Raw genomic sequence first — 45,786 nt, 5'->3', positions numbered from 1 at the left:
AAGGGAAAAGGAGGTGGGGGATTTTTCTTCCTGGGGGGGTGTGTGTTTTTTCCCCCCCCCCGCCCCCGCGGCCTTTCTCAGTGTTCCGCCCCGCTCTCCAGCCGCTGCCCCCGCAGCAGGAACCACGCCGCCACCGCCGCGGCCAGCAGGACCGCCGCGCCGACGCCCGCCGCGAGTGCCAGGCCGTCGACGAAGGATGTGCGGGCCGCGTCCAGCATCACCGCTGCACTCTGTGCGGGCATGCTCGCGGCCGCCTCCACGGCGCCGCCGAGTGACTCGTGGGCCGCGGCCGGGGTGCCCGCCGGGCCGGTGAAGTCGCGGTAGACGCCGGTCACGATGGAGCCGAGCACGGCGATGCCGAGGGCCGCGCCGAGTTCGTACGCCGTCTCGGACACGGCCGAGGCGGAGCCCGCCTGCTCCTTGGGCACGCTGGAGAGGATCACGTCGGCCGTCACGGTGAAGGAGAAGCCGGCACCGACGCCGACGACCAGCAGGGCGGTCCCGAGCAGCGGATAGCCGGTGGACTGGCCGATCACCGTGAGCGCGGCCAGCGCGAGGCCGATCGCCGCGAGGCCCCCGGAGACGACGGCCCGCACCGAGAAGCGGCGGGCCGCACGGCCCGCGGCCAGACCGGCCACCACCGCGCCGATCGCGGCGGGCAGCTCGGCCAGACCCGCCTCGAACGGGCGCCTGCCCTGGACGAGTTGCAGGTACTGGGAGAGGAAGAAGACCAGCCCGGACAGGCCGAGAATGGTCAGCAGGTCCGCCAGCACGGCCCCGCTGAAGCCTCGGTGGCGGAACAGCCGCATGTCCAGCAGCGGGGCGGGGAGCGTGAGCTGACGGCGTACGAACCCGTACAGGGCGGCCGCGCCCAGCAGACCGGCGGCCAGGGTGGCCCAGGCGAAGCCGTGGGTGGCCGCCTCCTTGATCGCGTACACGACACCGACCATGCCGACCAGCGACAGCACGACGCTGACCAGGTCCCAAGGGCCGGCGTTCGTGGTCCGCGACTCGGGCAGCAGCTTGACGCCGACGAGGACCAGGACCGCCATCACGGGCAGGTTGATCAGGAAGACCGAGCCCCACCAGAAGTGCTCCAGCAGGAAGCCGCCGACGATCGGGCCCACAGCCGTACCGGCGGAGGCGGTGGCGCCCCAGACGCCGACGGCGAGACTGCGTTCGCGCGGATCGTGGAAGAGGTTGCGGATCAGCGCGAGCGTGGCCGGCATCAGGGTGGCACCGGCGACACCCAGCAGGGCCCGCGCGACGATCATCATCTCGGGGGTGGTGGCATAGGCGTTGAACACGGATATCGCGCCGAACGCCGTGGCACCGATCAGCAGGATCCGCTTGCGGCCGATGCGGTCGCCGAGGCTGCCCATGGAGACGAGCAGACCCGCGATGACGAACGAGTAGACGTCGCCGATCCACAGCAGCTGTGTGCCGGAGGGCTTCAGGTCCTCGCTGATGTAGGGGGTCGCGAGACCGAGCACGGTCGCGTCGACGGCCACCAGCAGCACGGCGAGCACGAGGACGCCGAGTGCGAGCCAGCGGCCCGGGCGCTTCACCGCCTCGGTCGCTTCCGCCGCCTGCAAGGTGCTGGTCATGATTCCTCTCTCCGTAGTGCGCCGCCGAGCAGCAGCTCGACGATCATGTGCTGGAAGTCCTTGGGGGCACCCTTGCCGCTGTGCACCATCCAGGCGCCGGAGGCCATCAGGCCGTAGAGCGCCTCGGTGAGCCAGGCGGGGGTGAGGTCGATACGGAACTCGCCGCTGAGCTGGCCGCGCCGGAACAGGGCGGAGATCCGGTCGTCGATCAGGGCCCAGCCCGCGTTCTGCTCCTCGCCCTCGAACAGCTGGTTCTCGGTGTAGAGGAAGGCGAGCAGTCCGGCGGCGGGCTCGATGGCCCCGACCAGCCGGCGTACGGCATCGCTCGCCGTGCCCTCGTCGAGCCGGGCCGCGTCCAGTGCGGCCTCGCACTCCGCGATGCCGAGCGACTCCAGCGCGCGGACGAGGGCGTCACGCCCCGCGAAGTGGCGGTGCAGCGTGGCCCGGCTGATCCCGGCGGCCTTGGCGACCTCGTCCATGGTCGCGGTGGCTTTGCGGGTCAGCAGGGCCGCGGCGGTGCGCAGCACGTGATCAGGATCGACAGCCATGAGACAAGCATAGCCCAGATGAGACAATGATGTCTCATGCTGGGCATGCGTGACTCACGACCGGCGGTTTACGGAGTGGTGATGCCCGGTGCTCAGTGCCAGGGCAGCTGTCCGCGCCGCTCCCAGTAGGCGTGCGGCTCCTCGACCAGCCCGGCGAGGCGGGTCAGCTGGTCGTCGTCGAGGTCGACGACCGCGGCGTGCAGGTTCGACGCGAGCTGGTTGGTGGTGGCCGCGCCGGAGAGGACCACACCGGCCCAGGGCTGCCGCAGGATCACAGCGAGGGCGACGGCGTCGCACCCCAGTGCGGCCTCCTCGGCGACCTGGCGCAGAACGTCCGGGGCGTGCGGCCCGGCGAGCCGGCCGTTGGCCATGCCCTCCTTGACGATCACGGTGAGCCCGGCGTCGTGCGCCTCGGCGAGAGCGGGCGCGGCGGAGGTCTCCAGCGCGTTGTACGTGGACTGGACGGTGCGGAAGAGGGGTTCGCCGTCGACCGTCACGGCGAGGGCGGCGCGGATCGCGTCCGCCTGCGCCGGGCCGCTGGTGGAGAAGCCGATGGTGAGGCCCTGCGCGGCGGCCTCCGCGAGCTTCGCGTGCAGCTCCTTGTCGGTGAGGGCCGGGCTGTCCGGGGTCACCGAGTGGATCTGGTAGAGGTCCATCCGGTCGCCGAGCAGGGCGTCGCTCTCCGCGCGCTGCCGTTCGTAGGTGGGCAGGGTGTGGTCCTTCACCTCGTGCCGGTCGGCGTCGGTGGACCAGTCGGCGGTGTAGGTGTAGCCCCACTTGCTGCCGACGACGATGTCGTCGAAGGCCGGCCTTGCGTTGAGCCAGTCGGCGAGGAACTCCTCCGAGCGGCCGTAGGAGCGGGCCACGTCGAAGTAGCGGACGCCCTGGGCGTAGGCGGCGTCCAGGAGTTCGTGTGTGCGATGGCGGAGCGTCTCTACGCTGCGGTCTTCTCCGAGGTCTTCGTCTCGGCCGAGGTTGATGTAGCCCGGGCGCCCGACGGCGGCGAGGCCGAGGCCGATGTGGCAGGTGGGGGTGGTCGCTGTGGCCAGGCGGGCGAAGGGCATCGGGGGCTCCGTTCGGTCGGCTCCGGTTCGGCTTCGACCAACGTAACCCGCGATGACCTTCGCCTCAGAGCTGGGATCTTGCGGTGTTTCGGCGGGTGCGGGTTGTGTGTGGCTTGTCGCGCCCGCGCGGCGAAGCCGCAAATCGATACGGCCCCGCGCCCCTGAGTGCGTTCCCCTCAGGCCTGCTTCTTGGCCACCGCCCATTCGTGCTGGGCCGACACATCAGCCTTCACCTCTGCCAGCTGGACGGCGACCGCGCTGGGCGCCGTGCCGCCCCTGCCGTTGCGGGAGGCCAGGGCGCCGGGGACGTTGAGGACGGTGCGGACCTCGGGGGTCAGATGGGCGGAGATCTTGGCGAACTGGTCGTCCGTCAGCTCGTCCAGTTCCTTGCCTTCCGCCTCGGCGACCTTCACGCACTCGCCGGCGACCTCGTGGGCGACGCGGAACGGGACGCCCTGCTTGACCAGCCACTCGGCGATGTCCGTGGCGAGGGAGAAGCCGGCCGGGGCCAGTTCCTCCATGCGCTCGCGGTGGACCGTGAGGGTGGCCATCATGCCGGTGAAGGCCGGCAGCAGGACCTCCAGCTGGTCGATGGAGTCGAAGACCGGCTCCTTGTCCTCCTGGAGGTCGCGGTTGTACGCGAGGGGAAGGGCCTTGAGCGTGGCCAGCAGGCCCGTCAGGTTGCCGATCAGGCGGCCGGACTTGCCGCGGGCCAGCTCCGCGATGTCCGGGTTCTTCTTCTGCGGCATGATCGACGAGCCCGTGGAGAACGCGTCGTGCAGGGTCACGAAGGAGAACTCCTTCGTGTTCCAGATGATGACCTCCTCGGCGATCCGGGAGAGGTTGACCCCGATCATCGCCGTGATGAAGGCGAACTCGGCGACGAAGTCGCGGGAGGCCGTGCCGTCGATGGAATTGCCGGCGGAGCCGTGTTCAAATCCGAGGTCCTTCGCCACCGCCTCCGGGTCAAGCCCCAGGGAGGAGCCCGCCAGGGCGCCCGAGCCGTAGGGCGACACGGCCGTGCGCGCGTCCCACTGGCGAAGCCGCTCCGCGTCCCGGGAGAGGGACTGGACGTGGGCCAGGACATGGTGGGCGAACAGGACTGGCTGGGCGTGCTGGAGGTGCGTGCGGCCGGGCATCGCCACGTCGGGGTGCGCCTCGGCGAGGCCGATCAGGGCGTCCTGGAGCTCCGCGATCAGGCCGCCGACGACCCGGGCGTGGTCGCGCAGATACATCCGGAAGAGGGTCGCGACCTGGTCGTTGCGGGAGCGGCCCGCGCGCAGCTTGCCGCCGAGGTCGGGGCCGAGCCGCTCCAGCAGGCCGCGCTCCAGGGCGGTGTGCACGTCCTCGTCGGCGATGGTGCCGACGAAGGAACCGTCGGCGACGTCCGCTTCGAGCCGGTCCAGGCCTTCGAGCATCCTCGTCAGCTCGTCGTCCGTGAGCAGCCCGGCCTTGTGCAGCACGCGCGCGTGGGCACGCGAACCGGCGATGTCGTACGGCGCGAGCCGCCAGTCGAAGTGGACGGACGCGGACAGCTTCGCCAGGGCCTCGGCGGGACCGTCGGCGAAACGGCCGCCCCAGAGCCGGACGTCACCGCTGTTGCTGCTCACTTGCGTTGCTCCTAGAGGGGTGTGGATGTGACGCAGACCTTTATATGCCCAGGACCCGTCTGACAGGGCCCAGCTCCCGATGCGCCTAGGCCAGGTCGCGCTTCGCCGCGATCTTCGACGACAGGCTGTAGATGTCGATGAAGCCCTTGGCCGCGGACTGGTCGAAGGTGTCGCCGGTGTCGTAGGTCGCGAGATCGAAGTCGTACAGCGACTGCTGCGAACGCCGGCCGGTGACGACCGCGCGGCCGCCGTGCAGGGTCATCCGGACGTCCCCGGTGACGTGCTGGTTCGCCTCGTCGACGAAGCCGTCCAGGGCACGCTTGAGCGGGGAGAACCACTGGCCGTCGTAGACCAGCTCGCTCCAGCGCTGCTCGACGCCGCGCTTGTGGCGGGCGAGTTCGCGCTCGACGGTGACGCTCTCCAGCTCCTGGTGGGCGGTGATCAGGGCGATCGCGCCCGGAGCCTCGTAGACCTCGCGCGACTTGATGCCGACGAGGCGGTCCTCGACCATGTCGATCCGGCCGATGCCCTGGGCGCCGGCGCGCTCGTTGAGCTGCTGGATCGCCTGGAGGACAGTGACGGGCCTGCCGTCGAGGGCGACCGGGACGCCTGCCTCGAAGGAGATGACGACCTCGTCCGGCTCGCGGGCGAGGGCCGGGTTTTGCGTGTACTCGTAGATGTCCTCGATCGGCGCGTTCCAGATGTCCTCGAGGAAGCCGGTCTCGATGGCGCGGCCGAAGACGTTCTGGTCGATGGAGTACGGCGACTTCTTGGAGGTCGCGATCGGCAGGCCCTTGGCCTCGCAGAAGGCGATGGCCTTGTCGCGGGTCATGGCGTAGTCGCGGACCGGGGCGATGCACTTCAGGTCGGGGGCGAGGGCGACGATGCCGGCCTCGAAGCGGACCTGGTCGTTGCCCTTGCCGGTGCAGCCGTGGGCGACGGTGGTGGCACCGTGCTTCCGGGCGGCGGCGACCAGGTGCTTGACGATCGTCGGGCGGGAGAGCGCGGAGACCAGCGGGTAGCGGTCCATGTAGAGGGCGTTGGCCTTGATCGCCGGGAGGCAGTACTCCTCGGCGAACTCGTCCCTGGCGTCCGCCACCTCGGCCTCGACGGCACCGCAGGCGAGCGCGCGCTTGCGGATGACGTCCAGGTCCTCGCCGCCCTGGCCGACGTCCACCGCGACCGCGATGACCTCGGCGCCCGTCTCCTCGGCGATCCAGCCGATGGCGACGGAGGTGTCAAGACCGCCGGAGTAGGCGAGTACGACGCGCTCGGTCACGGGTTCTTCTCCTCCGTACTGCAATCACTGTCATGCATGAGTATGCAGAGCTCTGCATGATTCGTCAATCCAGCTCGGAGTGGGCGGCGGTTTTCGGTCAGGCCGAGAGGAATTTGAAGATCCCTTGAACGCGGGAAACCGCTTACTCGTACCTCTCGCCGAACGCAGGCGCCGCGTTTCAGCACACCGAGGACACCCCCGTCCCCCGACCCCTAGTGAGGCATCCGCATGTCCAGGGCTCTTCCGAAGTACAACAAGCGTCGCGTCGCGTTCATCGGCGGCGCCGCCGCGGTGGCACTGTCCGGCACGGTGATCGCCGGCTTCGCCCTCGCCGGGGAGACGCCCGCGAGCGGTGGGACGAACGCCCGGACGCTGGCGGGCCCCGGCACCATCTCGTGCCCGGACGTCACCGGCCAGCTGCCCGCGATCCCGGCCTCGGCGCAGGCCGAGGTCGACCGCAATCTGGGGGACCTGAACACCCAGATCGAAGAGGCCAACAAGCGCCTCGTCGACACGGTCGGCCAGGGCGGACCCAACTTCGTCCAGAACGCCATCCTCGGCCCGCTGGAGGACAAGCGCGTCGCCGCCCTCAACCGCATCGAGACCGCCATCGGCCGCGCCGCCGAGAAGCCCGAAGGCCTCGAGGCCTTCGCCGCCTGCCAGCTCAACGCCGACGGTGGCGCCGGGGCGGGCGAGGCGGCCGGAGGCGAGGCGGGCGCCGGTGAGGAGGCAGGTGCCGAGGCCGGTGCGGGAGCCGAGGCCGGCGCGGAAGCGGGTGCCGAGGCCGGTGCCGGCGCGGAAGCGGGTGCGGGCGCCGAGGCCGGTGCGGGTGCCGGAGAGGACGCGGGCGCCGGTGCGGGCGAGGCGGGGAACGCCGGCGCCGCCGGCAGCATCAGCTGCCCGGACGTCACCGGGCAGCTGCCCGCGATCCCGGCCTCGGCGCAGGCCGAGGTCGACCGCAATCTGGGGGACCTGAACACCCAGATCGAAGAGGCCAACAAGCGCCTCGTCGACACGGTCGGCCAGGGCGGACCCAACTTCGTCCAGAACGCCATCCTCGGCCCCCTGGAGGACAAGCGCGTCGCCGCCCTCAACCGCATCGAGACCGCCATCGGCCGCGCCGCCGAGAAGCCCGAAGGCCTCGAGGCCTTCGCCGCCTGCCAGCTCAACCAGTGAGGTGACAGGCGCCGTGGCCGCCCCGAGTGAGCGCCGGCCGGGGCGGCCACGGGCAGGCGGCTGAGCTCGGGATCCGGCAGAGGTGACCGGATCCCGTAATTCCTTAGACAGTCGAAAGACCTGCTCCCATAATCGTTTGACATGGGAAAGACTCATGAGCGCATAGAAGGCCGGCTCCGCTCGTTCATCGAGGCGCAGCCGGTCTTCTTCACCGCCACCGCTCCTCTGTCCGCCGACGGCACGGTCAACCTGTCCCCCAAGGGCCTCAAGGGCTCCTTCGTGGTACTCGACGAGCTCACCGTGGCCTACCTCGACTTCGCCGGTTCCAACGCCGAGACCATCGCCCATCTGCGGGAGAACGGGCGGATCACCCTGATGTGGTGCGCCTTCCAGGGCCCGCCGAACATCGTCCGCGTGCACGGGCGGGGCGAGCCGGTCTTCCGCGACGACCCGCGCTTCGGGGAACTCCTCGCCCGTTTCCCGGACATCGACCCGGCCCGGCACGGCCTGCGCGCGATCATCGTCGTGACGGCCGAACTCGTCCGCGACACCTGCGGCTACGCGGTGCCCTTCATGGCGTACGAGGCGGAGCGCGACCTGCACAGCAAGCGTTTCGCACGCGAGGACGACGCCTCGCTCGACGCCTACTTCACCAAGAAGGAGTACATCGCGACCAGCCTGGACGGACTACCCGGGCTGCCGTTGCCGCTGCCCCCCTCTACGGTCTGAGACATGCGCCCAGGTGCCGTCGCCCTCACCGTCTCCTCCCTCCTCGTGCTCGGCGCCGGGCAGCCCGCCCCGTCGGCGCCCCTGCCGGATCGGATGGCGGACACCGGCGGCGGCACCCAGCTGATCACCGCGGTGGCCCCGAAGCGGGCCTCCACCACGGGCACGGTCACCTGGTGGGATCTCAGGGGCGGGCGGTGGGTGAGGACCGGCTCCGCACCCGCGCGCTTCGGAGCCAGCGGTCTCGTCGAGGGCGCCGCCCGCAAGCAGGGCACGGACACCACACCCACGGGGCTGTACGGACTGCCGTACGCCTTCGGCATCGAGGCGGCGCCGCGCGGGACGGCGTACGGCTACCGCCGGGTGCACCGGGACTCCTGGTGGTGCCAGGACAACGACTCCCGCTCCTACAACCGCTGGACCGAGCCCCGCGCGGCCGACTGCCGGGCCTCCGAATCCGAGCAGCTGATCACCTACCGGGCGCAGTACGCGCACGCGCTCGTCATCGACTTCAACTACGAGCGTCCCGTCCGGGGGCGTGGCGCGGGCATCTTCCTGCACGTCAACGGGCGGGGAGCGACGGCCGGCTGCGTCTCCGTGCCGAAGGACGCGATGCGGCGGATCCTCACCTGGGCCGACCCGGCGAGACGTCCCCACATCGCCGTCGGGACGACGAGCGGGACCACCGCCGTCACGCGCTACTGAGGCGGGGACGCCACGCGGGCACACGGGCGTATTACCGCCGGTCACTCCCGTCCGCACATGACTCGGTGCCCGGCTGAACACTCCCGTGTCCCGGCACGTATCTGTGGGCCAAGGGTCAAGTCCCCACGGAGGAACCGTGACCACCACGCTCGCAGGCGGCCGTGCCGCCCGTCGCCAGACGATGCGCCGCATCCGCCCGCGCCGCTCCCCGGCCGTCCCGCTGCTGATCGCCCTGTGGGCGGGAGCGGCGGCCGTGCTGTGGCTGTGGTGGGACAACACACCGTCCCTCGCGGACCAGGCGAGCAAGATCCTGGCCGCCGGCCGGATCACCGGGCTGCTCGCCGGCTACCTCATGGCGCTGGTGGTGCTCCAGATGGCCCGGGTGCCCGCGCTGGAGCGACGGGTGGGCACCGACCGGGTCGCGCGCTGGCACGCCATGACCGGGCGGTACACGCTCTGCCTGGTCCTCGCCCATGTCTTCCTCACCATGTGGGGCTACGCCCTCCAGGCGGGCAAGGGACTCGGCGACATCGTCCAGCAGACGATCGACTCCATCAACCAGCTGCCGGACATGGGCAAGGCCGCCATCGGCACGGGCCTGCTGTTCGTCATCGGGATCCTGTCGATCGGCGGGGTCCGCCGGCTGATCGGGTACGACACCTGGTACCACGTGCACCTGCTCACCTACGCGTCGGTGTACATGACGTTCTGGCACCAGATCACGACCGGCAACGAGTTCGCCGTCGAGCCGGCCGCGAAGACCTTCTGGTACGGGCTCTACGGCGTGGTGACCGCGCTGGTGCTCTGGTACCGGATCATCACCCCGATCCGCCTGAACCTGCGGCACCGCATGCGGGTCGAGGCGGTCATCGAGGAGACCCCGGGGATCGTGTCCGTCCTCATCGGCGGGCGCAAGCTGCACCGGATGGGCGCGGAGGCCGGGCAGTTCTTCCGCTGGCGGTTCAAGGCGCCCGGCATGCGCTTCAGCTCGCACCCGTACTCCTTGTCGGCGGCGCCCCGCCCGGACATGCTGCGCATCACCGTCAAGGCGATCGGCGACCACACCTCCCGGCTGCGCGAGCTCCAGCCCGGCACCAAGGTGTGGGCCGAGGGCCCGTACGGCGCCATGACCGCGCAGCGCCGCAGCCGCGGCAAGGTGCTGCTGGTCGCGGGCGGTGTCGGCATCACCCCGATGCGGGCCCTGTTCGAAACCCTGCCGGGCTCGTCCGGCGACATCACGCTTCTCTACCGGGCCAACAGCACCCAGGACCTGGCCCTGTGGGGCGAGCTGGCCAAGATCGCCGACGAGCGCGGCGCGCGGCTGATGTACGCGGTCAACAGCCCCGACGGCGAACGCCCCGACATCTCCGCGGAGTCCCTCCAGCGGAAGATCCCCGACGTCGACAACCACGACGTGTTCATGTGCGGGCCGCCCGGCTTCGCGCAGTCGGTCTACGAAGCACTGCGCGGCGCGGGAGTCCCCGCCCGCCGTATCCATCACGAGTCGTTCGAGATGTGAGCGACGGGACATCAACGGCCCTTCAGGAGCTTGAGAAACGATGAGGAAGAGTCACCCCGTCCGGCGTGCCGTGCTCGCCGGCGCAGCCACCGTCTCCGGGATCGTGCTGCTGCTGTCCATGAAGCCGGCCTCCGACCCGGGTTCCGCCCAGGCTGCCGGGCAGGCTCCTCCGGCGGCGGCCGGGCAGGCACCGCAGGGCGGCGTGAACGGCGCCGTCACCGGTGACGCGCAGCAGACGCAGTACGGCCCGGTGCAGGTCCGTCTGACCATGAGCGGCGGAAAGATCACTCAGGCCGAGGCGGTCCAGGCCCCCAAGGGCGGACGCAGCGACCAGATCACCGCCAGCTCGGTGCCCCGCCTCAACCAGGCGGCGGTCGCCGCGCAGAGCGCGGAGATCGACGCCGTCTCCGGGGCGACGTACACCAGCGCCGGCTACAAGAAGTCCCTCCAGTCGGCCCTGGACAAGGCCAAGGCCGCGGGCGGCGCCGCGCAGGGCTCGGGCAACGCCCAGACCCTCACGGGCGATGCCGTGCAGACGCAGTACGGCCCGGTCCAGGTCCGGGTCACCGTGGCCGGCGGGAAGATCACCAAGGCCGAGGCGGTCCAGGCCCCCAAGGGCGGACGCAGCGACCAGATCACCTCCTCCTCCGTGCCCCGCCTCAACCAGGCGGCGGTCGCGGCCGGGAACGCGCAGATCGACGCCGTCTCGGGCGCGACCTACACGAGCGCGGGCTACAAGAAGTCCCTCCAGTCCGCACTGGACAAGGCTCCGGCAGGAGGAGGCGGCGGCGCCGCGCAGGGTGCCGGCGCCGGGGCGAGCGGCGCCCAGGCCAAGACGGTCACGGGCACGGCCGCGCAGACGCAGTACGGTCCCGTCCAGGTCCGCATCACCGTGGCCGGCGGGAAGATCACCAAGGCCGAGGCCGTCCAGGCCCCCAAGGGCGGACGCAGCGACCAGATCACCTCCTCCTCCGTGCCCCGCCTCAACCAGGCCGCCGTGGCGGCCGGGAACGCGCAGATCGACGCCGTCTCCGGAGCCACCTACACCAGTGCGGGCTACAAGCAGTCCCTCCAGTCGGCGCTGGACCAGGCCGGTGGCTGACACGGTGGCCGACCCCGCACAGGCTCCCGCCGCGGCACGTCATGTGGAAGAGACGATGGGGACCGTCTTCTCCCTCGACGTCCGCGGCGGGGAACCGGCCGCCGTGCGCGCGGCCCTGGACGAGGCCGTCGCCGGACTGCACCGCGTCGACGAGGTGTTCAGCACCTACCGCGAGGACAGCCAGATCGCCCGGCTGCAACGCGGTGAACTGACCGTCGCGGAGTGCGATCCCGAGGTCGCCGAGGTCCTGAAGCTGGCGGCCGAGGCGGAGCGGCTGAGCGACGGCTGGTTCAGCACGTCGTACCAGGGCCGTCTGGACCCGACCGGCATCGTCAAGGGCTGGGCAGTCGAGCGGGCGGCCCGGCGGCTGTCGGAGGTGCCGGGGGTGTGCGGGGTGAGCGTCAACGGCGGCGGCGATGTGCAGCTGCTCGGGGCGCCGGGGGCGCAGCGGCCGTGGCGCGTTGGGGTGTCGGATCCGTTGCGGCCGGGGGGTCTCGCGGCCGTCGTCTCGGCGGCCGGGGTGGACGAGTTGTCCGTGGCCACGTCCGGTACGGCGGAGCGGGGCGCGCATATCCTCGACCCGCGTACGGGGCATGCGGCCGTGACCGACCTGGTCGCCGTGACCGTCGTCGGACCTCGGCTGACGTGGGCGGACTGCTGGGCCACGGCGGCGTTCGCGATGGGGTCGCGGGAGGGGCTGGCCTGGCTGGAGTCCCTGCCCGATGTCGAGGCCCTGCTGATCACGGCCGGTGATGAGGTGCGGTGCACCGGGGGGTTGGCGGCGCGGCTGGGGTGAGTGGGGGCGGGGGCGGCACGCATGCCCGCAGCTGGGCCGACTCAGGGGCGCGGGGAACTGCGCGAACAGCCACAGTCCACCCGCACACAACCACCGGCATGCAGCCCTGCGGCGCTCAGTGCCCGTTCTGCGCCAGCCGAAGCAAGTGCTCCGCCAGCGCCCGCCCCCCGTCCGGCTCCCGGCTGATCAGCAGCAGCGTGTCGTCCCCGGCGATCGTCCCCAGGATGTCGTGCAGCTCCGCCTGGTCGATCGCCGACGCCAGGAACTGCGCGGCGCCCGGCGGCGTACGCAACACCACGAGATTCGCCGAAGCCTCCGCGGAGATGAGCAGCTCCTGCGACAACCGCCGCATCCGCTCCTCCTTCGCCGACCCGCCCAGCGGCGCCCGGGGCGTACGGAAGCCCCCCTCGCTCGGCACCGCGTAGATCAGGTCACCGTCGGTGTTGCGGATCTTCACCGCGTTCAGCTCGTCCAGGTCCCGGCTGAGCGTCGCCTGCGTGACGCTCAGCCCGTCGTCGGCGAGCAGCTTCGCCAGCTGGCTCTGCGACCGCACCGGCTGCCGGTTGAGGATGTCCACGATCCGGCGGTGGCGTGCGGTGCGGGTCTGCGGCACGGCGGGCCCGTTCGCCCCCTGCTCGTGGTCCTGCGCCTGGCTCATCGTCGTCTCATTCTCCGGATCGTCCGTCCCCGCTCACTGCCTGGAGGATGCCGGGCAGCGCCCCGAGGAAGGCGTCCACCTCGTCGTCGCCGAGGTTCAGCGGCGGCATCAGCCTGACGACGTCCGGGGCGGGCACGTTCACCAGGAATCCGGCCTCCTGAGCCGCCTGGCGCACCTGGGGCGCGAGGGGCTCGGTGAGCACGATACCCAGGAGTAGGCCCGAGCCCCGGACAAAATCGATCAACTCGTGGCCGAGGCCTTCGATCCCGTCCCGCAAGGCCGCGCTCTGCCGCTTGACGTTCTCCAGCAGCCCCTCGTTCTCGATGGTGTCGAGGACGGCGAGCCCGGCCGCGCAGGCGACGGGGTTCCCGCCGAACGTCGTGCCGTGGTGCCCGGGCTGGAACAGCTCCGCGGCCCGCCCGAAGGCGACGGTCGCGCCCAGCGGCAGCCCGCCGCCCAGCTGCTTGGCGAGGGTGACGATGTCGGGCAGGACACCCTCGTGCGCCTGGTACTCGAACCAGTGCCCGGTCCGGCCGATGCCGGTCTGCACCTCGTCGAGGACGAGGAGCGCCCCGGTCGAGGCGGTGATGGCTCGGGCGGCCTTGAGGTAGCCGGCGGGCGGGACGACGACGCCGAGTTCGCCCTGGATCGGCTCGATGATGACGAGCGCGGTCTCCTCGGTCACCGCGGCGGCCAGTGCCTGCGCGTCGCCGAAGGGGACGTGGGTGACGTCGCCGGGCAGCGGCAGGAACGGTTCCCGCTTGCCGGGCTGGCCGGTCATCGCCAGGGCGCCCATGGTCCGCCCGTGGAAGGCACCCTCGGTGGCCACCACACGGGTCCGCCCGGTCAGCCGGCCGATCTTGAAGGCGGCCTCGTTGGCCTCGGCGCCGGAGTTGCAGAAGAAGACCCTGCCGTCCCGGCCGAAGAGCCGGAGGAGTCGCTCGGCGAGGGCGACGGTGGGCTCGGCCATGAAGAAGTTGGAGACGTGGCCGAGGGATCCGATCTGCCGGGTCACGGCCTCGACGATCGCCGGGTGGGCGTGGCCGAGGGCATTGGTCGCGATGCCGCCGACGAAGTCGAGGTAGGAGTTGCCCTCGGCGTCCCGGACCCGGCTGCCCTCGCCGCTCACCAGGGGCAGCAGCGGGGTGCCGTAGTTGTTCATGAGAGCGCCCCGCCACCGCGTGGTCAGTTCCTCATTGCTCATGACTCCCCCTGTTCGCCCGGTCCCTCGGGCTTCTCGTCGGGCACGACCATCGTGCCGATGCCTTCGTCGGTGAAGATCTCCAGCAGGATCGAGTGCTGGACCCGGCCGTCGATGACGCGGGCGGTGGTCACGCCGCCGCGGACCGCGTGCAGGCAGCCCTCCATCTTCGGCACCATGCCGGAGGACAGGTCCGGAAGGAGCCGCTCCAGCTCGGAGGCGGTGAGGCGGCTGATCACCTCGTCGCTGTTCGGCCAGTCCTCGTAGAGGCCCTCGACGTCCGTGAGGACCATGAGGGTTTCGGCGCCCAGAGCAGCAGCGAGTGCCGAAGCCGCCGTATCAGCATTGACGTTGTAGACATGTCCGTCGTCCTGGGAGCGGGCGATCGAGGAGACGACCGGGATGCGGCCGTCGGCGAGCAGCGCCTCGATGGCGCCGGTGTCGATGGCGGTGATCTCGCCGACCCGGCCGATGTCGACCAGCTCGCCGTCGATCTCGGGCTGGTGCTTGGTGGCGGTGATGGTGTGCGCGTCCTCGCCGGTCAGCCCGACGGCGAGCGGCCCGTGCTGGTTGAGCAGCCCGACCAGCTCACGCTGGACCTGCCCGGCCAGCACCATCCGTACGACGTCCATGGCGTCCTCGGTGGTCACCCTCAGGCCCGCCTTGAACTCGCTGACGATGCCGTGCTGGTCGAGGGCGGCGCTGATCTGCGGGCCGCCGCCGTGCACGACGACCGGCTTGAGGCCGGCGTGGTGCAGGAACACCACGTCCTGCGCGAAGGCGGCTTTGAGGTCCTCGTCGACCATGGCGTTGCCGCCGAACTTGATGACGACCGTCTTGCCGTTGTGCCGGACCAGCCACGGCAGGGCCTCGATGAGGATCTGCGCCTTGGGCAGGGCGGTGTGCTTACGCGTGATGCTCATGACGAGTAGGCGCTGTTCTCGTGGACGTAGTCGGCGGTGAGGTCGTTGGTCCAGATGGTGGCCGTCTCGGACCCGGCCGCCAGGTCGGCGACGATGTGCACCTCGCGGTAGCGCATGTCGACCTTGTCGCGGTCCTCGCCGACACCGCCGTTCTTGCAGACCCAGACGCCGTTGATGGCGACGTTGAGCTGGTCCGGGTCGAAGGCGGCCCTGGTCGTGCCGATCGCGGAGAGCACGCGGCCCCAGTTGGGGTCCTCACCGTGGATGGCGCACTTGAGGAGGTTGTTGCGGGCGATGGAGCGGCCCACCTCGACGGCGTCGTCCTCGGTCGCGGCGTTGATCACCTCGACCTTGATGTCCTTGCTGGCGCCCTCGGCGTCCCGGATGAGCTGCTGGCCGAGGTCGTCGCAGACCTGCCGTACGGCCTCGGCGAACTCCTCGTACCCGGGGGTGACTTCGGCGGACCCGGAGGCGAGCAGCAGCACGGTGTCGTTGGTGGACATGCAGCCGTCGGAGTCGACCCGGTCGAAGGTCGTCCGGGTGGCCGCCCGCAGGGCCTTGTCCAGGACGTCGTTCTCCAGGTCCGCGTCGGTGGTGAGGACGACGAGCATGGTGGCGAGGCCGGGGGCGAGCATGCCCGCGCCCTTGGCCATGCCGCCGACGGTCCAGCCGTCCTTGGTGACGACGGACGTCTTGTGGACGGTGTCCGTGGTCTTGATGGCGATCGCGGCCTTCTCACCGCCGTGCTCGGAGAGCTGCGCGGCGGCCGTCTCGACGCCCGGGAGCAGCTTGTCCATCGGGAGGAGGAGGCCGATGAGCCCGGTCGAGCAGACGGCGACCTCGATGGCGCCCCGGCCGAGCACCTCGGCCACCTTCTCGGCGGTGGCGTGCGCGTCCTGGAAGCCCTTCGGTCCCGTACAGGCGTTGGCGCCACCGGAGTTGAGGACGACGGCGGAGACCTGGCCGCTCTTCAGCACCTGCTCGGACCACAGGACCGGCGCGGCCTTCACACGGTTGGCGGTGAAGACGCCCGCGGCGGAGCGGCGGGGGCCGGTGTTGACCACGAGGGCCAGGTCGGGGTTGCCGTTCTCCTTGATCCCGGCGGCGATCCCGGCCGCCGTGAATCCCTGTGCTGCCGTCACACTCACGGCGCGACTCCGATCGTCGTCAGTCCCGTGGTCTCGTCGAGACCGAGGGCGATGTTCATGCTCTGGACGGCACCGCCCGCGGTGCCCTTGGTGAGGTTGTCGATGGCGCTGATCACGATGATCCGTCCGGCGGCCGCGTCGTACGCGACCTGCACCTGAACGGCGTTCGAACCGTAGACGGACGCCGTGGCGGGCCACTGCCCCTCGGGGAGCAGGTGCACGAAGGGCTCGTCGGCGTAGGCCTTCTCGTAGGCGGCGCGCAGGGACTCCTCCGTGACGCCGTCGGCGGCCTTGGCGCTGCACGTGGCGAGGATGCCGCGCGGCATCGGCGCGAGGGTGGGGGTGAACGACACGGAGACCGGCTCGCCGGCGGCCGCGCTGAGGTTCTGGGTGATCTCGGGCGTGTGCCGGTGCCCGCCGCCGACGCCGTACGGGGTCATCGACCCCATGACCTCGCTGCCCAGCAGGTGGGGCTTGGGCGCCTTGCCCGCGCCGGAGGTGCCGGAGGCGGCGACGATCACGGCCTCGTTCCCGGCGAGTCCGGCGGCGTACGCCGGGAAGAGGGCCAGGGAGACGGCGGTCGGGTAGCAACCGGGCACCGCGACGCGCTTGGACCCCGTAAGCCGAGCGCGGGCACCCGGCAGTTCGGGAAGGCCGTAGGGCCAGGTTCCGGCGTGCGGTGAGCCGTAGAACTTCTCCCAGGCGGCGGCGTCCGTCAGCCGGAAGTCCGCGCCCATGTCGACCACGAGCACGTCCGGGCCGAGCCGCTCGGCGACGGCGGCGGACTGCCCGTGCGGCAGCGCGAGGAAGACGACGTCGTGTCCGGCGAGGACCTCGGGGGTGGTCTCCTGGAGCACTCGCTGGGCCAGGGGCAGCAGGTGCGGCTGGAGCGCACCGAGCTTCTGTCCCGCGTTGGAGTTGCCGGTGAGGGCGCCGATCTCCACCTCGGGGTGGGCCAGCAGCAGACGCAGCAGTTCCCCGCCCGCGTATCCACTCGCTCCGGCCACTGCCGCACGTACCGCCATGGAACCTCCTCCTTAGAGAGCATGACTATACGTTTCGCTGCACGTTTATGCAATCTCAGCTCTGTCCCGTGCATGACCGCGAGCACGGGGAGATCATGGCAGGCGAGCGGAGGTACGGGCAGGGCTCGGTGGCTGGATCGAAGCGTATGGGGCCGTACCCGGCGTGGGTATGTTGTAAAGGCCCCCGCGACACGCGTGACACCCGCCGACCATGGGTGACGAGGCGCCGGGGGCAACCACGGGGGATGCCCGCGGTGTCCACGGGGATGGCTCGCATGGCCCTGCGCATTCACTTCACCGACGACGACCTCACCCGCATCAGGTTCGCCCAGGCGCCCGACCCGATGTGGGAAGCCCTGCAGAGCATGCACATGCTTCAGACCAGGGAAGGCTGGGCGGTCTTCGGGCGCTGGCGGGCCCGGGTCCGCCCGGCACTCGGCGCACCGGAACGCCAGCTGCTGCGCCTGGCCCCGCCGGTGGGCTATTCGCCGGACTTCCTCACGCCCGCCGCCGGCGAGGGAGGTCTGGAGCCGGGGATCGACGCCCTGCTGTCCACGCCCCGCGCGCGATTACGCCACGATCTGCTCGAGCTCTCGGCCCACGGGCGCAGGCTCCCGCCGTGGGGCCGGGCCCTGGCGGAGGGCGACGGGGCGGCCGTCCACCATCTGGGGCGGACCTTGCGGACCTACATCAGGGCAGGGCTGGCGCCCTACTGGGATCATGTCCGCGCCCGCTTCGAGGCCGAACGCGCCCTGCGCACCCGGACACCGGGCGCCGGTGCCGGGAGCCTGCTCGGCGCACTGCACCCCGAACTCCACTGGCGGCCCCCGGTGCTGACCGTGGGCGGACTGCGCGTGGAGCGGGACGTGCATCTGCGGGGGCGCGGACTGCTGGTGCTGCCGTCCTACTTCTGCTGGCGCTACCCGACCGTGCTGAAGGATGCCGCACTGCCCCCGGTCGTCGTCTATCCCATGGCGCACCAGGGCGCCCTGAACCCGGCCGACCGGGCGGCGGACGACACCCGGGCACCGTCCCGGTCGCTGGTCGCGCTCCTGGGGCGGACCCGGGCGGAGATCCTCCGCCGCGCCTCGGAGAACGGCGCCACGACCACGGAGCTGGCCCACGGCACCGGCGTCTCCGCCGCCACCGCCAGCTACCACGCCTCCGTGCTGCGGGACGCGGGCCTGCTCATCACCCACCGGCTGGGCAACGCCGTCCTGCACACCACCACCCCGCTCGGGGCCGCCCTGCTCGATGGGCGGCACGGCTCGTCCGTATGACGCCCGCCCGGACGAGCGCCTTTCGAAGGCGCTCTAAAGGCGGTGCGCCGCATCCGTCCCGCTGCCCAGACTCTGCCTCAGCGATGTCGACCGCGGGGCGGACAAAGGGGATGCTGCCATGGAGAAGCCGGAACCGCGCTGGGTGCTCGCCTTCGACGGGTCGTGCGCGACCTGCCGCAAGATCTCCAGCGCCGTCTCCCACGCCTGCGACGGCAAGCTCGAGGTGCTGCCGCTGGACGACACCCGGGTACGGGACTGGCGCGAGCAGGCCTACGGCACCGCCGCCCCCTGGGCGCCGACCCTGTTGCGAGCGGGCACCGGCCGGGTGCGGGCCTGGACCGGAGCGGCGATGACGCCACCGCTCCTGCGGCGGCTCGGCCCGCGCTCCACACTGCGTGTCCTGCGCGCCCTCGGCGATCTGCGCCGGGCGGACGCCCGGCACACCGCCGGCCGTCCGGTCACGGGGCGGACCCTCCGGCGGTCGCAGTTCCTGCGGGCCGGCGCCGGCCTCGTGGTGGCGGCAGGTGTGATCATGCGCGGCAGCACTCCCGCCTTCGCCGAGAACGAGCACGAGGCGGCCCGCCGCTGGGTGCTCGCCCACCGCGGCGCGCTGCCCACCACCTACGACGACGTGGTGGCGCACCCGCTGAGCCATCGGCGCGCGATCCACGAGGCGCTGCCGCCGAAGGCGCGCAGCGGACTGTGGGCCGAGCATCTGCGGCGCTTCGGCGCCGGCCGCCCGGAGCTGAGCCCGGCGCAGCGGCGGGTCCTGGACCGGGCCCTGGCCGTCGCCTCCGACCCGGCGACCTTCGAGGGCGAGCCGCCCGCCGAGGTCGCGGAGCTCGGCCGGGCGGCCCGCGAGGCCTTCGGCCCGGACGGGGCGCGGGCGATGCTGGCGGTGCTGGGCCCGGCGTCGGAGGCGGCGGTGCCCGCGCCCAACTGCGAGTGCAACCGGATCGACGTGTACTGCGGCTGGGACGGCAAGTGCATCGACAACGGCTGCCGCCACACGAGCGCGGGCTGCGGAAGTCTCTACATCTATCCGTGCAACGGACTCTGCTTCCACTGACCACGGCGACCGCGTCGCCTGCGGCGGCGCGGAGGACGGGAGTGTTCTCCATGCGTGATTCCGGGGTGCGCTGGATGCTGGCCTTCGACAGTTCGTGCGGGGCCTGTCGCACCATCTCGTCGATCGTGTACGAGGCGTGCGAAGGCAAGCTGGAAGTGGTGCCGCTCGGCCGTCAGGACGTACGCGACCGGCGCGAGCGGGCGCTGGGCCCGGACGCGCCCTGGGTGCCCACGCTGCTGGCCGTGCGCGGCGGCGAGGGTGCGGGGCCGGACACCGGGGTGCGGGCCTGGACGGGTGCCGCGCTCGCCGTGCCGCTGGCCCGGCGGCTGGGACCGCGATCCTCGGTGAAGGTGCTGCGCGCCCTGGGACAGGCACGCGCCGAGGCCACGCCGGGCCGGGGCAGGCTGGGGCGCGCCGAGTTCCTGCGCCTGGGCGGCGGCCTCGCGGTCGCAGCGGCCGTGCTGGTGAAGGGCACGACACCGGCCTTCGCGCGGGACAAGGACGCGGCGGCGGCCCAGGAATGGGTCGGCCGGAACGCCGGCCGGCTGCCCACCCGCTACGACGACGTGGCCGCTCTGCCGGTCGCCCACCGCCGGGCGGTGTTCCAGGCGCTGCCAGCCGAGGCCCGCAGCGCGCTGTGGGTCGAGCACATCGACCGGTGGCGGTCCGTGCATCCCGGACTGACGCCCGCTCAGGCCAGGGTGGTGGACCGGGCCCGGGCCGCGGCGGCGGACGTGTCGACGTTCCGGTTCGAGCGGGGCCGCCGGGGCACCGAGGAGATGCTCCGGATCGACGCCGACGCCCGTGCCGCCTTCGAGCCGGACGTGTCGAACGCGCTGCTGGCCACCCTGGGACCGGTCGAGGCCGCCGCCCTGCCGGACTGTGAGTGCAACACCTACAGCGACAAGTGCTGGGGCAGCTCCTGCATCTGGGTGCAGAACTCGTGTGTGCGCTCCGACAGCGGATGCGGAACGCTGTGGACGTGGTCCTGCAACGGGCTCTGCTACGCATGACGGCCGGGCGTGGGCCGCTGCCCGGGGGACAGCGGCCCACGCCGGCGGGTGCTACCTCTGTTTGATCCTCAGGAACGTCACGGAGTCCGCCGGGAAGGTGTAAGTGAACTTCCCGGAGACGCCCCTGAAGGTGGACGTCACCGGCGTCACCGGCGTGTCCGTCTCCGTGTTCACCGCGTCCGGCTCGGCGGCCAGCGTGGTCACACGGGCGGTGGAGGCGACCTTGGCGCCGCCCAGGTCGATGGCCGTACGGGCCTCGGTGGACTGGGCGTTGACGACCTTGACGATCAGGTCACCGGTCTTGGCGTCCCTGGTGACGACCTGGCGGAACGGCTCGGCCGGCTTGTCGTCCCTGAAGCTGCCCCATTCCTTGCCGTCGAGGAACAGCGTGACCTGGCGGCCGCGCACCTTGATGTCGATGTCGTAGGCGCGGCCCGTCTCGATCGACCCGGCCTTCGTCATCAGCGTGCCCTTGCCGCCGTCCACGGCCTGCTCGATCGCGCCCTGGGTGTTGTTCCAGCCGCCCAGGTTCCACCAGTAGTAGTTGCCGGTGTCCTTGACGCCGAAGGCGACCAGGAAGCCCTCCTTGCCGGACTTCTTGGTGGCCTTCACATGCAGGTCGTAGTCCTTCCAGGCCGGGTCGCCCGCCGTGACCATGGTGTTCTCGGTCGCGGCGTCCGTCTGGACGTACTGCCCGTCCTGGATGCTCCAGCTGCCGCGGCCGCTGCCCGTCCACTTCGAGGCGTCACCGGAGAAGTCGTCGCTCAGCAGGGTCGAGCCGTCCGCCGAGGTGACCTTCACGTCGTCGTACGCGGCGCTGGTGGCCCACGTCGACAGGCCGACGGCGCCGGTGATGGGGCCGCTGACGTTCGGCGTGGTCGTGGCCTTCGACGGGACCACGCGGTCGCCGACGTTGGTCATGAACAGCTTCTGGACCTCGTAGTTGGCCGAGTTCCAGGAGGCCCGGTTGTTGAACCAGATCATGTCCGGCCGCCACTGGACGTAGTCCTCGTTGGCGAGCAGCGGGGCGTAGCTGGCGAGCTTGACGATGTCCGCGTTGCGCTCCAGGCCGGTCATGTAGGCGGCTTCGGAGAGGCCGTTCTTCCAGGCGTTGCCCTGGGAGGCGTACTCGCCGAGGAAGACCTTGGGGCCCTTGCGGTCGTAGGAGTCGTAGCGGTCGTTGTTCTGCAGGAACCAGTTCGGGCTGTTGTAGTAGTGCTCGTCGACCATGTCGACCTTGCCCTCGCGGTTGAGCTGCCAGGCGGTGTCGAAGGTCGTGCCGGCGTCGTCCGGGCCCGAGTTGGAGATGACGGTGATCTCCGGGTACTTCGCCTTGATGGCGGCCCGGAACCGCTCGAAGCGGGCGAAGAACTCCTTGGGGAGGTTCTCCTCGTTGCCGACCCCGATGTGGGTGAGGTGGAAGGGCTTGGGGTGGCCCATCTTCGCCCGGACCTTGCCCCACGTCGAGGTCGCCGGGCCGTTGGCGAACTCGATGAGGTCGAGGGTGTCCTGGATGTGGCGCTTCAGCAGCGCCTCGTTGTCGGTGGCCTTGTTCTGGCCGCAGCCGGTCACCAGGGCCGGGACGACGGGCAGCGGCATGGCGCCGATGTCCTCGGAGAGGCGGAAGTACTCGTAGTAGCCGAGGCCGTAGCTCTGGTTGTAGCCCCAGACGTTGGCGTTGGTGGCGCGCTCCTCGACCGGGCCGATGGTGTCCTTCCACTGGTAGCTGCGCTTGCGCTGCCAGTTCGAGGCCTCGCTGTAGTCCTCCATGGAGCCGGTGTTGACCAGGCAGCCGCCGGGGAAGCGCACGAAGCCCGGCTTGAGGGCGGCGATCTTCTCGGCGAGGTCCTTGCGCAGGCCGTTCGGCTGGTTCTTGTACGTCTCGCGCGGGAACAGCGACACCTCGTCGAGGGCGGCGGCGTTCGTCGAGGCCACGGCGAGGCGGCCGCGGTTGCTGGTCCGGGTCGCGGTGAAGGTGGCCTTGTACTTGGCCCAGCCGCCCTTCACGGCGACCTGGCGTGCGGTGGCCAGCGTGCCCGCGGTGTCCTTGAGCGAGACCGTGAGCGTGGTGCCGCTCTCGGCGCGGGCCCACACGGAGAAGTCGTACCGCTTGCCCTTGTCGACCCGGATACCGGTGTTGTAGCCGGCGTTCGTGACGGACGAACCGGCGGACAGGGAGAGGTAGTTGCGGTTGCGCTCGTTGAGCCTGCCGGCGTCGTTCATGACCTGGGCGGTGCCGCCGGCCGCCCAGGAGGTCAGGGGCGTGTAGGAACCGTTGTCGGCGGTGGAGTACTCGAAGGATCGGTTCTGCACGAGCTCGGCGTACAGACCGCCGTCGGCGGCCCGGTTGATGTCCTCGAAGAAGACGCCGTACATCGTGTCGTCGATCGCCGCGCCCTGGGCGGACGGGTCGACGGTGATCGCGTAGTCGGTGACGTCCTCGGCGTGCGCGGGGGCCGGTACGAGGGCTGCTGCCGTCAGGAGGGCGGTGGTCGTGAGACCCAGTCTCCATCGGGTGCGGGCGGCGGTGCGTGGCATGGATACTCCGCGGCTCTCTGGTAGAGGAGTGTTCGAAATATCAGACATTGATCAGCACTTCGAACGGCAAGATAGGGAGGGGGCGGATGCGCGTCAATGGGTCGCGCAGCAACGCGTGGGACGGAGAGCGGTACGGGATGGGCGAGTTCTGGTCAGTGCCGGACGTGCTGGCGTATCTGGCCGGGCGCTGGCGCGTGACGCGGTCGGTGCGGGATCTCGCGAGCGGCGAGCAGGGGGAGTTCTCCGGAACCACCGATTTCCGGACGGAGTCGGGCGGCGGCCTCATGCACCACGAATCCGGCATCTTCGTCTGGCAGGGCGTCGCCCGGCCCGCCGAGCGGACGCTGCGATTCCTGCCGGGTCCGGGCGGTACGGCGGACGTGCGGTTCACGGACGGCAGGCCGTTCCACGACCTGGATCTGACGTCCGGGCGGCATGTGGCCGACCACCCCTGCTCGGCGGACCTCTACCGCGGCGAGTTCACGGTCCTGGACACGGACCACTGGCGGACGGTGTGGCGTGTGGGCGGCCCGGCCAAGGACCTGGTGCTGCGCACCGACTACGCGCGCGAGGGCTGAGCGGACACCCCGTCGAAGCGCAGGTTCCAGCGCCCGCCCCGGCCCGTCACCGAAGTCGTCGACAGCGGGCGGACGTCGATGTTCCAGTACGTCGAGGGCGGCGCCTTCAGGGCGTAGACCAGGGCGGCGCGGATCACGGACGGCTCGGCCACCGCCACGACTCGGCAGCCGTCGTCGACGGGCCGGGTGTCGAGCCAGCCGCCGACCCGGGTGATGAAGTCCATCAGCGACTCACCGCCGTGCGGTGTGGCACGCGGGTCGGCGAGCCAGGCGTCCACGGCCTCCGGCTCCCGGGCCATCGCCTCGGCCAGGGTCAGTCCGCGCCACCGGCCCATGTCGCAGTCCCGCAGGGCGAGCTGCACGAGCGGCGCGTACCCGAGCCCCTCCCCCGTCGCACGGCTGCGCGGGGTCGGCGAGCAGTAGCGCAGCTCGGCCGCGGCGAGGGGCAGCAGCTCCTGGGCGGCGAGCTCCACCTCACCCCAGCCGGCCTGGTCCAGCGGCCGGTGGTCCTCGAATCTCTCGGCGAGCAGCGATGAGCTGCGCGCTGCGGCGACGAATGTGACCCGAAGTGGCATGCGGCGATCGTGGGTCCCGCAAGTGCGCAGGTCAAGAGCTGTTACCTGGGAGTTACCCAGGGTGGGCCGGCCCTCACCGGCCGAAGATGAGCGCCATCCAGTGCTCGGGGTCCTCCAACTCCGCGAAGCCCAGCCGCTCGTAGACACCGTGCGCGTCGTGCGTGGCGAGCAGGACGCGCCGCACACCGTACGACCGCAGTTCGTCCCGTACGGCCGCGAGGAACGCGGTGCCGATTCCCTTGCCGCGCACCGACCGGTCCACGTACACATCGCAGAGCCACGCGAAGGTCGCCCGGTCGGTGATGACCCGGGCGTACGCGACCTGCTCTCCCGCCACCTTGTCGTACACGCCGAAGTTGAGCGAGCCCTCGATCGCCCGGTCCTGCTTCTCGCGGGTACGGCCCAGCGCCCAGTACGCGTCGGTGGACAGCCAGCCGTGCACGCGCGCGGCGTCGAGGCGGCCGGGGTCGGTGGAGATCTCGTAGCCCTCGGGCAGGGTCGGTGAGTCGGTCATGGCGCGATGCTCGCAGGGCGGCGACGGGCACGTCGAGCCGTTATCCCAGCGCCTCAGCGGCTGGCGCAGCGCGTCAGCGGTCACCGCAGCGCCTCAGCGGCTGGCGCGGCGCCTCAGCGGTCACCGCAGCGCCTCAGCGGCTGGCGCGGCACGCCAGCGGTCACCGCAGCACCTCGTCGCAGGCCGTCCGCAGCCGCCGTACGCCCTCCGCGATCTCCCCGGTCCCCGCGACCGCCGCGAAGCTCAGCCGGATGTGCGCGGCCGGCGGCTCGGCGCTGAAGTAGGGGCGGCCGGGAGTGATCGCGACGCCCGCGCGCAGGGCGGCAGTGGCCAGAGCGGACTCCTCCACGCCGTCGGGCAGCCGCGGCCACAGGTGGTAGCCCCCGGAGGGGATGTGGCGCAGCGCGAAGTCCGGCAGACGCAGCTCGAGCGCCGCGGTCATCGCGTCCCGGCGTGCCTTCAACTCGGCGGAGACGGACCGCAGATGACGCGGCCAGGCGGGCGAGCCGACGAGTTCCAGCGCGGCCTCCTGAAGGGGCCGGGGCACGAAGAAGGTGTCGACGACCTGGATGGCGCGCAGCCGCTCCAGGACCGGCCCGCGCGCGGCCAGGGCGCTCACCCGGAAGCTCGGCGAGGTCGCCTTGGTCAGCGAGCAGACATGGACGACGACGCCGTCGGGGTCGTCGGCGGCCAGCGGGCGCGGCAGCGGCCCGGCGTCCTCGTGCACCAGCCGCCGCACGAAGTCGTCCTCCACGACGAACGCGCCCGCCTCGCGCGCGATGCGCAGCACCTCGGCGCGGCGCTCGGGCGCGAGCACCGCACCGGTGGGGTTCTGGAAGAGCGGCTGGCAGACGAAGGCCGGGGCGCCGGTGGCCCGGAAGGCGTCGGCGAGCAGCGCGGGCTTCACTCCGTCGGCGTCCACCGGGACGGGCACCGGGCGCAGGCCCGCGGCGCGGGCGATGGCGAGCATGCCGGGGTAGGTCGGCGACTCGACCAGGACGGGGGCGCCGGGCGGGGCGAGGGCGCGCAGGGAGGTGGTGAGGGCGGACTGTCCGCCCGCGGTGACCAGCACCTCGGCGGCGGTGAAGGACCCGCCGATGCCACGCGCGAACCACTCGCGCAGCTCCGGCAGCCCCTCCATGGGCGGGCGCCCCCAGGCACCGGGACGCCTTCCGGCGCGCGACAGGGCGGCGGCCATCGCACGCTCCGGCTGCAGCGACGGGTGCAGATAGCCGCCGTTGAACTCGATCACACCCGGTGGCGGGGTGGCCAGCGTCGCCAGTACCCCGGAGGCGTCCACCGAGCGCGGCACGAGGTCGGCTGCGCCGTCCGCGCTGAGCGCGACCTCCTGCCAGGACGTGTCCCCGGCGGGTGCCGGTGCCGTCCGGGCCGGTGCGCGGAACGCGCCCGCGCCGGGCCTGGTGACCACCAGTCCCTCGGCGGCGAGCTGCGCCAAGGCCCGGGACACGGTCACGGGGCTCACCCGGAACCGCTCGACGAGGGTTCGACTCGACGGAAGCTTTCCACCCGCCGAGTAGCGGTCGAGCTCCCTCCGGAGCTGTTCCGCCAGTTCAGCGACACTGCTACGCTCTTGCATGAGAGCACAGAGTAGCGCTACTACCGCCCCCCGGATAGCAGTCGCCACGGATTCGGACCGCCGCGGCCTCGGCACCCTCCAGGCCGCCCTCGGCGTCATCGCCTTCTCCCTCACGTTCCCCGCCACCGCCTGGGGCCTGGAGGGTTTCGGGCCCTGGTCGCTGGTCGCCGTCCGGAGTGTCCTGGCCGCGGTGATCGCGGGCGGCTGTCTGCTCGCCCTGCGTGTGCCGCTGCCCGACCGGCGGCACTGGGCAGGCCTCGCGGTCGTCGGGGGCGGGGTAGTGCTCGGATTCCCGCTGCTGACCACGCTGGCGCTGCAGACCTCGACCACCGCACACGCCGCCGTCGTGGTCGGCCTGCTCCCCCTCACCACCGCCCTCTGCTCCGCCCTGCGCGTCGGCACCCGGCCCTCGCGCACCTTCTGGACGGCGGCCCTCGTGGGCGCGGCGGCGGTGCTGGCCTTCACCGTGCAGCAGAGCGGCGGCGCCCTGAGCACGGCCGACCTGTACCTCTTCGCGGCGCTGCTGGTGTGCGCGGCCGGGTACACCGAGGGCGGCCGGCTGGCCCGGGTCATGCCGGGCTGGCAGGTCATCGGCTGGGCGCTGGTGCTGTGCCTGCCGCTGACCGTGCCCGTCGCCGCGTTCGCGCTGGCGCAGGAGCCCGTGCGACTGACCGCGCACAGCGTCACGGGACTGCTGTGGGTCGCGGTGGGCTCGCAGTTCGTCGGCCTGGTCGTCTGGTACCGGGGCATGGCGGCCATCGGCATCCCGAAGGCCAGCCAGTTGCAGCTCGCCCAGCCCCTGCTCACACTGGTGTGGTCGGTGCTGCTGCTGGGCGAGCACCTGCCGGTGGCCGCCCCGCTGACGGCAGCGGCGGTGCTGGTCTGCATCGCCGTCACACAGCGGGCGCGCGGCTGAGCGGGGCGGGCCCGGCCCGCTGCCAAGTGGCGTCCCCCGCCGTAGACTCGAGGCCACGGACCGCTGCTCCGCACCTCGTGAGGAGGCCCCAGATGCGCGCAACCGTGGGCGACCAGCTTGTCCAGCACGGCAGGGTGGTCGGTCAGCACGACAAGGTCGGCGAGATCGTCGAAGTGCTCGGCCAGGAGGGCAACCCCCCGTACCGCGTCCGGTTCGAGGACGGGCACGAGGGAGTGTGCTCACCGGGACCCGACACCGAGATCCGGCACCGGGAGACCACCACCGGGCCGTGACGCGGCCCGGGGGCGACGTCTACTCGTAGTGGTCGGCAACGACCTTCGCCATCGCCCCGATCCGATCGGTCGCCACGTCCTTGGCGGCGAAGAAGACGTGCCCGCGCACCTGCGCGTAGTCCTCGGCCAGCGCCAGGTGCCGGGACAGCTCGGCCGGGTTCTGCCAGGCCGCGGGCTGCGCCGGGTCACCGGCCTTGTACAGCGCCTCCCCCACGTACAGCTTCGTCGAGGTGCCGCGCGCGACCTCCGCCCACCAGGGCACCAGCTTCGCGTAGTCGGCGGCGGCGAAGCCGATGTTCCAGTACAGCTGCGGAACGATGTAGTCGATCCAGCTCTCGCGCACCCACTTGCGGGTGTCCGCGTGCAGGTCGTCGTACGTCTGCACGCCGGCCCGGGTGTCCGAGCCGCGCTTGTCCGTGGCGGCGTTGCGCCACACGCCGAAGGGGCTGATGCCGAAGCGGGCACTCGGCCTGACCTTCTTGATGCGGGCCGCCGTCTCCCGCACCAGCTTGTTGATGTTGTCCCGCCGCCACGCGGCCCGGCTCGGGAAGCCGCCGCCGTGCGCCTCGTAGGCCGCGTCGTCGTCGAAGCGCTGACCCGCCACCGGGTACGGGTAGAAGTAGTCGTCGAAGTGGACGCCGTCCACGGGGTACTTCCGCACCGCGTCGAGCATCGCGTCCTGCACGAATGCACGGACCTCGGGCAGCCCCGGGTTGTAGTAGAGCTTCCCGCCGTACGTCACCACCCAGTCCGGGTTCCGGCGCGCGGGGTGGGAGGCGGCGAGCCGGGACGGGTCGGCGTGCGTGGCGACCCGGTACGGGTTGAACCAGGCGTGCAGTTGCAGACCGCGGGCGTGGGCCTCCTCGACTGCCGTGCCCAGCGGATCCCAGCCCGGGTCCTTGCCCTGGGTGCCGGTGAGGTACTGCGACCACGGCTCGTACGGTGAAGGCCACAGCGCGTCCGCCGTCGGCCGGACCTGGAAGAACACGGTGTTGAGCCGCCTGCGGACCGCTGTGTCGAGGTGCCCCCGCAGCTCGGTGCGCTGCTTCGACGCGCTCAGCCCCGGCTTGGACGGCCAGTCGCGGTTGGCCACGGTCGCCAGCCATACGCCCCGCATCGCGGAGGCCGCCCTGTCACCTCCCTTGCCGTCCCACTCGACATCCCCCTTGGGCGCGGCCGACGCCGGAGGCACCATCGTGAAAGCCGACAGCGCCGCCACCGCGAACGCCCTGCGTGACACTCGTCCCATCCGCATGCCCCAAAATGCCGCGGATCCGCCCGGTCGCGGATCGCTCCGGGCCCAGAATGCCCGACTCTGGGCCGACCCCCGCGATCGATCATCGATACTTGGGAGTAACGTGCTCGAACGGAGCAGGCACCGGACCACGGAGCACCTGCCCGGACGTGGATCAGCAGCGAAAGGGACGATGTGACGGACATCCCAGCGGGAGACATTGCACGCGTCGGAGTCGTGGGCTGCGGGCAGATGGGCGCGGGGATCGCCGAGGTGTGCGCCCGGGTCGGTCTGGACGTCATGGTCGCCGAGACCACCGGCGAGGCCCTGGAGATCGGGCGGACCCGGCTGTTCAACTCCCTGGCTAAGGCAGCGGAGCGCGGCAAGATCACGGAGGAGGAGCACGAGGCGGCGCAGGCCCGTCTGAGCTTCACCACGGACCTCGGCGAGTTCGCCGACCGTGACCTGGTGATCGAGGCCGTCGTCGAGAACGAGCACGTCAAGACCGAGATCTTCCAGGTGCTCGACCAGGTCGTGACCCGGCCCGACGCCATCCTGGCCTCCAACACCTCCTCCATCCCGCTGGTGAAGCTGGCGGTGGCGACCTCGCGGCCCGACCGGGTCATCGGCATCCACTTCTTCAACCCGGCCCCGGTGCAGAAGCTCGTCGAGCTGATCCCGGCGCTCACCACGTCCGAGGACACCATCGGCCGGGCCGAGCAGTTCACCGAGAAGCTCCTGGGCAAGCACGCGATCCGCGCCCAGGACCGCTCCGGCTTCGTGGTCAACGCGCTGCTGATCCCGTACCTGCTCTCCGCGATCCGCATGTTCGAGACGGGCATCGCCAGCCGCGAGGACATCGACAACGGCATGGAGATGGGCTGCGCCCACCCGATGGGCCCGCTGAAGCTCTCCGACCTGATCGGCCTGGACACGGTCGCGTCGGTGGCCCAGTCGATGTACGAGGAGTACAAGGAGCCCCTGTACGCCGCTCCCCCGCTCCTGCAGCGCATGGTCGACGCGGGCCGCCTGGGCCGCAAGACGGGCTCGGGCTTCTACACGTACGACTGACGGTCGGGCCGACGCCGTCATCTCAACGCCGCCGCTCCTCCGGCCACGGCCGGAACCGGCGGCGTCCCCATTCCGCCGCCTGCTCGTTGAGGCGACGGCGCAGCCAGCCCATCCAGAGGGCGAGCGGAGTGACCACGAGAGCGAGCAACAGCGCCGTGCCCCACCCCTGTCCGCCGGCGGAGAACCGGATCCCCACGACCAACAGCGCATAGATCGCCAGCGCGTACGCCGCGTTCTTCTGCCACTTCGTCATACGCCTCCGAATACCCCCCGAGGCCGATTACGGTCGGTCAGATTTCGGCCAAACCGCGGGCCCGGCACCGGAATTGGTGCCGGGTCCGCGGCATTCACACACCGTGTGCGCGCCGGGCTCGCATATGCCCGTCGCACACTCTCCCCAGGCGCCCACCAGGCGAGTTGACTCCACATGCGCATGCAAGGGATGTGAAACGACTACGGAAAGGAGCGGACTCGTGGCCGCCGATCCCGAGCATCCCGTCGTATCTGGAGAACTCGCAGAGTTACGACGCCGCCTCGACGTGGCCTACGCCCGCGTCGAGGGCGGGCTGGCTCTGCTCAGCCACCGCACCGAGGAGACCGCCAAGGAAATCGACGAGCTCAACACCCGGATCCACACGCTCGAACACACGCGCTGGCCGCTGCCCGCGGTCGCCGCCCTCACCGCCGTGGGTGCCCTCGTCCTGGCGATCTGGCAGGCGCTGGGACGCTAGCCCTTGTCCAGCCTAGGGCAGCGCGTCCTGTCCGAGCCTGAGATGGTGCAGCAGAAGTAACGCGGCCGCCATGTTGGCGGCCGGGACCTCGCCGCGGGCGACCATGTCGGGGACGAGCTTGAGGGGGACCCATTCCCGGCGGTCCGACTCGAAGTCGTCCACGGGGTGCCCGACGTATTCGCCCTCGTCGGCCCAGTACACATGGTGCCGGGCGTCGGTGAGCCCGTTGGACGGCTCCACGCTCATGAGGTGGTGCAGGGGTCCCGGCCGCCAGCCGGTCTCCTCCTCCAGTTCCCTGGCGGCCGCGCGGGCGATGTCCTCGCCGTCCTCGACGACGCCCGCCGCGAGTTCCCACCCCCAGCTGTCCGTGATGAAGCGGTGCCGCCACAGCAGCAGCACCTCGTTGGCGTCGTTCACGACCGTGGCCACCGCGACAGGCCGCATCCGTATGAGGAAGTGGTCGAGGTGCCGGCCCTCCGGTAGTTCGACGTCCGCGAGATTGACGCTGAACCAGCGGTTTGAGTACACAGTTTGTTCGTTGTGTTTCGTCCACTGCACGGTTCTGCCACCTTCCGTCGAGTAAGTGGCAATATCGCAGCAGGGACGTACTGACAGCAGGCGCACAGGAAGTCGCTCGGGATGACGCGGACGCCGCTGCGCCGGATCTACAACGGTACGCGCAGCGCCCCGTCGATGAGTTCGGCGGCCTCGGCCGTGCCCGCGCCACCGCTGCGCACCAGATGCTCACGCACCGCGCGCAGCCGGTCCCGCAGCCGCTGGGACTCCATGCCGCGGGCCTGCTCGGCCATCTGCACGGCGATGGCCACCGCCTTGTCGGCATTGCCCTGCCGCAGTTCGATGGTGCTCAACATGGCCAGCCGGTGCACCCGGCCGCGGTCGTGCGCCGGGTTGTCGACGGCGGCGGCGGCATGCTCCCCGGCGGCCGCGATCTCCCCGAGACTGAGCAGCGCCTCCGCCACCTGGACATTGACGAGCCCCGGCTGGACATAACCGGTCTCGTCGGGCTCGTACCCACGTCGGATGCGCTCGGCTGACTGCTCGGCCCGCCGGATGCAGGACAGGGCACTGGTGCCGTCGCCGAGATGCGCGTACGCCTTGGCCTGCATCGCGTACAGATCGGAGGCGAGCGCCGGGGTGATCTGCTTGCCGGCGGCCCGCAGCGCGGCCTCCGCGAAGGCGACGGACTGCCGGTACTCCCGCATGAACAGGGACTGGTTGACGAGCAGGGCGATCACATACGCCCCGAGCCCCCGGTCCCCGCTGGCCTTCGCGAGCCGCAGCGCCTGGTGGAAGTAGCGCTGGGCGAGGCCGTGGGCGTCGGAGTCGTAGGCACAGATCCCGGCGACGGCCACCAACCCGCCCGTCGCCCGGTGGAGTTGCCGGCCGGTCTCGTCGGTGTAGCCGCCGCGCAGCAGCGGGGCTGCCTCGGCGTTGAGGAAGCCGACGATACGGGCCCGCGTCGCGATGCCCCCGGCCTTGCGGTACATCTGCTCGTAGTGGGCCCGGGCCGACCGCAGCATCTCCAGGTCGCCCGCGGTGACCCGATGTCTGCCGCCACGGGAGACGTCCACGTCCTCGGGCGGGTTCTCCCACTCCCACACCGGCATGACGGCGGGCGTACCGGTGAGCGCGGGCGCGCCCAGGATGTGCGGGCGCTGCTGCTGGTCGGAGCGCCACAGGGCGGTGGCCCGCTCGACGAACCCGGACAGGGAACCGGTGTGCGGGGCGGCCGGCTCGCCGGGCACGCCGAGGCCGATGTCGTCGAGGGTGACGTGCCGTTGGAGCCGGGCGGCGAGCACCTCGCAGATCAGGTCGGGCACCTGGCCCCTGGGACGCTGCCCCTTCAACCACCGGGCGACGGCGGTGTGTTCGTACCTCAGGGACAGGCCCCGTGCCCGTCCCGCCTGGTTGACGTGTGCGGCCAGCCCCGCGTGCGAGATCCCGGCTTCGTCCAGGATCGCGTCGAGCAGTGTGTTGGGCTGCATGTGGGCCCCCCGGTGGCTCGGTGCGGCCAGATTAGTGGTTCCGCCTTCACACGGGGTGTGAACGGAGTGCTCGAATCCGCACCGTGTGCGCGCTGTCGCACAGAGTCGCCGGCCGGTTGACTGAAATGCCTCGAAAGAGGCCGGCCGGGCCGCCGGCTCCCCCTCGTACAGTGCGGCGGCCCGCTTCCGCCGTCCGCCCAGCCGCCTGCCCGACACTCCGTGGCGGGGCGGACGGCATCGCCGGCCGGATCAAAGGCTCGTGGTCGGCAACGGGTGCGTGGTGGCCGGTCGCGCGGTTCCCCGCCCCCCTGACGGAATGCACCCCTCGTTCCTCAGGAGCAACAGGGCGATGTCGTCGGCCGGGGAGCCGTTGGTGTGATCGACCAGCGCGCTCTGGACACTGCCGAGAATCGCCTGCGGTGCGAGCGCCTCCGCCCGTGCGACGCTCGCCAGCACTGCCGACAGGGGGAAGAACCGGCCACGAGCATCCCTCGCGTCCTGGACGCCGTCCGTGTAGAGGAACAGTGCGTCACCGGGCGGGAGATGCCCCAGACCGAGGGTCGTCAGCACCTCCGGCAGGGGAAACACGCCCAGAGGCGGGTACGGGTCGGCGGGGGCGAGCTGTTCGACTCGGGTGCCGCCCATCCGGTACGGCCACGGGTGCCCGCAGTTCAGGGCGGCCATCTCGCCGTCGGTACGGATCTCCACCAGCAGCAGGGTCACGAACTCCTCGGCGACGCTTGCCGGATGCTCCTGGCGCAGATGCCGGTCCAGGGCGCGCTCCAGCCGGCGCAGCACCCCGCCCAGGTCGGCCTCGTCGTACGCGGCCTCGCGGAAACAGCCGAGCACGGCGGCGACGGTCCCGAACACGCCGATCCCGTGCCCGCGCACATCACCCATCACGGCCCGTACGCCGTGCTCGGTGGCGACGACCTCGTACAGGTCACCACCGATCGCGGCCCCCGGCTCCGCCGACATCTGAACGGCGGCGACGTCCAGCCCACCGATACTCGAGGGCAGCGGCCGCAGCACCGCGTTCTGCGCGGCAGCCGCGACCCGGCGCAACTGCCGCAGCTCACGCAGCAGCGTCCGCCGCACATGAAGGATCACCCCGGTACCGACCGCGAAGAGGACTGCACCGGGCAGACCGAGGCTGCGCACCCGACCCCTGAAGCGGATCATGCCGATGGCCCCCCAAATAGGCCCTGACACACAGAATCGGACCGGCCCAAGAAGGCCGGTCCGATTCTGTCGACAGCAAGCCGGAAAAGGCAGGTTTACCTCCCTTTACCACCCGGATGAGTGATCCGGCTCAGCTCCGCAACTCGGCGCCCACACGCTCCCCCGCGAGCGCCACCGCCGCGTCCCGAGCCGCCGACGCCTCGTCCACCGTCAGCGTCCGGTCAGCCGCCCGGAACCGCAACGCGTACGCGAGCGACTTCCGTCCCTCACCCAGCTGCTCGGCGTTCTCGTACACATCGAACAGCCGGATCGACTCCAGCAGCTCCCCGGCCCCGGCACGCAGGGCCTCCTCGACCTCCGTCGCCGGAACCACCGCGTCGACGACCAGGGCGACATCCTGCGTGGCCACCGGGAACGCGGAGATCCGGGGCGCCGTCAGCGTGGCGTCTCCGGCCTCCTCCACCGCGTCCAGGTCGATCTCCATCGCGCAGGTACGCGCGGGCAGCCCCAGCGCCTTGACGACGCGCGGGTGCAACTCCCCCGCGTGCCCCACGACCCGCTCGGCCCCGTCCACGGTGATCGCCAGCTCGGCGCACCGGCCCGGGTGCCACGGCCCGTACTGCCCCTTGCGGATGATCAGCTCGGCGCCCGCCTCACGGGCGACGCTCCGCGCCGACTCGACCGCGTCGGCCCAGTCGGCCGGACGGCCCTTGCCCCACCAGCCGGACTGCTCGCGGGCACCGGCGAGGACGACGGCGGCGTGCCGCGGCTGCTCAGGCAGCGCGGCGTTCAGCTCGGCGAGTTCCTCGTCGGTCGGGCGGCGGTCGACCGGCAGCACGGCGGCGGCCGACTGCTCCTCGCGCGGCTTGAAGACCAGGCCGGTCTCGAACAGCGCGAGATCGTGCGAGCCCCGGCCGTCATTGCGCCGCAGGGCACCCAGCAGGCCCGGCAGCAGCGAGGTGCGCAGCGCGGGCTCCTCGTCGCTCAGCGGGTTGCTGAGCCTGACGACACGGCGGGCCGGGTCGTCGGGCTCCAGGCCGAGCTGGTCGAAGACCTGCTCGCTGACGAACGGGTAGTTCGGCGCCTCGACATAGCCCGCACCGGCCAGGGCCCGGCCGACGCGGCGGTGCAGCCGCTGCCGGTGGGTCAGGCCACGGCCGGCCGGCGGCCTTGGCAGCGTGGAGGGCAGGTTCTCGTAGCCCTCCAGGCGGATGACCTCTTCGGCCAGGTCGTTCGGGTCGGTGAGGTCGGGCCGCCAGGACGGCACGGTGACGATCAGCTCGTCCTGCCCGTACACGTCGCAGCCGACCTGCTGGAGGCGGCGTACGACGGTCTCGCGGCCGTACACCACGCCCGCGACCTTGTCCGGGTGGTCGGCCGGGAGGGTGATGGTGTGCGGCGCGGTCGGGGCGAGGACCTCGGTGACACCGGCCTCGGCGGTGCCGCCCGCGAGCAGGACCAGCAGGTCGACGGTGCGCTGCGCGGCGGCCGCCGCGGCCTGCGGATCGACGCCGCGCTCGAAGCGCCGGGACGCCTCGGAGGACAGCTTGTGCCGGCGGGCCGTACGCGCGATCGACACCGCGTCGAAGTGCGCGGCCTCGATCACCACGTCGGCCGTGGCGTTCTCCTCGTCGTCGTGGTCGGCGATCTCCGTGTTGGCGCCGCCCATGACACCGGCGAGCCCGATCGGGCCGCGGTCGTCGGTGATCACCAGGTCCTCGGCGCCCAGCGTGCGCTCGACACCGTCGAGGGTGGTGAGCTTCTCGCCCTCCTCGGCCCGGCGCACACCGATGGTGCCCTGGACCAGTCCGCGGTCGTAGGCGTGCAGCGGCTGGCCGAGCTCCATCATCACGTAGTTGGTGACGTCGACGGCGAGCGAGATCGGGCGCATGCCGACCTTCTGCAGCCTGCGCTGCAGCCAGATCGGGGAACGGGCCTCGGCGCTCAGGCCCGCCACCGTGCGGGCCGTGAAGCGGTCGCAGCCGATGGGGTCGGAGATCCGCACCGGGTAGCCGTACGCGTTCGGGCCGGGCACGTCGAGCAGCGCCGGGTCGCGCAGCGGCAGGCCATAGGCGATGGCGGTCTCGCGGGCGATGCCGCGCATCGACAGGCAGTAGCCGCGGTCGGGGGTGACGGCGATGTCGAGGACCTCGTCGACCAGCTCGAGCAGCTCGACCGCGTCCTTGCCGACCTCGGTCTCCGGCGGCAGCACGATGATGCCCTTGGTGCCGTCGTCGCCCATGTTCAGCTCGTCGCTGGAGCAGATCATGCCGCGCGACATCTTGCCGTAGGTCTTGCGCTCGGCGATCTGGAAGTCACCGGGCAGGACGGCACCGGGCAGGGCGACGACGACCTTGTCGCCGACGGCGAAGTTGCGGGCGCCGCAGACGATCTCCTGGGGCTCCCCGGTGCCGTTGGCCTGGCCGACGTCGACGGTGCAGAAGCGGATCGGCTTCTTGAACTCCGTCAGCTCCTCGATCGTCGCCACCTGGCCGACGACCAGCGGGCCCTTGAGGTCGGCGCCGAGCTGCTCGACGGTCTCGACCTCCAGACCGGCCGAGACGAGCTTCTCCTGGAGGTCGCGGCCGGATTCCGTCGCCGGCAGGTCGACGTACTCCCGCAGCCAAGAAAGCGGGACCCGCATCAGATCTCCATCCCGAACGGCCGGGTGAACCGGACGTCACCCTCGACCATGTCTCGCATGTCTTCGACGTTGTGGCGGAACATCAGCATCCGTTCGATGCCGAACCCGAAGGCGAAACCGCTGTACTTCTCCGGGTCGACACCGCAGGCCCGCAGCACGCGCGGGTTGACCATGCCGCAGCCGCCGAGCTCGATCCAGCCCTCGGAGGAGCAGGTACGGCAGGGGCGGTCGGGGTTGCCTACGGACTCGCCCTTGCAGACGTAGCAGAGCATGTCCATCTCGGCGCTCGGCTCGGTGAACGGGAAGAAGTTCGGCCGCAGCCGGGTCTTCATGTCCTCGCCGAAGAGGGCCTGGACCATGTGGTCCAGGGTGCCCTTGAGGTCCGCCATCGTCAGGCCCTCGTCCACCGCGAGCAGCTCGATCTGGTGGAACACGGGCGTGTGCGTGGCGTCCAGCTCGTCGGTGCGGAACACCCGGCCGGGGCAGACGATGTAGACCGGCAGCTCACGGTCGAGCAGCGCCCGGGCCTGCACCGGGGAGGTGTGCGTGCGCAGGACGACGCCGGACCCGGACTCCTCGGTGCCCTTGGGTCCCTCCACGAAGAAGGTGTCCTGCATCTGCCGGGCCGGGTGGTCGGGCAGGAAGTTCAAGGCGTCGAAGTTGAACCACTCCGCCTCGGCCTCGGGCCCTTCGGCGACCTCGTAGCCCATGGCCACGAAGACGTCCGCGACCCGCTCCATCATCGTGGTGAGCGGGTGCCGGGCGCCGGACGGTACGCGGTCGTGGGGCAGCGTGACGTCCACGGCCTCCTCGACGAGCACGCGGGTGTCCCGCTCCGCCTCGAGCTCGGCCTGGCGGGCGGAGAGGCCCTTGTTCACGGCGCCGCGGGCCTGGCCGACGCGCTTGCCGGCCTCCGCCTTGGCGTGCGGGGGCAGGGCGCCGATCTCGCGGTTGGCGAGGGCCAGCGGGGAGGTGCCGCCGGTGTGGGCGACCTTGGCCTCCTGGAGCGCGTCGAGGGAGTCCGCGGCGGCGAAGGCGGCGAGCGCCTCGTCCCGCATGCGCTCGATCTCTTCCGGTTTCAAGGTCTCGACCTCGACAGGGTCGTACGACTTATTCGGTGCCGACATCTCTTCCCGTGCTTCCGATTAGCTGGCTGAAGGTCCCCGTCACCGACTCCGAACGGCCGTCTGGAGGGACACAAAGGTGCCAATGGCCGAGTCTAACGGGGTGGAGGTATACGAATGCGCCCGCGGGCGGCTCGGGCGGATCTCAGGTGAGATAGGCCGGAGCGCTCACGGGCAACGTAAATCGGAACTCGGCGCCGGCGCCGGGCGCGCGGCCGACCGTGATGGTGCCGCCGTGGGCCTCGACGATGCCTTTGACGATGTAGAGCCCGAGGCCGGTGCCGCCGCGCTTGCTGCCCCGCCAGAAGCGGGTGAAGACGCGGTTCATGGACTCCTCCGGGATACCGGGCCCCTCGTCGCTCACCGTGACCGACGTACCGGTGTCCTCGCCCTCTCGGGGGGACGCCGTGGCCGTGACGTCGATCGTGACAGTTCCCTCGCCGTGCCGCACGGCATTTTCCAGGAGGTTGCTGAGCACCTGGTCGATCTTGTCTGGGTCGGCCCACAGGTCGGGCAGCGGCTGCTGCACACGCAGCAGGAACCGGTCGGCCCCCTGCCCGGCGGCGACGTAGGCCTGGATGTGCCGTCCGACGGCCGCGCCGATGTCGACGGGCTGGCGGCGCACCTCCAGCCTGCCGGAGTCGATGCGCGAGATGTCGAGCAGCTCGGCGATGAGCCGGGTGACCCGGTCGGCGTCGGCGTCGACGGTCTCCAGCATCAGCCGCTTCTGGTCGTCGGTGAAGCGTTCCCACTTGGCGAGCAGGGTGGCGGTGAAGCCCTTGACCGAGGTGAGCGGTGAGCGCAGTTCGTGGGCGACGGTGGCGATCAGCTCGGCGTGGCTGCGCTCGGTGCGGCGCCGGGCCTCGGTGTCGCGCAGGGTGACGACCAGGCGCCGGAGGGGTCCGGTGGGCCGGGTGCGGACGTAGCGCGCGGAGACCAGCACCTCACGGCCGCCGGGCAGGAGCAGGTTGCGCTCGGGCTGTCCGACGCGGATGGCGAGGCCGCCGTACGGGTCGGTCAGCTGCCACCAGCGACGCCCCTCCAGGTCCTCTAACGGCAGGGCCTTCTCCAGCCGCTGCCCGAGGGCGTCCCGCGCGCTGACGGCGGTGATCCGCTGGGCGGCGGCGTTGAAGCAGATGACGCGGCCCTGCTCGTCGGCGACGACGAGTCCGTCGGGCAGCTGGTCGGGGTCGATGCCGAGGCCGGCGAGATCACCGGGCGGCCGGAACGCGGCGGGCGGGTGCCCGGCGTCCTGGGCTCCCGGTGCGCTGCTCGTGCCGACGCTCATCCCCGTTCCCCACCTCTCAGGTTCCATGGGGGTCCCCCCTGCTCGAGCGCAGCCGACAGCTTGGGGGAGGGTCCCTGAGCTGGTCACCCTACTAGTTCCCGGTGACGGAACGGCACCCTCCGGCGGCGCGCTGTGCACGCGCGGACGCATAGAGACATACGGCGGCGGCGGTGGCGAGGTTCAGGCTCTCGGCCTTCCCGTGGATCGGGACGCGCACGACGGCGTCGGTGAGGGAGCGGGTCTCCTTGGGGAGTCCCCAGGCCTCGTTCCCGAAGATCCAGGCGGTCGGCTCGCCCATGGTGCCCTTGTCGAGTTCCTCGTCGAGGTCGCGGTCGCCCGCCCCGTCGGCGGCGAGGACCCGGACACCGGCGGTCCGCAGCCCGTCGACCGCCTGTTCCACGGGGACGCCGACGGCCACGGGCAGGTGGAACAGGGAGCCGACGGAGGCGCGGACGGCCTTGGGGTTGTACACGTCGACGGAGGCGTCGGTCAGGACGACGGCCTCGGCACCGGCGGCGTCGGCGCAGCGCAGCACGGTCCCGGCGTTGCCGGGGTCGCGGACGTTCGCGAGGAGGGCGACGAGCCGGGGGCGCGCCTCGAGGACCTCCTCGAAGGGCGTGTCCAGGAAGCGGCAGACTCCGACGAGTCCCTGCGGGGTGACGGTGGTGGAGATGTCGGCGATGACCTGCTCGGAGGCGAGGTGCACCCGGGCGCCGGTGTCCCGGACCGCCCCCAGGATGTCGGCGTACCGCTCGGCGGCCTCCGGCGTCGCGAACAGCTCCGTGAGCGTGGCCGTGTCCCCGGCCCGGTGCCCGGCCGCCTCGCGCACGGCCTGCGGCCCCTCCGCGAGGAACAGCCGCTCCTTCCCCCGGAAGTTCCGCTTGGCCAGCCGCCGCGCGGCCAGGACGCGGGGTGAGCGGGGGGAGATGAGCTCGGGCGTGGCGGGGGACATCCTGTTCACTTTCTCGTAGCTGCACAGCAGGACCCGCAGGCCGTTCGGCCTGCGGGTCCTTGAATCACGTCGGCTTGGGGCCGGCGCGGCGTCACGCAGCCTTGGGCGCGTTGACGTCGCTCGGCAGCGCCTTCTGGGCGACCTCGACGAGCGCGGCGAACGCACCGGCGTCGTTGACGGCCAGCTCGGCCAGGATCTTGCGGTCGACCTCGACGTTCGCGGCCTTCAGACCCTGGATGAAGCGGTTGTACGTGATGCCGTTGGCGCGGGCAGCGGCGTTGATGCGCTGGATCCACAGCTGACGGAAGTCACCCTTGCGCTTCTTGCGGTCGTTGTAGTTGTAGACCAGCGAGTGGGTGACCTGCTCCTTGGCCTTGCGGTACAGGCGCGAACGCTGACCGCGGTAGCCGGAAGCCTGCTCGAGGATCGCCCGGCGCTTCTTGTGGGCGTTCACTGCCCGCTTGACGCGTGCCACTTTTTAACTCCTTGTAGCGGGGCCGCGGTGGTCCTCACACGGCCCGAAATCGATTGGGTCCCGGTCCTGACGTACGGCGCTGGCGCGCCGAAGCGTCACTTGCCGAGAAGCTTCTTGATCTTCTTGGCGTCGCCCGGGGCCATCTCGGCGTTGCCGGTGAGGCGACGCGTCACACGGGACGACTTGTGCTCGAGCAGGTGGCGCTTGCCGGCACGCTCGCGGAGCACCTTGCCGGAGCCGGTGACCTTGAAGCGCTTGCTGGACCCGCTGTGCGACTTGTTCTTCGGCATAGCGCCGTACTCTCCTCGTCGGTGGCGCTCCGGTGCCCGGTCGTGAAACCGGGCACGGTGGAGCGTCGTCTTGTTTCGGTTGCTTCCTCGGGACTCGCGTCCCCAGGGGTCACGCCTCGGCGGGCTCCTCGGCCGGCGCCTCGACGTCCGCGTCGGCTTCCGCGGCGTTCTGCGAGCGGCCGGGGTTGGCCTTCGCTTCCGCCTTGCGGGCCTCCTGCGCCTGGCGAGCCTCGGCCATCGCCTCGGTCTTCTTCTTGTGCGGACCGAGGACCATGATCATGTTCCGGCCGTCCTGCTTCGGGTTCGACTCCACGAAACCGAGGTCCTGGACGTCCTCCGCGAGACGCTGCAGCAGTCGGTAGCCCAGCTCGGGCCGGGACTGCTCGCGACCACGGAACATGATCGTGATCTTGACCTTGTCGCCCTGCTTGAGGAACCGGACGACGTGACCCTTCTTGGTGTCATAGTCGTGCGGGTCGATCTTCGGCCGGAGCTTCATCTCCTTGATGACCGTGTGCGCCTGGTTCTTGCGCGCCTCACGGGCCTTCATGGCCGACTCGTACTTGAACTTCCCGTAGTCCATGAGCTTGCACACGGGCGGACGGGCATTCGCCGCGACCTCGACCAGGTCCAGGTCGTACTCCTGCGCAAGCTCCAGTGCCTTGGCCAGCGGGACGATGCCCACCTGCTCGCCACTGGGACCGACAAGTCGCACCTCGGGAACGCGAATCCGGTCGTTGATGCGGGGCTCGGCGCTGATGGATCCTCCTCGGTAGCACCACGCGACGGTCTGGCGGACGGCCGCGTAACGTCTCTATTCGATAGACCTAACCGCGCCGAAGCACAAAAAATGCCCCGGACGATCCCAGGCGGGGCTCCTCGAACTACCGGAGCACCGCCGCGGTGACCGCGGGGCGCGCTTTCGGACGGATCGCCGCCGCTGGGACGGGATCGTCTGACCGGTGACCCGACGCCCTGGGGGCGGTCAGGTGGGAGTTCGAAAGCCTCCACTTGTGGGTCGGGCTCGCGGGCCGTGAGGCATACGGGTCCGACCGGTCGTTACACGAGATTACCAGCATCGGCCAGGAACGGCTAATTGGGACGCCGTGGGGCCTGGTGCGGCACGGGCCCGTCCTGCGCCTATCGTGTGGGGCATGAGTGAGACCCCTCCTGAGTCCCCCGACTTCGACGCCATGGCCCGCGACATCGCCGAGGTCCCGGCGGTCGAGGTGATCGTGACGGTCGCCGTCAACCTGATGAGCGCCGCCGCGGTGAAGCTCGGTCTGACCGAGGAGGGCGACAAGCACAAGGATCTGGACGAGGCCCGCAAGCTGGTGCACGCGCTGGCCGGCCTGCTGGACGCCTCCGCGACCGAGATCAGCTCCTTCCACGCGTCGCCGCTGCGCGACGGTCTGAAGTCGCTGCAGCTGGCGTTCCGCGAGGCGTCGCTGAGCCCGGACGAGCCGGGCCAGGGGCCGGGCGAGAAGTACACGGGCCCCGTCTACGGCTAGTTCATCCGCGTACGTACAAGGGCTCGCCCGGTGGCGTCGCCTCGGCCGGCAGGACTGCCAGGTCGAGGCCGCGCACCAGGCGGGCCCTCAGTGTCTCGTCGGCGGCGAGGCGGCGTGCGACCGCGTGGACGCCGGCGTCGTGCGGCACGGCCGGCTCGAAGACCAGGGCGAGGGTGCCGTCGGCCCGGCCGGGGCCGAGGTAGGCACGTACCACCGCGCGCACGTCGGCGACCACGGCGCGCACCGCGGCCACGACCGCCGGGTCGGCGAGCGGGTCCGTGGTGGTCCGGCCCTCGGCGAGCGAGAGCAGGGCGGATCCCGTCAGCTCGAAGGGCACGGGCCCTGCCATGTCCAGCACGACCGTGTCCGCCTTCTCGTGGGCGGCGGCCTGGAGGGCCTGGTGCAGGGGGACGGCGACGGGGCGCGCCTCCGGGTCCCAGCGGGCCAGGGTGTCCGTGGACGTGAAGGCGGGGAGGGCGGTGCGGTTTCCGGCCTTCAGGGTCGGTACGGCCATGTCGCTGCTCTTCTCGCGGCGCAGTCCCCGCTCGTCCTCCTCGACCTCGCCGAGCACGGCCACGACGGGGACGAGCAGCCGGGCGCCCTTGAGGGCGTCGAGGACCGGGCCCACCGCGCCGCGGTCCTCTGACCAGGCGGCGAGTGCCGCGCTCAGCCGGGGATCGGCGGAGCCGTCGTCGTCGGAGAAGCCGGGGTCGGGGATGTTCTTGTTCGCCACGGTCGTCGACCCTATCGGCCGGGTGCCGCCGCTTCGGCAGCGGTTCAGACGATGCGGCCTAGAAGTCGTCGCGGCTCGTGCGGCGGCCGCGCCACAGGACCACGGACGCCACCAGCAGGACGCCGCCGGCGCTGCCCGCGAGGGGGGCGGCCCAGTCGGCGGTGCCGTCACCGGAGGCGGCGGAGTCCGGGCCGCTGCCGAAGTACTTCTCGCCGTGCGACGCCGAGCGCAGGCCCTCCGGCTCGAGCCCGTCGGCGGCCTTGATGGCGGCGGCCGGGTCGATGAAGCCGAAGCCCCGGGAGTCGTCGCGGCCCCCGACGGGCGCGTTGCGGGCGGTGTCCTCGAGGAGCGATTTGATCTGGGCCGGGGTCAGGTCCGGGTGGGCGGCCTTGACCAGGGCGGCGGCGCCGGAGACGAAGGCGGCGGCGGCGCTGGTGCCCCAGCCCTCGTAGTACTTGTGGTCGGGGTCGGCGATGACGACGTCGACGCCGGGGGCGCTGACGGTGGCGTACCAGCGGCGGGTGGAGAAGGGGGCGCGGGTTCCGGAGCGGTCGACGGCGGTGGCCGCGATGACGCCCGGATAGGCGGCCGGGTAGGAGATGTGGTCGCCCTTCTCACCGCCGTTGCCCGAGGAGGCGACGACGACCACGCCCTTCTTCAGGGCGTACTGGATGGCCGAGTCCTCGGCGGGCTCGGGATGCGCGGAGGCGGAGTCGTCGCCGAGGGAGAGGTTGATGACGTCGGCGCCGTGGTCGGCGGCCCAGCGGATGCCCTCGGCGAGGGCGTTGCCGCGGGTGCTGCGGGCCTTGGCGCGGGAGGGGTCGCCGTCCTCCAGGATCACGCGGACGGGGAGGATCTTCGCCTCGGGGGCGATGCCGAGGACGCCGTCGGCGTTGCCAGGGCCGTGTCCGTGGCCGGCGATGATGCCGGCCATGGCGGTGCCGTGCCGGGCCCAGGCGCGATCGCCCGGCTCGGCTCCGAAGCCGACCAGGTCCTTGCCGGTGAGGACGTTGCCGATCAGGTCGGGGTGGTCGGCCTCGACGCCGGTGTCCAGGACGGCGACGGTGACGCCTTCGCCCTTGGTGGTCTGCCAGGCCTCCTGGGTGTGCATGGCTTCCAGGGCCCACTGCTGGGCGCGGATGCTGTCGGCGTGGGCGGCGGGGGCGGGGAGCAGGACGAGGCCGGCGGCGAGCAGGACGCCGAGGGCTCCGGTCCGCCGGAACGCGACGGCTCGCCGAGGCGCGACGGCTCGCCGGGGCGCGGAGGCTCGGCCCGCCGGGCGGCTTGCGGCCTTCACGACGGCTGCTCCGTGGCCGAGCGGACGTTCTTGCGCAGGCCGCGTTCGACGCGGTCGGCGAGGCCCTGCGCCTCGTTGCCGAGGCCGGCCTGGGCCGGGGCGGTGGTGGCGTTCGGCTCCATGGCGTCCTCGGCGGGCTGCGGATCGTCGACGGTGCGGCCGTCGGCCCAGCCGGAGACCGCGTAGACGACGACCGGGGCCTCGGTGAGCACGGAGACGGTCCAGGAGGCGCGCTGTCCCTTGCCGAAGTGGGCGGCGGGGGTGTCCTTGGCGGCGTACGGCAGGGGCATCAGGTCGTTGCGGCGGTCCAGGCGCTCGTTGCGGAAACGGTTCGCGAGGGAGGTCATGCCCGGGGCGTCGGCGGTGGTGAAGAGCAGGCCGACGGTGGTGACGTAGCTCTGCGTGGCGTCGGTGTAGGTGGCGCGCAGGAGCCGTTCGCAGCCGACGGGGGCGAGGGCCTTGCGCAGCAGGGGGTCGAAGGCGTCCTTGCAGCCGCTGTCCGGGGCGACGGCGATCCGGGTCCAGGTGCGGTCGGCTCCGCCGGGGCCGGCGCCCCGGCCCTGCACGGTGGGCGGGAACAGCTGGTCGACGGGGACGCTGTGCCAGAGGCTTCCGGCCGTGGCGAAGGTGCTCCGCGAGCCCTCCTCGCCGGAGTCCCCGACCAGCCAGCTGCCGGTGACCGCGCCCGAGATGAGTCCCAGTCCGAGCACGAGACAGGCGGCGGCCGCGGCGGCCTGCGATGCGCCGCGCCGGCCGAGCGGGCGGGGCCGGGCGTCACCGTCGTATCCCTCGGGCTCCGCGAACGACACGACGGGCCGCGCGCCGGTGAGGGTCCCGCCGGGGGTCAGGGGGGCGCTCCAGGAGAAGGCCGGGTCGGGAGAGACGCCGGAGGCGGGGGCGGAGTCCGGGGGCGGAGGAGCTGAGGCGGCGGTGCGGGGCCGCTGGGTGGGCGCGGGCGGCACGCGCGTCCCAGCGCCCGCACCGGCCTGCGGCTCACGCGTGGGGCGCGGCGGGGTGCCGGGGCGTACGGGACCGGGACGGCCGGAGGTCTCGGCGTCCGGCTGGCCGGACCGCTCGGCGGGTGACGGGTCGGCGGGGATCGGCCGCAGGCGTCGGGTCGTCTCCGCGGCGTTCTCGGCGGCGTTCTCGGCGGGTGCGCCGGTACGGCGTGGCATGGGGAGCGGCCCGGGACGGACGGAGGAACCCGGAAGGTGACGCGGCCGCGGAGGAGCGTCAGGCGGTGTGGACAGCCTGTTCGACGCGGGCCGGTTCTCGGGGCGGACGCCGGGAGGCGTGTCCGGGAAGCGGGCGGAGGCGAGCGGTGGGGGCGGTGTCGTGGGCTCGGTGCGCTCGGGCGCGGTGGCGCCGAGGCTCGGGAAACGAGGGCGCCCGTTCGCACCGCCCCGGGAGCCGGAGGACACCGAACCGGCCGAGCCGCCGTTCCGGGCCGCCGTTCCGGAACCGGTGCCGTCCCCTGCCGACGAGCTACCCGCGCCGGAGCGCCCACCAGACGATTCCCGGTCCGGCGAGGCCCCCTCACGCGCCGAGAAAGGCCCCTGCTCACCTGTCGTCAGGCCACCGGCACCGAAGAACCCACGCCCGTCCGGCACCCCACGCGCTCCGGCAACGGAAGACCCGGGGGGCTGGTCGGTGTCCCGCTCCGCGGACGGCCGCAGCGGACCCGGAACACCATCCCCGTCGGCCGGACCACGCGTCCTGGCGGCTGCAGACCCGGCACGGTCGCTGTCCCGGTCCAAAGGTGCCGCCGAGCCGCCGGCGCCGGCGTCT

44 protein-coding genes are annotated in these 45,786 nt (G+C 71.8%); 15 read left to right on the top strand and 29 right to left on the bottom strand.

Annotated features, from left to right (window positions below):
- Positions 1 to 77: 77 nt before the first annotated feature.
- The 5 genes from AC07DF_RS36200 to AC07DF_RS36180 all read right to left on the bottom strand — a co-directional run bounded on the left by AC07DF_RS36200 (position 78) and on the right by AC07DF_RS36180 (position 6,108).
- Entirely contained in the window at positions 78 to 1,607 is a 1,530-nt protein-coding gene (locus tag AC07DF_RS36200) for an MFS transporter (protein WP_478980953.1), read from the bottom strand.
- Positions 1,604 to 2,155 (bottom strand): TetR/AcrR family transcriptional regulator, encoded by a 552-nt coding sequence (locus AC07DF_RS36195; RefSeq protein ID WP_478980951.1) that lies wholly within the window; start codon positions 2,153 to 2,155, stop codon positions 1,604 to 1,606. Before AC07DF_RS36195 ends, AC07DF_RS36200 begins: the two co-directional genes overlap by 4 nt.
- A 92-nt stretch (positions 2,156 to 2,247) precedes the next feature.
- Entirely contained in the window at positions 2,248 to 3,219 is a 972-nt protein-coding gene (locus AC07DF_RS36190) for an aldo/keto reductase (protein WP_478980949.1), read from the bottom strand.
- A gap of 176 nt (positions 3,220 to 3,395) precedes the next feature.
- On the bottom strand, positions 3,396 to 4,829 hold the full coding sequence (gene argH / locus AC07DF_RS36185) for an argininosuccinate lyase (RefSeq protein WP_478980947.1): 1,434 nt from the start codon (positions 4,827 to 4,829) through the stop codon (positions 3,396 to 3,398).
- An 85-nt stretch (positions 4,830 to 4,914) separates the two neighbouring features.
- On the bottom strand, positions 4,915 to 6,108 hold the full coding sequence (locus AC07DF_RS36180) for an argininosuccinate synthase (protein WP_478980945.1): 1,194 nt from the start codon (positions 6,106 to 6,108) through the stop codon (positions 4,915 to 4,917).
- A 228-nt stretch (positions 6,109 to 6,336) separates the two neighbouring features.
- On the opposite strand from AC07DF_RS36180, the gene AC07DF_RS36175 reads away from it, so the two are divergent.
- The 6 genes from AC07DF_RS36175 to AC07DF_RS36150 all read left to right on the top strand — a co-directional run bounded on the left by AC07DF_RS36175 (position 6,337) and on the right by AC07DF_RS36150 (position 12,132).
- Positions 6,337 to 7,284 carry a hypothetical protein gene (locus AC07DF_RS36175; protein ID WP_478980943.1) on the top strand — a complete coding sequence of 316 codons (948 nt, stop codon included), beginning with the start codon at positions 6,337 to 6,339 and terminating at the stop codon, positions 7,282 to 7,284.
- Between the two features lie 141 nt (positions 7,285 to 7,425).
- Positions 7,426 to 8,013 (top strand): pyridoxamine 5'-phosphate oxidase family protein, encoded by a 588-nt coding sequence (locus AC07DF_RS36170; RefSeq protein ID WP_478980941.1) that lies wholly within the window; start codon positions 7,426 to 7,428, stop codon positions 8,011 to 8,013.
- 3 nt (positions 8,014 to 8,016) lie between these two features.
- Positions 8,017 to 8,715, top strand: coding sequence for a L,D-transpeptidase family protein (locus AC07DF_RS36165; protein WP_478980939.1), 699 nt, complete (start codon positions 8,017 to 8,019; stop codon positions 8,713 to 8,715).
- A 136-nt stretch (positions 8,716 to 8,851) separates the two neighbouring features.
- A complete protein-coding gene (locus tag AC07DF_RS36160) occupies positions 8,852 to 10,234 on the top strand; it encodes a ferredoxin reductase family protein (RefSeq protein ID WP_478980937.1) in 1,383 nt (460 codons plus the stop codon).
- 40 nt (positions 10,235 to 10,274) lie between these two features.
- Positions 10,275 to 11,336 carry an FMN-binding protein gene (locus AC07DF_RS36155; RefSeq protein ID WP_478980935.1) on the top strand — a complete coding sequence of 354 codons (1,062 nt, stop codon included), beginning with the start codon at positions 10,275 to 10,277 and terminating at the stop codon, positions 11,334 to 11,336.
- 55 nt (positions 11,337 to 11,391) lie between these two features.
- Positions 11,392 to 12,132: an FAD:protein FMN transferase gene (locus tag AC07DF_RS36150; protein WP_478981243.1), complete on the top strand. Its 741-nt coding sequence runs from the start codon at positions 11,392 to 11,394 to the stop codon at positions 12,130 to 12,132.
- 115 nt (positions 12,133 to 12,247) lie between these two features.
- Here the strand turns inward: AC07DF_RS36150 and AC07DF_RS36145 are convergent, their stop codons facing one another.
- From AC07DF_RS36145 to argC, 5 genes are read right to left on the bottom strand one after another with little or no spacing between them, the layout of a single operon-like run.
- Positions 12,248 to 12,790, bottom strand: a complete 543-nt coding sequence (locus AC07DF_RS36145) for an arginine repressor (protein WP_478980933.1) — start codon at positions 12,788 to 12,790, stop codon at positions 12,248 to 12,250.
- Between the two features lie 7 nt (positions 12,791 to 12,797).
- On the bottom strand, positions 12,798 to 13,994 hold the full coding sequence (locus AC07DF_RS36140; protein ID WP_478980931.1) for an acetylornithine transaminase: 1,197 nt from the start codon (positions 13,992 to 13,994) through the stop codon (positions 12,798 to 12,800).
- Positions 13,991 to 14,914: an acetylglutamate kinase gene (gene argB, locus AC07DF_RS36135; RefSeq protein ID WP_478980929.1), complete on the bottom strand. Its 924-nt coding sequence runs from the start codon at positions 14,912 to 14,914 to the stop codon at positions 13,991 to 13,993. Before argB ends, AC07DF_RS36140 begins: the two co-directional genes overlap by 4 nt.
- Positions 14,911 to 16,062 carry a bifunctional glutamate N-acetyltransferase/amino-acid acetyltransferase ArgJ gene (gene argJ, locus AC07DF_RS36130; RefSeq protein ID WP_478980927.1) on the bottom strand — a complete coding sequence of 384 codons (1,152 nt, stop codon included), beginning with the start codon at positions 16,060 to 16,062 and terminating at the stop codon, positions 14,911 to 14,913. Before argJ ends, argB begins: the two co-directional genes overlap by 4 nt.
- Positions 16,059 to 17,087: an N-acetyl-gamma-glutamyl-phosphate reductase gene (argC, locus tag AC07DF_RS36125; protein WP_478980925.1), complete on the bottom strand. Its 1,029-nt coding sequence runs from the start codon at positions 17,085 to 17,087 to the stop codon at positions 16,059 to 16,061. The genes argJ and argC overlap by 4 nt, the downstream gene beginning before the upstream one ends.
- Positions 17,088 to 17,362: 275 nt before the next feature.
- Between argC and AC07DF_RS36120 the strand changes: the two genes are divergently transcribed.
- The 3 genes from AC07DF_RS36120 to AC07DF_RS36110 all read left to right on the top strand — a co-directional run bounded on the left by AC07DF_RS36120 (position 17,363) and on the right by AC07DF_RS36110 (position 20,449).
- Entirely contained in the window at positions 17,363 to 18,367 is a 1,005-nt protein-coding gene (locus AC07DF_RS36120) for a helix-turn-helix domain-containing protein (protein WP_478980923.1), read from the top strand.
- Positions 18,368 to 18,485: 118 nt separating this feature from the next.
- Entirely contained in the window at positions 18,486 to 19,436 is a 951-nt protein-coding gene (locus AC07DF_RS36115; protein ID WP_478980921.1) for a bacteriocin fulvocin C-related protein, read from the top strand.
- Between the two features lie 50 nt (positions 19,437 to 19,486).
- Positions 19,487 to 20,449, top strand: coding sequence for a bacteriocin fulvocin C-related protein (locus AC07DF_RS36110; protein ID WP_478980919.1), 963 nt, complete (start codon positions 19,487 to 19,489; stop codon positions 20,447 to 20,449).
- Positions 20,450 to 20,500: 51 nt separating this feature from the next.
- On the opposite strand, the gene AC07DF_RS36105 is transcribed toward AC07DF_RS36110, so the two are convergent.
- Complete coding sequence (locus AC07DF_RS36105) at positions 20,501 to 22,987, bottom strand: alpha-L-arabinofuranosidase C-terminal domain-containing protein (protein ID WP_478980917.1); 2,487 nt, start codon at positions 22,985 to 22,987, stop codon at positions 20,501 to 20,503.
- A gap of 137 nt (positions 22,988 to 23,124) precedes the next feature.
- Here AC07DF_RS36105 and AC07DF_RS36100 point away from each other — a divergent pair, with 137 nt between their 5' ends.
- Positions 23,125 to 23,565 (top strand): DUF6314 family protein, encoded by a 441-nt coding sequence (locus AC07DF_RS36100; RefSeq protein ID WP_478981241.1) that lies wholly within the window; start codon positions 23,125 to 23,127, stop codon positions 23,563 to 23,565.
- Here the strand turns inward: AC07DF_RS36100 and AC07DF_RS36095 are convergent.
- From AC07DF_RS36095 to AC07DF_RS36085, 3 genes are all read right to left on the bottom strand, one after another.
- Positions 23,547 to 24,140 (bottom strand): histidine phosphatase family protein, encoded by a 594-nt coding sequence (locus tag AC07DF_RS36095; protein ID WP_478980915.1) that lies wholly within the window; start codon positions 24,138 to 24,140, stop codon positions 23,547 to 23,549. The genes AC07DF_RS36100 and AC07DF_RS36095 overlap by 19 nt on opposite strands.
- Positions 24,141 to 24,213: 73 nt before the next feature.
- The gene (locus tag AC07DF_RS36090; RefSeq protein WP_478980913.1) at positions 24,214 to 24,654 is read right to left on the bottom strand and encodes a GNAT family N-acetyltransferase; all 441 of its coding nucleotides are present in this window, start codon (positions 24,652 to 24,654) and stop codon (positions 24,214 to 24,216) included.
- 160 nt (positions 24,655 to 24,814) lie between these two features.
- Positions 24,815 to 26,251, bottom strand: coding sequence for an aminotransferase-like domain-containing protein (locus tag AC07DF_RS36085; protein WP_478980911.1), 1,437 nt, complete (start codon positions 26,249 to 26,251; stop codon positions 24,815 to 24,817).
- Here AC07DF_RS36085 and AC07DF_RS36080 point away from each other — a divergent pair.
- The gene (locus AC07DF_RS36080) at positions 26,250 to 27,167 is read left to right on the top strand and encodes a DMT family transporter (protein WP_478980909.1); all 918 of its coding nucleotides are present in this window, start codon (positions 26,250 to 26,252) and stop codon (positions 27,165 to 27,167) included. The two genes, AC07DF_RS36085 and AC07DF_RS36080, sit on opposite strands and share 2 nt — an antisense overlap.
- Before the next feature lie 92 nt (positions 27,168 to 27,259).
- Positions 27,260 to 27,460 (top strand): DUF1918 domain-containing protein, encoded by a 201-nt coding sequence (locus AC07DF_RS36075; protein ID WP_010045242.1) that lies wholly within the window; start codon positions 27,260 to 27,262, stop codon positions 27,458 to 27,460.
- 19 nt (positions 27,461 to 27,479) lie between these two features.
- On the opposite strand, the gene AC07DF_RS36070 is transcribed toward AC07DF_RS36075, so the two are convergent.
- Positions 27,480 to 28,709 carry a glycoside hydrolase family 10-like protein gene (locus tag AC07DF_RS36070; RefSeq protein ID WP_478980906.1) on the bottom strand — a complete coding sequence of 410 codons (1,230 nt, stop codon included), beginning with the start codon at positions 28,707 to 28,709 and terminating at the stop codon, positions 27,480 to 27,482.
- 180 nt (positions 28,710 to 28,889) lie between these two features.
- On the opposite strand from AC07DF_RS36070, the gene AC07DF_RS36065 reads away from it, so the two are divergent.
- On the top strand, positions 28,890 to 29,765 hold the full coding sequence (locus AC07DF_RS36065; protein WP_184597343.1) for a 3-hydroxybutyryl-CoA dehydrogenase: 876 nt from the start codon (positions 28,890 to 28,892) through the stop codon (positions 29,763 to 29,765).
- Positions 29,766 to 29,787: 22 nt separating this feature from the next.
- Here the strand turns inward: AC07DF_RS36065 and AC07DF_RS36060 are convergent, their stop codons facing one another.
- Positions 29,788 to 30,018, bottom strand: coding sequence for a hypothetical protein (locus tag AC07DF_RS36060; protein WP_478980904.1), 231 nt, complete (start codon positions 30,016 to 30,018; stop codon positions 29,788 to 29,790).
- Between the two features lie 220 nt (positions 30,019 to 30,238).
- On the opposite strand from AC07DF_RS36060, the gene AC07DF_RS36055 reads away from it, so the two are divergent.
- Positions 30,239 to 30,496 carry a hypothetical protein gene (locus tag AC07DF_RS36055; RefSeq protein WP_215122537.1) on the top strand — a complete coding sequence of 86 codons (258 nt, stop codon included), beginning with the start codon at positions 30,239 to 30,241 and terminating at the stop codon, positions 30,494 to 30,496.
- 12 nt (positions 30,497 to 30,508) lie between these two features.
- On the opposite strand, the gene AC07DF_RS36050 is transcribed toward AC07DF_RS36055, so the two are convergent.
- From AC07DF_RS36050 to infC, 10 genes are all read right to left on the bottom strand, one after another.
- Positions 30,509 to 31,054, bottom strand: a complete 546-nt coding sequence (locus tag AC07DF_RS36050; protein ID WP_478980901.1) for an NUDIX hydrolase — start codon at positions 31,052 to 31,054, stop codon at positions 30,509 to 30,511.
- A gap of 107 nt (positions 31,055 to 31,161) precedes the next feature.
- Positions 31,162 to 32,502 carry a transcriptional regulator gene (locus AC07DF_RS36045; RefSeq protein WP_478980899.1) on the bottom strand — a complete coding sequence of 447 codons (1,341 nt, stop codon included), beginning with the start codon at positions 32,500 to 32,502 and terminating at the stop codon, positions 31,162 to 31,164.
- Between the two features lie 249 nt (positions 32,503 to 32,751).
- Entirely contained in the window at positions 32,752 to 33,684 is a 933-nt protein-coding gene (locus AC07DF_RS36040; protein WP_478980896.1) for a PP2C family protein-serine/threonine phosphatase, read from the bottom strand.
- Positions 33,685 to 33,814: 130 nt separating this feature from the next.
- Positions 33,815 to 36,328 (bottom strand): phenylalanine--tRNA ligase subunit beta, encoded by a 2,514-nt coding sequence (pheT, locus tag AC07DF_RS36035; RefSeq protein WP_478980894.1) that lies wholly within the window; start codon positions 36,326 to 36,328, stop codon positions 33,815 to 33,817.
- Positions 36,328 to 37,455 (bottom strand): phenylalanine--tRNA ligase subunit alpha, encoded by a 1,128-nt coding sequence (pheS, locus tag AC07DF_RS36030; protein ID WP_478980892.1) that lies wholly within the window; start codon positions 37,453 to 37,455, stop codon positions 36,328 to 36,330. Before pheS ends, pheT begins: the two co-directional genes overlap by 1 nt.
- A 142-nt stretch (positions 37,456 to 37,597) precedes the next feature.
- Positions 37,598 to 38,740 (bottom strand): sensor histidine kinase, encoded by a 1,143-nt coding sequence (locus tag AC07DF_RS36025; RefSeq protein ID WP_478980890.1) that lies wholly within the window; start codon positions 38,738 to 38,740, stop codon positions 37,598 to 37,600.
- A 91-nt stretch (positions 38,741 to 38,831) separates the two neighbouring features.
- On the bottom strand, positions 38,832 to 39,692 hold the full coding sequence (locus tag AC07DF_RS36020; RefSeq protein ID WP_478980888.1) for a TrmH family RNA methyltransferase: 861 nt from the start codon (positions 39,690 to 39,692) through the stop codon (positions 38,832 to 38,834).
- Positions 39,693 to 39,783: 91 nt separating this feature from the next.
- On the bottom strand, positions 39,784 to 40,167 hold the full coding sequence (gene rplT, locus AC07DF_RS36015) for a 50S ribosomal protein L20 (RefSeq protein ID WP_004002577.1): 384 nt from the start codon (positions 40,165 to 40,167) through the stop codon (positions 39,784 to 39,786).
- Positions 40,168 to 40,262: 95 nt separating this feature from the next.
- Positions 40,263 to 40,457: a 50S ribosomal protein L35 gene (gene rpmI, locus AC07DF_RS36010; RefSeq protein ID WP_003989075.1), complete on the bottom strand. Its 195-nt coding sequence runs from the start codon at positions 40,455 to 40,457 to the stop codon at positions 40,263 to 40,265.
- A gap of 109 nt (positions 40,458 to 40,566) precedes the next feature.
- Complete coding sequence (infC, locus tag AC07DF_RS36005) at positions 40,567 to 41,217, bottom strand: translation initiation factor IF-3 (RefSeq protein WP_215124526.1); 651 nt, start codon at positions 41,215 to 41,217, stop codon at positions 40,567 to 40,569.
- A 394-nt stretch (positions 41,218 to 41,611) separates the two neighbouring features.
- Between infC and AC07DF_RS36000 the strand changes: the two genes are divergently transcribed.
- Positions 41,612 to 41,968 carry a DUF1844 domain-containing protein gene (locus AC07DF_RS36000; RefSeq protein ID WP_215122530.1) on the top strand — a complete coding sequence of 119 codons (357 nt, stop codon included), beginning with the start codon at positions 41,612 to 41,614 and terminating at the stop codon, positions 41,966 to 41,968.
- A 1-nt stretch (position 41,969) separates the two neighbouring features.
- On the opposite strand, the gene AC07DF_RS35995 is transcribed toward AC07DF_RS36000, so the two are convergent.
- The 3 genes from AC07DF_RS35995 to AC07DF_RS35985 are packed head-to-tail and all read right to left on the bottom strand — an operon-like array spanning position 41,970 to position 45,173.
- Positions 41,970 to 42,701: an SseB family protein gene (locus tag AC07DF_RS35995; protein ID WP_478980884.1), complete on the bottom strand. Its 732-nt coding sequence runs from the start codon at positions 42,699 to 42,701 to the stop codon at positions 41,970 to 41,972.
- 58 nt (positions 42,702 to 42,759) lie between these two features.
- Positions 42,760 to 43,998 carry a type VII secretion-associated serine protease mycosin gene (gene mycP / locus AC07DF_RS35990; RefSeq protein WP_478980882.1) on the bottom strand — a complete coding sequence of 413 codons (1,239 nt, stop codon included), beginning with the start codon at positions 43,996 to 43,998 and terminating at the stop codon, positions 42,760 to 42,762.
- A complete protein-coding gene (locus AC07DF_RS35985) occupies positions 43,995 to 45,173 on the bottom strand; it encodes a hypothetical protein (RefSeq protein ID WP_478980880.1) in 1,179 nt (392 codons plus the stop codon). Before AC07DF_RS35985 ends, mycP begins: the two co-directional genes overlap by 4 nt.
- Positions 45,174 to 45,786 lie beyond the last annotated feature (613 nt).

Source organism: Streptomyces sp. NPDC044719 (assembly GCF_056433405.1).
The sequence above is the reverse complement of the archived record's forward strand: the minus strand, read 5'-3'. Positions and strand labels throughout refer to the sequence as shown.

Excerpts from the sequence above, each read along its gene's own strand:
- rpmI (WP_003989075.1), bottom strand. The coding sequence starts at position 40,457 with ATGCCGAAGAACAAGTCGCACAGCGGGTCCAGCAAGCGCTTCAAGGTC.
- AC07DF_RS36095 (WP_478980915.1), bottom strand. The coding sequence starts at position 24,140 with ATGCCACTTCGGGTCACATTCGTCGCCGCAGCGCGCAGCTCATCGCTG.
- AC07DF_RS36190 (WP_478980949.1), bottom strand. The coding sequence starts at position 3,219 with ATGCCCTTCGCCCGCCTGGCCACAGCGACCACCCCCACCTGCCACATC.
- AC07DF_RS36085 (WP_478980911.1), bottom strand. The coding sequence starts at position 26,251 with ATGCAAGAGCGTAGCAGTGTCGCTGAACTGGCGGAACAGCTCCGGAGG.
- AC07DF_RS35985 (WP_478980880.1), bottom strand. The coding sequence starts at position 45,173 with ATGCCACGCCGTACCGGCGCACCCGCCGAGAACGCCGCCGAGAACGCC.
- AC07DF_RS36195 (WP_478980951.1), bottom strand. The coding sequence starts at position 2,155 with ATGGCTGTCGATCCTGATCACGTGCTGCGCACCGCCGCGGCCCTGCTG.
- AC07DF_RS36080 (WP_478980909.1), top strand. The coding sequence starts at position 26,250 with ATGAGAGCACAGAGTAGCGCTACTACCGCCCCCCGGATAGCAGTCGCC.
- AC07DF_RS36025 (WP_478980890.1), bottom strand. The coding sequence starts at position 38,740 with ATGAGCGTCGGCACGAGCAGCGCACCGGGAGCCCAGGACGCCGGGCAC.
- AC07DF_RS36145 (WP_478980933.1), bottom strand. The coding sequence starts at position 12,790 with ATGAGCCAGGCGCAGGACCACGAGCAGGGGGCGAACGGGCCCGCCGTG.
- AC07DF_RS36200 (WP_478980953.1), bottom strand. The coding sequence starts at position 1,607 with ATGACCAGCACCTTGCAGGCGGCGGAAGCGACCGAGGCGGTGAAGCGC.
- AC07DF_RS36000 (WP_215122530.1), top strand. The coding sequence starts at position 41,612 with ATGAGTGAGACCCCTCCTGAGTCCCCCGACTTCGACGCCATGGCCCGC.
- AC07DF_RS36150 (WP_478981243.1), top strand. The coding sequence starts at position 11,392 with ATGGGGACCGTCTTCTCCCTCGACGTCCGCGGCGGGGAACCGGCCGCC.
- AC07DF_RS36070 (WP_478980906.1), bottom strand. The coding sequence starts at position 28,709 with ATGGGACGAGTGTCACGCAGGGCGTTCGCGGTGGCGGCGCTGTCGGCT.
- AC07DF_RS36045 (WP_478980899.1), bottom strand. The coding sequence starts at position 32,502 with ATGCAGCCCAACACACTGCTCGACGCGATCCTGGACGAAGCCGGGATC.
- AC07DF_RS36020 (WP_478980888.1), bottom strand. The coding sequence starts at position 39,692 with ATGTCCCCCGCCACGCCCGAGCTCATCTCCCCCCGCTCACCCCGCGTC.
- AC07DF_RS36075 (WP_010045242.1), top strand. The coding sequence starts at position 27,260 with ATGCGCGCAACCGTGGGCGACCAGCTTGTCCAGCACGGCAGGGTGGTC.
- AC07DF_RS36040 (WP_478980896.1), bottom strand. The coding sequence starts at position 33,684 with ATGATCCGCTTCAGGGGTCGGGTGCGCAGCCTCGGTCTGCCCGGTGCA.
- AC07DF_RS36165 (WP_478980939.1), top strand. The coding sequence starts at position 8,017 with ATGCGCCCAGGTGCCGTCGCCCTCACCGTCTCCTCCCTCCTCGTGCTC.
- AC07DF_RS36105 (WP_478980917.1), bottom strand. The coding sequence starts at position 22,987 with ATGCCACGCACCGCCGCCCGCACCCGATGGAGACTGGGTCTCACGACC.
- AC07DF_RS36110 (WP_478980919.1), top strand. The coding sequence starts at position 19,487 with ATGCGTGATTCCGGGGTGCGCTGGATGCTGGCCTTCGACAGTTCGTGC.
- pheT (WP_478980894.1), bottom strand. The coding sequence starts at position 36,328 with ATGCGGGTCCCGCTTTCTTGGCTGCGGGAGTACGTCGACCTGCCGGCG.
- AC07DF_RS36175 (WP_478980943.1), top strand. The coding sequence starts at position 6,337 with ATGTCCAGGGCTCTTCCGAAGTACAACAAGCGTCGCGTCGCGTTCATC.
- AC07DF_RS36155 (WP_478980935.1), top strand. The coding sequence starts at position 10,275 with ATGAGGAAGAGTCACCCCGTCCGGCGTGCCGTGCTCGCCGGCGCAGCC.
- AC07DF_RS36060 (WP_478980904.1), bottom strand. The coding sequence starts at position 30,018 with ATGACGAAGTGGCAGAAGAACGCGGCGTACGCGCTGGCGATCTATGCG.
- argC (WP_478980925.1), bottom strand. The coding sequence starts at position 17,087 with ATGGCGGTACGTGCGGCAGTGGCCGGAGCGAGTGGATACGCGGGCGGG.
- AC07DF_RS36115 (WP_478980921.1), top strand. The coding sequence starts at position 18,486 with ATGGAGAAGCCGGAACCGCGCTGGGTGCTCGCCTTCGACGGGTCGTGC.
- AC07DF_RS36100 (WP_478981241.1), top strand. The coding sequence starts at position 23,125 with ATGGGCGAGTTCTGGTCAGTGCCGGACGTGCTGGCGTATCTGGCCGGG.
- AC07DF_RS36120 (WP_478980923.1), top strand. The coding sequence starts at position 17,363 with ATGGCCCTGCGCATTCACTTCACCGACGACGACCTCACCCGCATCAGG.
- AC07DF_RS36140 (WP_478980931.1), bottom strand. The coding sequence starts at position 13,994 with ATGAGCAATGAGGAACTGACCACGCGGTGGCGGGGCGCTCTCATGAAC.
- AC07DF_RS36090 (WP_478980913.1), bottom strand. The coding sequence starts at position 24,654 with ATGACCGACTCACCGACCCTGCCCGAGGGCTACGAGATCTCCACCGAC.
- argB (WP_478980929.1), bottom strand. The coding sequence starts at position 14,914 with ATGAGCATCACGCGTAAGCACACCGCCCTGCCCAAGGCGCAGATCCTC.
- AC07DF_RS36170 (WP_478980941.1), top strand. The coding sequence starts at position 7,426 with ATGGGAAAGACTCATGAGCGCATAGAAGGCCGGCTCCGCTCGTTCATC.
- pheS (WP_478980892.1), bottom strand. The coding sequence starts at position 37,455 with ATGTCGGCACCGAATAAGTCGTACGACCCTGTCGAGGTCGAGACCTTG.